This is a genomic window from Vibrio rumoiensis (genome assembly GCF_002218045.2).
Taxonomy (GTDB): domain Bacteria; phylum Pseudomonadota; class Gammaproteobacteria; order Enterobacterales; family Vibrionaceae; genus Vibrio; species Vibrio rumoiensis.
Window position 1 is genome coordinate 1,840,394 of record NZ_AP018685.1, and the last position, 57,671, is coordinate 1,898,064.

Genomic DNA, 57,671 nt, shown 5'->3' on the forward strand with positions numbered 1-57,671 from the left:
GGAGTATGGTTAGCCGAGGGTATGCAGTTCTCAATCGGCCATGAAATCGATACCCGTGTTTTATGAGTCAATTGGTTATAGTGGAAATCAAAGTGTCCTCCGCTGTGCTCTGCCATTTGAGCAATCGCAGAAAGTGAGGTATCCGATAATGTAAATTTATGTTCAATCACAGCAAGCCCAAACTCTTGGGCTTCGAAAGCTTGTATTTCTTCTTCCGACACACCTTCGCCAGTATCTTCAATAGAAATCCGAAGTCTACCATCGTAAAGTTTGGCCGATAAATGAATGATTTGATTGGCATCGGAACGAATTAATGCGCTTGCCATTAAGGTGTTTAAAATCATATCAAGATTGAAATGTTTCACCTTAATCAAGCAGCCTTGCGTACTATCTTCCACTAAAATAGTCACACCAACCTTATCGGCTTCTTGTTGCCATCCTTTTATTACCGCTTTGATCACAAATGAAACAACCAACCCATCAAACACAGTACATTCTTGTTTTTTATTGGCAAACAAGGCAATAATTTGGTCTAAAGGCTCTAATGCTTGTTCTGTATGATCTAAAATCTGTGAATGAATAAGCGATTCACTAGCGTTTAAATATTGCTTCAACTCGACCAGTGTCGATTTCGCTTTATCAATGCGATCTGCCACTAATATTCGCCTTGTTTGAGCTTGCTTCCTCAGTTGCATATTACTGCTGACCAACAACTGACTTTGATGCCTTAGTTGCTGAGTTTTAAGATTTATAAGGCGCCTCAGTCTCGAATTCGTTTTCACCATAACCTTAGAGCGCCATGCTATCCCGATAACAATGCTACAAATGATGAAAATAGCAAAAATAATCATAGTTATAGGCAATAAATACCAAGGCTTGTCGATAACAAAAGCGTATTGAGCACCACTCTGACTGGTGCCTACCTGGGAGATTGTTTTCAACTCTAAGGTATAACGTCCTGGTTCGAGATGCTCAAAGGTTAATTGTGAACCTTGGAACTCAACCCAATTATCTTTATCACTGCCGAGTAAACGGTACTGCACTTGTGGAACTTCAAAATTAGGTAAAATACCAAATAGCACACTGATCGAACGTCCATAATTAATATGCAAATCGCTATTGGTTTTCGGTGCGATCGTTACAACAGAGTGATCCACTTGCAACTCTCCAACAAGTACATTGTTGGTCGGTAGGTCGGTATGGATTAAGGTATCGGTTGAAACAAAGACAAGGCCGAGTCGAGAAGTTAATACTAACGTTTTTCCACTGGGAGATAAGCTGCAGCCATTCGGTAAAAATTCATTCGTCACAAGGCCAAATGGCTCTGAAAAATGACGAGAAAGCACCGCATCATGATCATAATATTGAATGCCTTTGGTCGTTGTCACCCACGTACCAAGCTTCGATCCAATAACGCAAAGAGGAATACTATTTGAATGAGGTAGGCGAACTTTTTGAGCACTAAAGGCTCCCTCTTTCATATTCAACAGCCCATAATTATTCGCACTCCACACTTGTTTTTCGGCAGACTCACTGATTGAGGTGACCGCGCCATAGTCGGAGCTTCTTGCATCAAAAGTCACTTCTTGATGACTGTATTGATAAACTCCGTGATCCGTTCCCACCCAGAGTTTTCCACCCGCTCCCGGATAAAGACTTGTGATTGTCGATGGGCCGTATTGATCAACCATCCATTCCAGCCCGAACTCATCGGTGTGTTTTTGCTGAGGAGAATAACGATATAAGCCAATCTCGGTAGAAATCCAAACATTGCCGGCCTCATCTGTCACAAGATGGGTAATATCTCTTCCTGACCATTTATTGTGTTTACGAATAACAACTGCAATACCAGAATGAGTATCAAACCGTATCAATTTATCATCATGACTTAACCATAATATGTGTTCAAATTGGCTAATATGAGAAACGTTGTACTCTAATATTTTTTCAACTTGGTTCTCTTTATTATCACCTAGGCTTGCTGTTACTTTAAATAAGCCTAGGTTGCTGGCCAACCATGCCGAATGATCATTCATCATAAGTACATCGTTAATATGTACATAAGGTAAGTTGTAACGTTCTCGACCAAAGCGTACTCGCTTAAACAAGCTACTGGTTTGCGAGTAATAATTGATGCCTTTTGCAGTGGCAACCCAAACTCCGCCGTTATTATCCGCACTAAGCCCCATAATATTGTTATTTGATAAAGCAAAGTCGTCTTGGTAGCTGGCATAAATATGTTTAAGCGATTTATTCTCAAACTGGTAAACATAAAAACCTTGCTTTGTTCCAATCCAATAATCATCCGGAGTGATTAAAATGGTTTGTATTTGCCCAGAAACGACGGGTTCCAACTCAGGGTTTATTGTTGCCATATTAAGGCTAAACAATCCACTTTGCGTCCCAACTAACAAACGTAAATTACGTTGGTCGTAGGCTAATTGATTAATATTTGAAAAGTGTTGAGCGAGCACTCGTCGAATTCTATGTTTTTCTACGTAGAAGATGGATTGGCGCGTTGCTACCACCCATTTCCCCGCCACTAAAATAGCACTAATAATGCCTTCATTTTCACTTGTTGAACCTTGGGTGATTTGAGAAACCGGAATAGACGTTTGCTGACCAGTGCGTGTGTCAAAAGTATGAAAATAATGACTTCCATATAGCCAAACAACTTGCTCCGATTGACCAATGGTTTGAAAAGTTTCTTGATTACTGGCTTCAAATACAACGTCTTTATGACCCGATCTATCTATTTTAAGTAAGCGCCCACTATCAATATACCAAAAGTATCCTGATGCATAAGTTATTTGGTTTATGTCGTGGTTAAATGCTCGACCTGGAAGAAGTGAAAAATGTTGACCATCAAAGTAGTAAACTTGATTTTGGATATCTTGAACCCAAACCCCTCCTTTTTCATTAGGAAAGAGTTTTTTAGCTGTTAAAAAATGCCCCTGTGTTTGGCTGGGCAAAGAATAGAAAATGGAATCTGTTTCTATGGCATTGGCCGAAAAAGAGATAAAAGCCAATGCTAAAAACCGAGAAATACGCGAAGTCACAAGCTACCTTAAAGGTTACAAAGCGGAACACATTAAAATTATGGCACACTGGTCATCAATTTAAACAGATATTTTGCGACAATTAATATGTTGGTGATCCAGTGCATATTAATCATAGTTAATGCTTAGAAAAGCGAGAGCTCACAATAGAAATACTTGAAAAGTTTACCTTTAACATTAAATGTAGAGTGCTGACATTCGAACTTTTATTTGTCGTATAAACTCATGCCGTTGTGAAGCAGGAATCATCTTTTGGGTAGGCAAAGGTGCTAACATTGCATCAATCGGTTGGCCGTTTTGGCGTAATTCATAATGTAAATGAGGCCCCGTCGAGCGCCCCGTATTACCGGTTAAGGCGATTTTTTGCCCTCTTTTTATCTTATCGCCTACTTTGACTAGCGACTGGCTCAAATGGAAAAAGTGAGTGCTATAAACACGACCATGACTAATCACGATATATTTTCCTGCCAGAGGATGATCGCCAACTTTTTTCACTACGCCATCACCGGTTGCGTATACTGTGGTTCCAATCGGTGTCGCTAAATCTGTTCCATAATGTGGTGCATATTGGTGAGTCACTGGATTTAAACGATGAGGATTAAACTCAGAGCTCACAGGGTAGGAACGTTGTAAAGGTAATCTATCAAGCGATTTTTCAACACTCATGCCATTAGCATAATAAAAATGGCCATCATTAAAACGCATAACTTGAATGTCATTCCCTCTATGTTGATAACGGATTGCCATCACTTTACCTAATCCAACCGTTTCATCACCAATGATATTTTGCTCTAACTCAATTGCAAATTTATCCCCTATCGTCACAGGTGAAGTGACATCTACTTGCCAATATAGCGCCGTTGCAATGGTCTGAATTTGGTCTCGCGTTAATCCAATCGCTCGGGCACTTTGATAAAAATTTCGCCCAACCCTTCCCTCTACAATCGATAATTTTGTTTCCGACGTAGTAAGTAAAGGTTTAAACACAAATTGATTTTTTTCTTTTATATATAAGCTACTTAAACGAACGCTTCGGTGAATTTGCATCGACAGTAAGCGACCTGAACCATCTTGTTTCCATTCAACGACCTGTCCATTAAGTAGAGGGATCGCTTGAGGACGGACCTTGATCATCGAAAGCAAATCGTCGTTGTTTAAACCGTAAAGTTTAAAAATATCCGCAAGCGTTTCACCGGACTTAACTTTATGGCTATAAGTCAGCTGTATTTGTTGTTGATCGATGGCATCTTTTTCTAATGTCAGGTTAGGATCATCACGTTCCAACACCGCTTCTGAAAAAGTGTTTTGTATATTATTGAAATAAAATGACGTGGATAATGAAAAGAAGGGGTTAGGAAAGATAAAAGCAAAAGAAACAACGACCATAACTGGTAATAATAGAAAAAACAGCCACGCCCGAAAGCGAAGCTGCTTTTTTACATCAACCTGTTGTTGAGAATGGTACAAAAAGAATCCTTAGCGTGTGAGACACTGACTAAAGCTGGTCCCTAAATCTTGTAAATATTGAAAATAAGCGCCGGGTTCTACTTGGTAGTCCGTTGCAAGCGGGTCTAATACACCATGCTTAACATTCGTGCCACGTGTCACTGAATCAATGACCGCTGGGGTAAACTGAGGTTCAGCAAATACACAATAAACTTCATCGGTCTTTAGGGCATTACGAATGGCAATTAAGCTTTTTGCACCAGGGCGACGATCGGGTGACACGGTAAAAGCGCCTAAATGGTTTAAGCCAAAATAATCTTCATAATAACTGTATGCATCATGAAAAACATAATACCCATTATGTTGCACTGGCGCGATTTTTTGCTTCACTTCTGCGATAGTTGTATTCAGATGCTGTGTAAATTCCGCGTAGTTTTGTGCATATTGTTGTTGATGTTCAGGATCGATGGCAATCAATTTATCTGAAATCACTTTTGCCATCTGTTGAGCTTGCACAGGGCCTAACCATAAATGTGGGTTATAATTACCATGATGATGATGCCCATCGTCATGTTCATGTTCATGTTCATGCGCGGCATGGTCGTGATCATCGTGTTCTGCATGTTCATCGTATACGATTTTTTCTATTTGCGACGATTGATCCAGCTGTAATGTATTGTCACTCCCTTCTAATACACTTTCTAAAAATGACTCTAACCCAGGACCGACCCAAATAAATAAATCAACCGATTTCAATTTACGAACATCAGAAGGTTTTAATGCATAATCATGAGGAGAAGTATTATTCGCCAATAGAACCTCGGTATTTGCAACGCCTTTGGTTAGCTCTTGAGTGATCAATTGCAGTGGTTTTATCGATGTCATTACCGTCAATGAACTAGCGTCTGTTTTTGACCAAACCGCCATTGAAGCAAGACTAAATATCATTACAACCGCGATCCATGCTTGTGATAAAATGCGTCGCATGTGTTTCTCCAAATTAGAATGAATATTATACCAATTGTTTAAGCCACTGGTATCAATCACTCGATAGCTAAAATTTTCATATCAATCATGTAATTGATAATCGTAGTAATCATTTTTTATAATGTTACTATATAACATTACACATCATCAAGTTGGTTAGCAATGTCTGAATTAATTCGACTCGACAATATTTCTGTTAAATTTAACGATAAGTCGGTACTCGATAGCATCAATCTCACCATTAAAAAAGGTGAAATCACAACGCTCATTGGTCCGAATGGCGCAGGGAAATCAACCTTAGTCAAAATCATGCTAGGGCTAATCAAATACGATTCAGGCACCATTACTCGAAGCCACAAACTGCGCATTGGTTATGTTCCTCAAAAATTGCGTTTAAATGACAGCTTGCCATTAACGGTTGATCGCTTTTTAAAGCTCGCTGGGCGTTACAGTGTTAATGAACGTATGGAGTCGCTACGTTTAGTGGGCGCAGAAAGCCTGCATAACAATGATATGCATAAACTTTCTGGCGGTGAAAATCAGCGTGTATTACTCGCGCGAGCGTTATTACAGCGCCCTGACTTATTAGTATTAGACGAACCCGCTCAAGGGGTGGATGTTCAAGGTCAAATTGATTTATATACCTTGATAAACTCTATTCGACAACGCTTTGGCTGTGCCGTGTTTATGGTTTCTCATGATTTGCATTTAGTGATGGCTCAAACCGATGAAGTCATTTGCTTACAACACCATATATGTTGCTCTGGTGCTCCGGAGGCGATCACTAAGCATCCTTCGTACATTGCCATGTTTGGTCAAACGGCCAAAGATACCTTAGCGTTTTATCACCATGACCATCACCATCATCACGATCTTTCTGGCGAAGCGGTCGAAGGTGACCCAGAAGCCTGCTCACATAATAGCTGTGCTCATCATTCTACTACTCAGCAAAAGCGTGGACACTAAGTAATGTTTGATATTTTATTACCATCTATTTTAGCGGGATTAGGCATCGCGATAATTGCTGGCCCATTAGGGTCATTAGTGGTTTGGCGCAAGATGGCTTATTTTGGCGATACTCTGGCACACGCTTCATTACTGGGTTTAGCACTGGGTTTCTTACTCGATATTAATTTATATCTTGCGCTAGTCGTGTGTTGTCTTGGGCTTGCCGTATTACTCGCCGCCCTACAAGAACAAAAAGTGATTGCCACTGACACTTTACTCGGCATTCTCGCTCACAGCTCTTTATCTTTAGGCTTAGTCGCGGTAAGTTTTTTAGACAATGTTCGCGTTGATCTAATGAGTTATTTATTTGGTGATTTGCTCGCCATTGGCCCTTCAGACCTCACCTTTATTTACCTTGGTGGGGCCGTGATTATGGCCTTGGTAATCTTTTTTTGGCGCTCATTACTATCGACCTCTATCAGTGAAGAGCTCGCTAGCGTTGAAGGCATTAATGTCCCGTTAATCCGAGTGGTGTTGATGCTATTAGTCGGCCTAGTCATTGCGGTCGGTATGAAGTTTGTTGGCGCCCTGATCATCACATCGTTATTGATTATCCCTGCAGCTACCGCAAGACGCTTTGCTCGCACACCAGAACAAATGGCTATCGGTGCCTCTTGTATTGGAATAGTATCAGTATTAGGTGGTTTATCATTATCTTGGTTTTACGATACACCTGCAGGTCCATCTGTGGTTATTTCAGCGGCAGCGATGTTTATGCTCAGTCAATTAAAACCGCATCGAGGTTAATTTGTCTGAGAGCGATGTTTCAAGCCACGAATAGCATCACCAAAAAGCCAAGAGTCGGCAGAATATCACTCTTGGCTTTCTAATATTACATCACGACTTACTCCTTATGTGACTTTCCTCTCTCAGCCTGTTGCTCTACGCCTAAAGATATAATTATAAGGAGGGTTTCAAGCCCTTTGCTCTGTTTAATAATGATCTTACCTTACCAAAATTAGAGGTCATTATGATTAAACCTGCCTACCCCATCATCGCAAGTATCTTAGGGTTTAGCTTACTTTGCGCGCCCTCACATTCAAATCCTTCACCCTATTCTGTTGAATGCCATATTCCATCAGAGCAGCAAACTAATAATTTACGAATTTATCAAATAATGGTGGAAAGCTTTGTCGATGGCGATCCTAAAGCCAATTATGACAACGGATATGGCACCAGCCACCATCGTGGCGATCTGCAAGGCATTATTGATTCTTTAGATTATATTCAATCACTTAATGTAAACGCGATTTGGCTCACCCCTATTTTTACTTCTCTACCTATTGATGGGCAATCTCAGTGGGATGATAAATTAGATGCCACCGGCTATTTTACGAGTAATTATTTTCAAATTGACCCCAAATTTGGCACATTGGAACAAGCAAAAACGCTAGTGGATGAAGCTCATAGACGCGGTTTGTATATCTTTTTTGATGGTGTTTTTGGTCACCACAAAACCAATATTATTCCGTCACCAAAGGGGCGACTCCCTCAAGGTAACTCCAACCCCGTTGATTATCCCGCAAGTTTACCTTTTTATCAGGAAGTGGCGAGTTATTGGATCGAACAACTTAAAATCGACGGTTGGCGATTAGACCAAGCTTATCAGGTTCCAACTCAAGACTGGATCGAGCTTAGAAAAACCGTACTGCAAGCCTCAAAAAGCGTCGAATATATCAATCAACATGGAGAGTCCGTCCACCCATTAGGCTACATGGTGGCGGAGATTTGGAATAATGAAAACTTTATTAGTAAACATGGGTACGGTAGCAATGAAAACCCGGCGTTGTGTTCAGCGTTTGATTTTCCAATGCGTTATCGCTTAGTTGAAACTTTTGCGGTTAATGAAAATGGCAATGGCGGTAAAGGTGGAGATTGGCTGGCTCAAGGCATGGATTTACAGACATTATATCCTAATCATGCTCGTCCAAACTTAATGCTAGGCAATCACGATTTAGTTCGTTTTGGGGACTTATTACAACGTGGCTATATTGCTCAACCTAAAGATGAATCATATTGGCAAAGACACCTTGCTGCGTTCAGTTTCATGACCGCCTACACCGGGCCAATTACTTTATATTATGGGGATGAAATTGCCGATGAAGTGTCTAATTTTTCCGATAAAGTGCCAAGTGACATTTGTGCAGCACAAGGCTGGTGCGACGATCACGTTTCTCGTTCTAGTGCCAAAATCGATGGCGTAACCACAGCTCTTAATGACAAGCAACGTAAACTCAAACATCAAGTGAGCGAATTAATGCAATTACGCGCTCAGAACCCTATCCTATCACAAGGAGAGCGTGTATCGGTGCTCGCCAATCACGATGTCTATATCGATCATAAACGTTACCAAAATCAATCGATGGTTTTTATGGTCAGTACTTCAGATAAGCCACAAACATTACATTTAGCAGCACAACAAATCGGCTCAACTGGTCAGTTAGTGGATATGTTAACCAAAGAAAAATTTACGATTAACGATAAGAATTATGATATTACACTCACTCCTTTTGAGGCTAAATTTTTATCAATTAAGCAGCCTGGAAAACTCGTCACAGCCAAACCGGCTCTCCAATTAACGGGGAATGGTTTTATGGCACAGTGCAACAACCCTAGCTTACAAGAAAGTGGTCCTATTGATAAACCGCTATATGTGGTCGGTGATTTTTCTGATTCTGGTTGGCAACATGTCGCCAATCGACAATTTGAATATAAAGGGCGTGGCGTGTATCAAGTGGTTGTAGATGAACAAGCTGGTAGTTATCGTATGCAGTACGCTAGCAAAGATTGGAACCCCCAATTTACCGCGGCTGAATTAGAAGTCCAATCAGGCCAAACTAGCCATTTAAAATACGGTGGTTACGGTAAAGACACTGCTGCTTTACTCCCGATATCTGGGAAATATGTATGGAGCTTACAGTTTTCTAAGGCGGGCAGCCCAGAAAAGCTTATGTTGTCAAAGTGTCCGTGATGCACGAAACCATTGCTGAATGATAAAAAGCGCCGCCCATGATTTAACAATGGCGGCGCGCAAAATACGACAGCTTGGTTTTTAAGTTAAACGGTGTGTCCCACACAACTTATTACCTGAAGGATCGCGAAGGTAAGCTAGGTACAAACGACCTGCTGGGCCATTACGTTCTCCCGGAGGGTTCTCACATGGCGTACCACCATTTGCTACTCCTGCCTCATGCCAAGCATGAACTAATTCTGGCGTTTTAATAGCAAAGCCAAATGTTGAACCATTACCGTGTGTAGCTGGCTCACCATTAAGTGGCGTTTTTAAAATAAACACACCCGTTGGTGTCGCATAAACACAGCTATCGCCTCTAATAACCCCCGGCTCATAACCTAACGTTCCCAAAATCGCATCGTAAAACTTTTTAGATGCTTCAAGATCATTTGAACCGAGCATAATATGACTAAACATAATTCTTCCTTTAGTGAGAGTAATATTCCACATTTCAACTGTAACGCTTAATGCTTGTCGTTCCAATAAAAAAGGCCATCCGAAGATGACCTTTAAATATAAAACAATCTGAAATGAAAGACTTACCAGCCAGTCACTTCTTTTAGCGCATCGCCAATTTCTGCCAAAGACTTAGTGGTTTTCACACCAGCGGCTTCAAGTGCTGCAAATTTATCTTCCGCAGTACCTTTACCACCAGAGATGATCGCACCTGCATGACCCATACGCTTACCAGGAGGCGCAGTAACACCCGCAATGTAAGAGACGACAGGCTTAGTCACATTCGCTTTAATATAAGCTGCTGCTTCTTCTTCTGCAGTACCACCGATCTCACCAATCATCACGATTGCTTCGGTTGCTGGATCGTTTTGGAACATCTCTAATACGTCGATAAAGTTAGTGCCCGGAATTGGATCACCCCCGATACCAACACAAGTTGATTGACCAAAACCTGCATCCGTTGTTTGTTTAACCGCTTCGTACGTTAACGTACCTGAACGTGAAACGATACCTACTCGGCCAGGCTTATGAATGTGACCTGGCATGATGCCAATCTTACACTCACCTGGAGTAATCACACCTGGGCAGTTAGGACCAATCATACGCACGCCCGTTTCTTCAAGCTTCACTTTTACGTCAAGCATATCAAGCGTCGGAATACCTTCTGTAATAGTAACGATGAGCTCAATACCTGCATCAATCGCTTCTAAAATCGCATCTTTACAAAATGCAGCCGGTACGTAGATAACCGTCGCCGTTGCGCCAGTTGCTTCAACTGCTTCACGAACGGTATTAAATACAGGAAGGCCTAGATGCTCAGTACCACCTTTGCCAGGAGATACACCACCCACCATTTGTGTTCCATAAGCAATAGCTTGCTCTGAGTGGAACGTACCTTGACCGCCAGTGAAACCTTGGCAAATAACTTTGGTATCTTTATTAATTAGTACTGACATTATTTGCCCTCCGCCGCTTTAACTACTTGAACTGCTGCATCTTTAAGAGATGTTGCTGCAATGATATCTAAACCAGATTTCGCTAATACTTCACGACCTAGTTCAGCATTCGTTCCTTCAAGACGAACCACTACGGGTACTTCAACGCCGACTTCTTTCACTGCGCCAATAATACCTTCTGCAATCATGTCACAGCGAACGATACCACCGAAGATATTCACTAGAACCGCTTTTACATTGGTGTCAGATAAGATGATCTTAAATGCTTCCGCAACACGTTCTTTGGTTGCACCGCCACCTACATCAAGGAAGTTTGCAGGCTTACCACCGTGTAAATTAACGATATCCATTGTGCCCATTGCTAGGCCCGCACCATTAACCATACAACCAACATTACCATCTAGAGCAACGTAGTTAAGCTCATATTTAGCGGCATGTGCTTCACGCTCGTCTTCTTGAGATGGATCGTGCATTTCACGCAGTTTAGGTTGGCGGTACATCGCATTTGAATCAATGTTGATTTTGCCATCTAGACACAGTAAATCACCAGAACCAGTAATCACTAGAGGGTTAATCTCAAGCAAGGCTAAATCATATTGAGCAAACATATTACCAAGACCCATGAAGATCTGGGTAAATTGCTTGATTTGACTGCCTTTAAGACCAAGTTTAAAAGCAAGCTCACGACCTTGATATGCCTGTGGACCAACTAAAGGATCAATCGCAGCTTTATGAATAAGTTCTGGCGTTTCTTCCGCCACTTTTTCAATTTCTACACCGCCTTCCGTTGATGCCATAAACACGATACGACGTGTGCCACGGTCAACGACTGCACCTAGGTATAACTCATTAGCGATATCAGATGCTTCTTCAACTAAGATTTTAGTCACAGGCTGACCATTCGCATCCGTTTGGTAAGTCACTAAGTTTTTACCTAGCCACTTTTGAGCAAATTCTTTTACGCCATCTTTAGTATCATGCAATTCTACACCGCCAGCTTTACCGCGGCCACCAGCATGCACCTGACATTTAACTACTTTTTTAGCAGTCGTTATACGCCCTGCTGCTTCATAGGCTTCAAGAGGAGTATTGCAAGCGTAACCTTCCGGTACTGGCAATCCGAATTCAGCGAACAGCTGTTTAGCTTGATATTCATGCAAATTCATTGTGCTATTTCCATTTCATTATCCGTGAGGATTTATTATTTCCATTGGCATTTATTTTAAGTAAGGGAATGCCATTATTTATGTAGGTGTACTTTTTCTATTGATTTAAGGCTGGGTAGCAGTAGATGCACAACTACCCAGTTTATTGCTTACTCGAGTATCAGTTTTAGATATCAAGTAATAAGCGAGCAGGATCTTCCAGTAACTCTTTAATCGTTACTAAGAAACCAACGGATTCACGACCATCAATTAGACGGTGATCGTAAGACAATGCAAGATACATCATTGGTAAAATTTCCACTTTACCGTTTACCGCCATTGGGCGATCTTGGATTTTGTGCATACCCAAAATTGCCGCTTGAGGTGGGTTAATGATTGGTGTCGACATTAATGAACCAAATACACCACCATTTGTAATAGTGAAGTTACCGCCCATCAAATCTTCAACTTGCAACTTGCCATCACGACCTTTAATCGCCAGTTCTTTAATGCCTTTCTCAATATCTGCAAAGCCTAAAGTATCGCAATCTTTCAACACTGGCGTCACCAAGCCACGAGGGGTAGAAACCGCCATGCTAATGTCAAAGTAGTTGTGATACACGATGTCATCGCCATCAATAGAAGCGTTCACTTCTGGGTAACGCTTCAACGCTTCTGTCACGGCTTTAACGTAGAAAGACATGAAGCCTAAGCGCGTATCATGACGCTTCTCAAACTGGTCTTTATATTGAGCACGAAGATCCATAATCGGTTTCATGTTCACTTCGTTAAACGTAGTTAGCATTGCCGTTGAGTTTTTTGCTTCCAGTAGACGATTTGCCACTGTTTTACGCAAACGCGTCATCGGTACACGTTTTTCTGTACGAGCCGCTGCTGGTGCTTCAACTTGAGGCGCTTCAGCCGCTGGTTTTTTAGATGATTTTTTCGCTAAGTGCGCATCAACATCTTCACGCGTAATACGTCCACCAACACCTGTACCTTTCACATCCGATGCTTCAAGGTTGTGCTCAGCTAATAAACGACGAACCGCTGGGCTAAGTGCATCATTCGATTCTTCACTTAGTGCTGCTTTATGACGTTTATCAGGTGATGCTTCTGTTGATTCTGCTTTATCAGTAGTTGGCTCACCTGCAACTGCGCCAGGTTTTAATTTGGCTAAAAGTTGCTTTGATAATACCGTCGCACCCTCTTCTTCTAAAATAGCCTCTAACACTCCATCGTCCGGAGCGGGTACTTCTAGCACTACTTTGTCAGTTTCAATTTCAACCAGTACTTCATCGCGTTGAACGGAATCACCCGGTTGTTTATGCCATGTAGCGACGGTTGCGTCAGCTACGGATTCAGGTAAATCTGGAACCAGAATTTCAATTGTCATATCTGTAAAGTCCTTATCTCTAGCTCATTTAACTAGGAGTAATAATCCACTGCACTTAAAAATCTAAATTCAAAGCATCATCCACTAATGCTTTCTGTTGTTTTAAGTGTACCGACATATAACCAACGGCTGGAGAAGCAGAAGCTGGTCGACCTGCATATTTTAAAGTTGCGCCATTTGGTAAGGCAAAACGCATATTGTGTTGGCTGCTATACCATGCACCTTGGTTTTGAGGCTCTTCTTGACACCAAACAAAATCTTCAACATTGGTATATTGCTCAATCGCTTTACTCACATCCTCATAAGGGAATGGATAAAGTTGCTCAACACGAATAATTGCCACATCGTCTTGTTCATTCTTACGACGTTGTTCAAGTAAATCGTAATAAACTTTACCTGAACACATCACCACACGTTTCACTTTGCTCGCTTCTAATTCATCCATTTCTGGAATCGCAGCTTGGAATGTACCTTGTGCAAGTTCTTCAAGAGTTGAAGTACACAAAGGGTGACGTAACAAAGATTTTGGTGACATCACAATCAATGGGCGACGCATAGGACGCACAACTTGACGGCGAATCATGTGATAAACCTGAGCGGGTGTTGATGGCACCACTACTTGGATATTTTGTTCAGCACAAAGCTGTAAATAACGCTCTAAACGAGCTGAAGAGTGCTCAGGGCCTTGACCTTCATAACCATGAGGCAACAACATTGTCAGACCACATAAACGGCCCCACTTCTGCTCACCTGAAGAGATAAATTGGTCAATCACAACCTGTGCTCCGTTGGCAAAATCACCAAACTGAGCTTCCCAAATGGTTAAACCACCGGGTTCAGCGGTTGCATAGCCATATTCAAACGCTAAAACAGCTTCTTCTGATAACACCGAGTCAAAGACTTGGAATGGGCCTTGTTTGTCATGAACATGAGCAAGTGGCATGTAAGTACTCGCCGTTTCTTGATCATGTAAAACGGCATGGCGATGGAAGAAAGTACCACGGCCAGAGTCTTGTCCAGTAATACGAATACGCTTACCACCATCCACTAAGGTTGCGTAGGCCAATGTTTCAGCCATACCCCAGTCAATTGGCTTATCACCACTGATCATAGACACGCGGTCATTATAAAGTTTAGCGACACGGCTTTGCAGCTTATGGCTTTCTGGGAATTGGCATGCTTTTTTACCAAGATCAGACAAGCGAGTTGGATCAATTTGGCTATCCCACTCTTCATTCCACTCATGGCCAAGGTAAGGTGTCCAGTCAACCGAATGCAGTGCCATTGGGCGCCATTCTTTAACCACCACTTCACCACGGTCAAGCGCATCGCGATATTCATTGACCATTTGAGTGGCCGTTTCTAGCTCAATATCTTTACGATCAACCAGCACATCAGCATAAAGCTTACGAGGCGTTGGGTGTTTTTTAATTTTTTGATACATCAAAGGCTGAGTAGCATTTGGCTCATCGGCTTCGTTATGGCCATGGCGGCGATAACATACCAAATCAATCACAACGTCGCGTTTGAAGGTATTACGGTAATCTAATGCGATGCGAGTAATAAACGCTACCGCTTCTGGATCATCGGCATTCACATGGAAAATTGGCGCCTGTACCATCTTAGCGATATCAGTACAGTACATGGTAGAACGCATATCGCGTGGGTTGGATGTCGTGAAACCAATTTGGTTATTAACGACGATACGAACCGTACCACCGACTTGATAACCACGAGCTTGAGACATATTAAACGTCTCAGCCACAACACCTTGACCAGCAATCGCTGAGTCCCCATGAATGGTGATTGGTAATACCTTGCTGCCATCTTTGTCGTTTAGACGGTCTTGACGCGCGCGTACCGAACCAATAACCACTGGGTTGACGATCTCTAAGTGAGATGGGTTAAATGCTAATGCTAAATGCACATCTCCACCTGGAGTAGAGAAATCAGCAGAGAAACCTTGGTGATATTTCACATCACCCGTACCCCATGAGTCACCGTGTTTCCCCGCAAACTCATCGAATAAATCTTGTGGCTTCTTACCTAATACGTTGACTAGCATATTTAAGCGACCACGGTGCGCCATGCCAATAACAACTTCACGCATGCCCTTTGAGCCGGCATGGCGAATCAGTTCTTTTGTCATTGGAATTAACGCATCACCACCTTCCAATGAAAAACGCTTAGCTCCTGGGAATTTTGCGCCTAAATAACGCTCAAGGCCTTCCGCTGCAGTTAATTCATGTAAGAAAGTTGATTTTTCTTCTGTGGTAAAGGTGCCTTCTCCTACCACTGATTCTAAGCGGTCTTGAATCCAACGCTTTTCTTCAGTGTTAGTAATGTGCATATATTCTGCACCAATCGAACCACAATAGATTTTATTCAGTGCTTCGTAGATATCTTTCAGCGGCATGGTGTCTTTGCCTACCGCAAAGGAACCGACGTTAAATGACTCTTGGAAGTCTTCAGGAGAGAGATTGTGAAACGCAGGATCCAGTTCAGCCACTGATTCACGTTTCCAAATATTAAGAGGGTCTAGATTTGCAGCTTGATGCCCACGGAAACGGTAAGCATTGATTAACTGCAAGACTTTTACTTGTTTAGCATCGACATCAGGATCACTAACTTGGACATTGTAATGCTTTGTCTCTTTCGCTAATCGTCTAAAGTAGTCACGAACACGAGAGTGTGGTTGCTCGCCATTCACAGCAGCTTCTGCTGGTAGGTTATCAAACACCTCTTTCCATTCGTCACCGACTAAATCGGGATCACTAAGATACAGTTCGTAGAGTTCTTCTACGTAAGTTGCATTGGCGCCAGCCAAGTGTGAAGACTCGAGCCATGCCTTCATCACGCCGTTGTGCATATTTTCCCTTAACCTTTTTTGGTTTCAAATTATGCTTCGACACTTACTCAGCTATAAATGGTTACGGTAAGTAAATGCCTAATTGTAAGTCGGCCTAGTGTAAGGCTGGGCCGACTTTCCTTGCCCTAGAGCAATTTTTATACTGAACGATTGATAAGCATGGTTTTAATATGACCAATCGCTTTGGTTGGGTTTAACCCCTTAGGACAAACACTGACACAATTCATTATCTCATGACAACGAAAAACGCTAAATGCATCGTCAAGATTTGACAAACGTTCATCTGTCGCCGTATCTCGGCTATCAATTAACCAACGATAGGCTGCTAATAAACCAGCTGGGCCAATAAATTTATCCGGGTTCCACCAGAATGAAGGACAAGATGTCGTACAACATGCACACATAATGCAATCATACAAACCATCGAGATGTGCACGATCTTCTGGTGATTGTAAATTTTCACGCGATGGTGGTAATTCGCTATCATTGATCAAATAGGGTTTGACCTTGGCATAATTATCATAAAACTGAGCCATATCAACAATAAGATCACGCACGACAGGTAAGCCAGGCAATGGGCGTATCACAACTTTACTCTTACCAAGCAATGCTGATAACGGTGTAATACACGCAAGACCATTTTTACCATTCATATTCAAGCCATCTGAACCACATACACCTTCACGACATGAACGACGGAATGAGATCGTTGGATCTTGTTCTTTCAATAAGATAAGCGCATCAAGCACCATCATGTCAGAACCTTCTTCCACTTCTAACTCATAATCCTTCATGTAAGGTTTTTTGTCAGCGTCAGGGTTATAACGATACAAAGAGAAATTTACTTTCATTTGCTTAATCTCCCTTAGTAAACACGGGCTTTAGGTGGAAAGGCTTCACGCAGCACAGGCTGCATGTTCACATCACGCTTAGACATCTCTTCCGTTTCAGGATTATAAATCGAGTGACATAACCAATTCGCATCATCACGATCTGGATAGTCAAAGCGAGCGTGTGCACCACGACTTTCCGTACGGTAATTAGCCGCAACCGCAGTGGCAAATGCCGTTTCCATTAAGTTGTCTAATTCCAAACATTCAATACGCTGGGTATTAAACTCAGTTGATTTATCTGATAAGTAAGCATTTTTCAGGCGTTCACGAATCGCTTTAAGCTCTTCTAAACCTTTTGCCATCGCATCACCCTCACGGAATACCGAGAAGTTATTTTGCATGCAACTTTGCAAATCTTTGCGAATCTGTACAGGGTCTTCACCGCCAGTACTGTTTTCCCAACGATTATAGCGAGCTAATGAAGCTTCAATATCAGCCTCTGTTGCTTCTGGGGTTTCAGCTTGAAGTGCCAGTGTTTCACCTAAATGCAAACCTGTTGCGCGGCCAAACACTACTAAATCAAGTAGTGAGTTACCACCTAAGCGGTTTGCACCATGTACTGATACAGAGGCAATTTCACCACAAGCAAATAAACCTTGAACTTCTTGGTCTTGCCCATTGGCATCTTGCTTAATCGCTTGACCAGATACTTGCGTTGGAACTCCACCCATCATGTAGTGACAAGTTGGGATAACGGGAATCGGTTCTTTAACCGGATCAACGTGAGCAAAGGTGCGAGATAGTTCAAGAATACCTGGCAAACGAGCATCTAATACTTCTTTACCTAAGTGATCCAATTTCAATTTGATATGAGGTCCCCAAGGACCATCGCAGCCACGACCTTCACGAATTTCAATCATCATTGAACGTGCTACTACGTCACGACCTGCTAGATCTTTGGCATTCGGTGCGTAACGCTCCATGAAACGTTCACCATCTTTGTTAAGAAGATAACCACCTTCACCACGACAACCTTCGGTTACGAGCACACCTGCGCCGGCAATACCGGTTGGGTGGAATTGCCACATTTCGATATCTTGCATTGGAACACCGGCGCGCAACGCCATCCCAACACCATCACCGGTATTAATATGAGCATTGGTCGTTGATTGATAAATACGACCTGCACCACCAGTTGCCAGTACGGTTGCTTTTGCTTTGAAGTAGCAAATCTCGCCCGTTTCCATGCAAAGAGCAGTGGTACCTAATACAGCACCCTCTTCATTTTTTACTAAATCAAGTGCATACCACTCAGAGAAAATCGTGGTTTTATGTTTGATATTTTGTTGATAAAGCGTATGAAGTAACGCATGCCCAGTACGGTCAGCCGCTGCCGCCGTTCGAGCCGCTTGCTCACCACCAAAATCTTTTGATTGACCGCCAAATGGACGTTGATAAATAGAGCCATCTTCAAAACGAGAAAACGGTAAACCCATTTTTTCTAATTCAATGACCGATTCAGGACCGTTTTTACACATATACTCGATGGCATTTTGGTCACCAATGTAATCCGAACCTTTAACGGTATCGTACATGTGCCATTGCCAATCATCTTTATGTGAGTTCCCTAAAGCGACAGTAATACCACCTTGAGCAGATACTGTATGAGAACGAGTTGGAAATACTTTAGAAAGCAACGCACAAGATAGGCCTTGCTCTGAAATTTGTAATGCAGCGCGCATACCAGCGCCACCAGCGCCGATCACTACGGCGTCAAATTCACGAACGGGAATACTCACTTACACACCCCACAGAATAAATAGACCAGAGAAGAAGTACGCAATTAATGTCACGATGACAATAAGTTGTAATGCAATACGTACCGCGGTTGGTTTGATGTAATCGGTCAATACCTGCCACATGCCAATCCATGCATGGATCAGCACACATAACAGTGCAATCATCGTAAACACTTTAGTAAAAGTGCCACTAAAGAACGATTGCCATGATAGGTAATTGATATCCGGACCACATGCTAAAAAACCCACCATATACACGGTATAAAGTGTCATGATGATGCCGGTCGCGCGGATTAGGAGGTAATCATGAACTCCATTACGTCCGAATGAAGAAATGTGCTTTACCATACAAGAACTCCTGCTAATACCGATAATACAGCGGTCACCACGAAAACAGCTTTAGCGCTTAACGCACCGCTTTCTTTCTCTTCAAAATACTTCATGTCCATAAGCAAATGACGAATACCGCCGCAAATGTGGTAAGCAAGTGCTGTCAATATGCCCCATAAGATAAATTTAACAACAAAGCTATCAATAAAATTAGATGCTTGTGAAAAACCAACCGGAGATGATAAAGAGGTGGCAAGTAGCCATAATAGGATACCAACAGAGACAAACATAATGACACCTGAAACACGGTGCACAATGGATGCGATTGCGGAGATCGGGAAATGTATCGTTTGTAAATCTAGGTTTACTGGTCTGGACTTTCTTTCTTTCACGGGTGTGCTCACTCAGTTCCAATCAGAACATTTATAGTTATTGACATAAATTGGTTAAACACCCTGTAACTATTTAATTAACAACTTCAGTCCATAACACCCAGTTTATCTATGAATTTTTTTGTTAATTAAACATCTACCTCACCGAGAGCAGCTTCCGAAACCCCTGATAAAATAAGGCGTTAACCAAAATTTTCATTAGCACTATACGACCGCTAACACACAAATTCAATTCATGTAACAAAATATGCTACATAGAACATATTTTTAACTTTTTCCACACGAAAAACTATAAGCAGCACACACTTCGAAGTAGAATAATTGACTTTGGACATGAATCTGAGTACAAAAACCACACACAAAATATCCTGGATGGATAAATAATTTACAAAGGAGAATGTCATGGCGGATAAGAAAGCGACCCTTCATATTGAAGGTCAGGCACCTATTGAGCTCCCTATTTTAAGCGGCACAAATGGCCCTGATGTAGTGGATGTTCGCAAATTAGGTGCAAGCGGTTATTTCACTTTTGACCCAGGTTTTCTTGCTACTGCGTCTTGCGAATCCCAAATCACTTACATTGACGGTGGCAAAGGTATTTTACTCCACCGTGGTTTCCCAATCGACCAACTTGCCAACAATGCTGATTATTTAGAAGTATGCTATATCTTGCTTTATGGCGAAGCACCGACACGCGCTGAATATGAAAAATTCAAGAAAATCGTTTCTGATCACACCATGGTTCACGAACAAATCGCTAGCTTTTTCCATGGCTTCCGTCGTGATGCACACCCAATGGCAGTGATGTGTGGCGTCGTCGGCGCTTTAGCGGCTTTCTACCATGATTCATTAGACATTAATAATGCGACACACCGTGAAATTACTGCTTTCCGCTTGTTATCTAAAATGCCGACACTTGCGTCTATGTGTTACAAATATTCAATCGGTCAACCATTCATCTACCCTCGAAATGAACTCGATTATGCAAGTAACTTCTTACACATGATGTTTGCTAACCCTTGTGAAGAGTACAATGTGAATCCAGTAGTCGCTCGTGCGATGGATAAAATCTTTACCCTGCATGCCGATCACGAACAAAATGCATCAACATCAACGGTTCGCCTAGCTGGTTCATCTGGCGCTAACCCATTTGCTTGTATTGCTGCTGGTATTGCTTCTCTTTGGGGACCTGCACATGGCGGTGCCAACGAAGCATGCTTGAAAATGCTAGAAGAGATTGGCAGTGTTGAAAATATTCCTGAATATATTGAGCGCGCGAAAGATAAAGATGACCCATTCCGCCTAATGGGCTTTGGTCACCGAGTCTACAAAAACCATGATCCGCGCGCGAAAGTAATGCGCGATTCATGTCATGAAGTACTTTCTGAGCTTAATATTCAAGACCCATTACTGGATGTGGCAATGGAATTAGAGCGTATTGCCCTTTCTGACCCATATTTTGTTGAGAAAAAGTTATACCCTAACGTTGATTTCTACTCCGGTATTATCCTCAAAGCAATTGGTATTCCGGTATCAATGTTTACGGTTATTTTCGCGCTTTCTCGTACCATTGGTTGGATTGCGCATTGGAATGAAATGCATGATGATCCAAATAATCGTATCGGTCGCCCTCGCCAACTTTATACTGGTAAATTGAGTAGAGATTTCAAACCTCTACAAGAGCGTGAATAGTATAATTTAAGAAAATAATAAATAAAAAAGCGAGCTATTAAGGCTCGCTTTCTCGTTTCTCGTTTCTCGTTTCTCGTTTCTCGTTTCTCGTTTCTCGTTTCTCGTTTCTCGAGGACGAGATTAGACTGGGTTATCAATATCAATAAACGTCACATCAAAATTGTGCTCTTGTGCTAACCATTCACCTAGCGCTTTCACACCATAGCGCTCAGTCGCATGATGACCCGCAGCAAAATAATGTATGCCTAATTCACGAGCAATATAAGTCGTTCGTTCAGATATTTCACCTGAAATAAACGCATCTAAACCGAATTGAGCCGCTAATTCTAAATAATCCTGCCCACCACCAGTACACCAACCAATGGTTTTAATTTCTTTACCTTGCTCATCGGGTGAAATATGCAATGGCTTACGGTTAAGTAATGTGCCTATTTTTTGACTTAACTCTTGTCCTGACAGCGGTGTTTTAAACGAACCGTACATGGCAACCGACTGCGGGTGCCCTTCTAAACCACCTTGGGTTTGAATACCAAGTAATTGAGCAAGCTGTGCGTTATTCCCCAATTGTGGGTGAATATCGAGCGGTAAATGATAGGCATATAAATTGATATCATTTTGGATCAGTGTTCGAATTCGCTTCCCCTTCATCCCAATAATAGACTGAGGTTCGCCTTTCCAAAAATAACCATGATGCACCAGAATAGCATCGGCTTTTTGCTCAATTGCCGCTTCAATTAAAGCTTGCGATGCAGTCACACCGGTTACAATTTTTTTGACGCTTTCTTTTCCTTCAACTTGTAATCCATTAGGGCAATAGTCTTTTACTAATTGAGGTGATAGAGTTTGATTGAGTAATGTCTCTAATTGTAGGTTATTCATAATCTAAACCTTTTAATGATCGCATTCTGCTATTAATGCCATGTTATAACAGTCAATCATCAATGACTTCAAGCTCAACAAGACAAGGATAAATCTTAAGTGTCGATAAAATATGCTATTCCTCTGCAGGAGCAACAGAGTCTATTTGTAAAAATCAGCGACTGGATGTCACATCACTCGCCGCTATTACAACCTAATCAAGCTGAATTCGCTGACAATCCATTCAGCCAACATTTATCACCTCAACCGCTACCCTATTCAGGAAACTCTCGTCTTGGTTTTTGGTATCAGCACTTGTGCCACCAGTATTTTGCCTCTCATCCTGACTATCAAATTGTGGCAGAAGAAATTCAGCTTAACCATCAAGGAAAAACTATTGGTGCTTTAGATTTTGTTCTCAAGAATACCGTAACGGAGATTGCAGAACATTGGGAGGTAGCGATTAAGTTTTATCTTTTATTTGATGGTTTATGGTATGGCCCAAATAGCCGCGACCGATTAGATTTAAAACTCTCACACATGTTGAACCACCAGCTCACCATGTCTCAACACCCATGCTTTCAACAACAATACCCAGACCTAGGTGATATTAAGCCTAAATTACTAATGCAAGGACGTTTGTATATTAACCCTTTTCGAGATGAACCCACACCAACCAGCTGTCTCGGCTATCCCATCGAACAGTCTCAAGACTATGGCTACTGGTGCTACGCTGATGACTTAAGCAATATCAATGAACCATTGTATATATTAAAAAAAGGCCAATGGTTAACAGGAAAAGAAACGAATTCGCCACAATTAAAGCAAATAGGACAAGAATTTGTACATTGTCAGAGCCAATCTGGTGACTTTTGGTTTGTATTACCAAATGAATGGCCACATGCTCGGGCTTAAAATATAAAAAAGCGAGACCATTACAGCCCCGCTACTTTTTCAGCATTGGATTATGCCGACCACTATCTAGTACGATTGAACTTATAAACCCGCATTAGCAAATACTTGATTCACAATTTCTTGGGCTTCTTGTTCAATTCGCTTTAAATGGTCTTTACCTTTGAAACTTTCACAGTAAATTTTATAAATATCTTCGGTCCCCGATGGGCGAGCAGCAAACCAACCATTCTCAGTCGTTACCTTAAGACCACCAATCGCAGCGCCATTACCTTGAGCATGTGTTAAACGCGCAGTGATCTTCTCACCAGCCAGTTCATCGGCACTCACCATTTCAGCTGACATACTTTTCAGAACATTTTTCTGCTCAGTATTCGCTACCGCTTGAATTCGGTTGTATTCTGACGCACCATGTTTAGCGGCTAATTTATCGTAATATTGCTGTGGGTTCATTCCCGTGACTGCGGTAATTTCAGCCGCTAGCAGGCATAAAATAATACCATCTTTGTCGGTCGACCAAGGCGTACCATCTTTACGTAAGAACGATGCTCCAGCACTTTCTTCACCACCAAAACCAAAGCGGCCTTCATATAGACCATCAACAAACCACTTAAAGCCAACAGGTACTTCACATAGATCGCGACCCAGATCGGCAACTACACGATCAATGATCGCGCTTGATACGAGTGTTTTCCCCACTTGAACATCTGATTTCCACTCAGTACGATGGCGGAATAAATAATCGATACAAACCGCTAAATAGTGATTAGGGTTCATTAAGCCTTGCGGGGTAACAATACCATGACGGTCATAGTCTGGGTCATTACCAAAGGCTAAATCATAATCATCTTTTAATGCTAACAGGCTCGCCATCGCATAAGGGGATGAACAATCCATGCGAACGACACCATCTTTATCTAACGTCATAAACTGAAAAGATGGATCCACGGTTTCATTTACTAACGTCATATCGAGTTGATAAGTTTTGGCAATACGTCGCCAATATTCAATACCTGCACCGCCTAATGGATCGATACCAATTTTAATATTTGCTTTTTGAATAGCAGCAATATCAATCACGTTCACTAGATCGTCAACGTAAGGCTGTACAAGATCAACCGCCTTTACTTTATCTAACGAATTAGCACAACGTTTTACCCCTTGCAGCCTAGCCGCAATATATTGATTCGCTTTATCTTCAATTCGTTGAGTAATTTCCGCTTCCGCTGGACCACCATGGCTTGGGTTATATTTGATACCGCCATCTTGCGGTGGGTTATGTGATGGCGTGATCACAATGCCATCTGATTTATCTTGATGTGCAAGATTATAAGTTAAAATCGCATGAGAAATGCCCGGCGTAGGAGTAAAGCCGTTATCTTGCTGAACAATCACTTCAATACCATTAGCAACCAATACTTCGACGACTGAACGACAAGCGGGCTCTGATAACGCATGAGTATCTTTACCGACAAACATGGGTCCTTGTAATCCGGCAGCCATACGTTCATCAGCAACGGCTTGAGCTATCGCTAAGATATGAACCTGGTTAAATGTCGCCTTAGTTGAACAACCGCGGTGGCCTGACGTGCCAAATAAAACCTTGTGATTAACATTTTCCGCATCTGGTTCAATAAAGAAATAATCGCTCACGAGAGCGGGAATATTAACTAAATCTTCAGGTAACGTTTTGGTACCTGCTCTAGGGTGAAGAGACATTCAATAATCCTTTTTTACAATTATAAAATTGAAAAAGCCTCATAATACGTGATGATTCAAATATTATGAGGCTCTTATTAAATCGTTGTAATTAACGTTAGATGGCGTTACATACTTTATCAATCAAGTCTGCTTGAAAACCCATTTGAGTCATTAACTGCTGCACCATTTGACGCTTACGATTAGTGTTATTATTAGTAATAACCCAAAACGGCGTATTAGGAATCGAACGAGGTTTGGTTGTTTTACCGCTTGCTAATAACGTTTCTTCGTTATCGGCAAAGTAAACACGCGTACGCCCTTTCACTTTAGCTGCTTCAGCAAAACTTGTCGCTTCAATATGATAAAGCGAAGACAAGATCATCATAAAACGATCAATCGCTTTATCTTTCTCTGCAAATTCATCAGAAATCAACAAAGAGCGCATCACTTTAACGCCATCAGGCTTCTCTTGCTTTGCCGGCTTAGTTGGTGTTTCAACAGTCACGGGCTTAGCCACATTTGTATTAACTTGTGATCCTTGCTGCTCACCGATTAAAAGTCGACGTAAAATATCCGAGGCGCTTTCACCAATATGCTGGGTTTGGCTCGCAATATAACGATAAAGTTCTTCATCTACTTCAATGGTTTTCATTGGCTTTTCACAATCTCAATCTGTTTAAACTCTGAAATGATTATACCTATAACTGAAAAGATACTCTATGCTAATTGCTCTGAGTTACTAATAAAAAAGATCGTTTTGATCACTGAATGTTTTATTTCTTCTCGCTACCTAGGTTAACTGAACAAATAACCGTCAATAAAAAACCTCTATGAATGGAGATCCATAGAGGTTGTCGTTTCCACATTTTTTATTGATCAGTATGCTTTAGAACCTAGCACATGCTTATCTAATGCAGATGGCGTCCCGTATAGTGAATCTTTGGCATGAAACTGTTTTGCCGTTTCTGCAACTGATTTACTGAAACGAGGATCTTGCGGACGCTCATGACTATTAATAAAAACCGACACATCCCACGCTTGTTGATCCGTTAAGCTATTTCCTTTACTTAATGGCATATTCGCTTTAATAAAGTTAGCCGCAGAGCTGATCTGGTGCATACCTGCTCCCCAATTATAGCTATCTTTACCCCAAAGCGGCGGGAACACGTAGCGATTATCCACTTTACGTCCCTCACCATTATCGCCATGACAAAGCGCACACTGTGTCGAGTACACTTCTTGTCCACGAGTAAAGTCAGGAGTGAGCTCTGGTTGTTCTAATTTAGGAAAGCCACGACCTGGAATTTTCGCATTCACCTTGGCATCCGTTGCTAGCCAATAAGAATAAGCCGTCAGATCCAAAATCGTTTGGCTGACCGCTTCTGGCGGCTTACCATTCATTGAATAAGCAAAACACCCCTGCAATCGGTCTTCATAAGTATTCACTTTCTTATTCTTACCACGATAAGCAGGGTAAGAAACATACGCTGCCCACATTGGAGCTGAGTTGGCTAGGCGGCCACCAGACAAGTGGCAGTTAGTACAATTTAAACCATTCCCTACTGTTCCAGATTTTTTCAATTGTTGGCTATTCATAAAAATTGAATAACCACGTTTTACCGCTTCAGCAAAATGCTCTTCTGGCAGATTATTCCAGTCAGGAACGTGGTGACAACCTTCTCCTTGAGCAAGTAAATTACCTGGTTCAACACTTCCTAAATCTTTATGGCCACCACTAGCAAAAGTAAACGCACTGAATAGCGATAGGCTTAATAATAAGCATCTCATTTCGTCATCCCCGCTGCTTTTTGAACTACCGGTGTGCCAAGTGAGGCAAAATAATCTGAAACGGCTGTTATTTCTTCATCGCTTAACGACTTAGCAATGGGTCCCATGATCGACATTGCACCAGCCGGTCTTGTATCGTCTTTCCACGATTTCATTTGATTAATCAAGTAAGCTGAATTTTGTCCTGCTAAACGAGGAATACCTGGTTTAACGCCAACGCCACTAGGGCCATGACATGCTACGCAAGAAGGAACATTGGCTTCCATTTTTCCGCTATAGGCAATTTTTTCACCGAGTTCCATATCACCAGGCCACTTATCGCCACGCCACTGCAATTTAAATGTTAAAGCATCAGGTACACTAGAGTAATGCTTTATGATCGTATCCATTTGTTTATCAGTAATTTGATAAATAAAGGCATCCATAAAAGTTGTATGGCGTTTCTTGCTGCGAAAATTTTCAACTTGCTCACGTAGGTATTGGTCAGATTGCCCCCATAAATTAGGAATATGATCAAGAGTAGATACACCATTAACACCATGACATGTAGAGCAGAATTCAACAATACCGTCCTTATGCTGCGGTAATATATCTGCTACGCCAATGATGGGACATAGCATCAAAGCGCCCACAATCAGTCGTTTTTGCATATTGCTTCCTATTATTATAATTTTCTAACTTATACCTAGTATAGCTATTTCACTTAACACCGCATTTAAGATTTAAGAACAAGTAGTTATACAAAAACAGACACTTTTACTTGTTCGTCAGCATTATGTTTTGAACGGTTAAGTGATTACTTTCTCATTACTGCTGTATTATGATGTTAATTCGTACTTTCGGCTACAGGATTATCATGAATCCCCAACAACTTAACCATACCATTCAGGGTCAAGGCCCTGTCATTCTCCTTATACATGGTCTATTCGGCAGTTTGGGTAATTTAGGTCTACTCGCCCGAGATTTAATTGCAGACCATACCGTTATTAGCGTTGATTTACGCAATCATGGCCAATCTTTTCATAGCGACATCATGGACTACCCTTCCATGGCAGCTGACCTCAACCAGCTATTAACGGACCTTAATATTACATCCGCCACCATCATTGGGCACTCAATGGGAGGCAAAGCAGCAATGGCGCTTTCCAATATTGCTACTGACAAAATTAACAAATTAATTGTGTTAGACATGGCCCCTATTTCCTATCAAGAAAGACGGCATGATAATGTTTTTGCCGGATTAAATGCGGTCATTGAAAATAAGCCGAAGACCCGTAAAGAAGCATTACATTTCCTAGCCCAGCACATTGAATTAGATGGTGTTCGCCAATTTCTCGCAAAATCATTACAGCTCCAAGATGGGTACATGCAATGGTTATTCAATGTAGATGGCATCATTGGCAATTACCACCATATACAAAGCTGGACGAACATTTCTCCTTTTCTTGGTGAAACCTTATTTTTAAAAGGTGCAAACTCCGATTACCTCATGCCAGAACATCAAAGCGCTATTTTAGAGCAATTTCCAAACAGTAAAGCGCATATCATTGCTAATACTGGCCATTGGTTGCATGCAGAAAAGCCAGCTGAAGTACTACGTTCTATTCGCCGTTTTATTACGAAATAGTTCGTATTTAACCCGATGACAAAGCCGACTTCGCATTAACTTTCAATTGGATTAATGCTATAGTTCTTTGTTAAAAAATAACGGTGATCAAACGCATGCTTTACGAACACATCAATACCATTGAATCTCTGGGCTTAGATCTGTTTTTTGCGTCATTATTTTTATTGATTGGTTTAGCCATCAAAGATGTTTTAAAACAAGGTAATGTTCCCGTTTTTGGCCGTCGTATTGTATGGCTTGTTCTATTTTTAGGTTGTGCGGGCTTTGTCGCGAAAGGGTTAATCCAAATAAGCTGGGAAGGTACAGGCTTAGGCTAAAGCCGTGCAGCTATAACGTATACTTTTTTAATTAGATTGATACCGGTATTTCCGGTAGTAGACATATAGGTAATATTTCTATGGCAAGTGTAGGACTCTTCTTTGGTAGCGACACGGGTAATACTGAAGCGGTTGCGAAAATGATACAAAAAGAACTTGGCAAACAACTTGTACACGTACAAGACATTGCGAAGAGCAGCAAGGAAGATATTGATAATTTTGATCTATTACTGCTTGGCATTCCAACTTGGTATTACGGTGAATCCCAATGTGACTGGGATGACTTTTTCCCTGAACTTGAAGCAATAGATTTCTCAACCAAACTTGTCGCTATTTTTGGTTGTGGTGACCAAGAAGATTACGCAGAATACTTCTGTGATGCGATGGGCACAATTCGTGATATCGTTGAAGCGAAAGGCGGTACTATCATTGGCTATTGGCCAACGGAAGGTTATGAGTTTGAAGCTTCTAAAGCATTAGTGGATGACGACAACTTCATCGGCCTATGCATTGATGAAGATCGTCAACCTGAATTAACCGATGAACGTGTAAAAGCGTGGTCAAAACAAATTTATGATGAAATGTGCTTGGCAGAATTAGCTGATTAATCAAAATTTTGTGATGTATGGAGATACCTCCACTGTGAGGTATTTTGTTATCATCACTCTAATGCTATAGTCATTTTAGATACATTTTGACAACATATAATGAAACGCAGTGAACTTGGTCGTGTAGTTCGAGTCATATTTACTGATGTCATTCATGCTTTCTGTTCAATGCAGAATCTCACAGGAAAGAATAATGCCAGATAACAACCAAGCTCTAAAGGAAGCAGGTCTTAAAGTCACCTTACCTCGTTTGAAAATTTTAGAGGTATTGCAACAACCAGACTGCCAACATATCAGTGCAGAGGATTTATATAAAAAACTGATCGATCTTGGTGAGGAAATTGGTCTTGCAACCGTTTATCGTGTTTTAAACCAATTTGACGATGCTGGTATCGTAACTCGTCATCACTTTGAAGGTGGAAAGTCTGTTTTCGAATTATCGACTCAGCACCATCACGATCATCTAGTATGCCTAGATTGCGGTGAAGTTATTGAGTTTTCTGATGACGTTATTGAAGAACGTCAAAGAGAAATTGCCGCTAAGTACAATGTTAAATTAACTAACCATAGCCTTTACTTATATGGCCGTTGTGCTAACGGAAATTGTAAAACCGACACCAATGCACATCAAACTAAGTAAAACTAAGCCAAATTAGCTTTAAGCTTACCAATAAAAAAACGCATCTCATTTTGAGGTGCGTTTTTAATTTATACAAAACCAAAATTAACGAAATAAACCAATAAGGTGAGAGACTTCCCACCTTACATAAAGATATTGCTTATTACGCGTCGATCTTGGCCCACGTATCACGTAAACCAACGGTACGATTAAACACTAAGCTTTCTGGTGCCGAATCTTTTGAATCAATACAGAAATAGCCTGTACGCTCAAATTGAATACCCACACCTGCTTCTGCGTTTGCTAAACTTGGCTCAACAAATGCTTTCTTAACAACCAAAGACTCAGGATTAATTGTCGCAGCAAAGTCATCCGCAGCGGCTGGGTTTGGTACAGTGAAAAGTCGTTCGTATAAACGAACATCCGCTTCTAGACCTTTTTCAGCAGACACCCAATGAATAACACCTTTGACTTTACGGCCGTCAGCAGGGTTTTTACCTAATGTATCAGGATCGTAGCTACAGAAAATAGTAGTCACATTACCTTCTGCGTCCTTTTCAATGCGATTAGCTTGGATCACATAAGCACCACGTAAACGCACTTCTTTACCAAGAACTAAGCGTTTGTATTTCTTGTTGGCTTCTTCACGGAAATCATCCGCTTCAATCCACACTTCACGTGTAAAAGGTACTTCACGATTACCCATTTCAGGCTTATTTGGATGATTAGCAATCGTCAGAACTTCTTCACCTTCAAAGTTTTCAATAATTACTTTGACAGGATCTAAGACCGCCATTGCGCGAGCAGCATTGTCATTTAAATCTTCACGAATACACGCTTCTAAAGAACTAAACTCGATCATATTGTCTTGTTTAGTCACACCAATGCGTGAACAAAACTCACGAATAGAGCTAGGAGTAAAGCCACGCCGACGTAAACCAGAAATCGTTGGCATACGAGGGTCATCCCAGCCGTTAACCAATTTTTCTGTTACTAATTGGTTTAGCTTACGCTTAGACATCACTGTATATTCTAAGTTTAGACGGCTAAATTCGTATTGATGTGGTTTCGTATCAATAGTGATATTTTCCAATACCCAATCATACAAACGTCGGTTATCTTGGAACTCCAGTGTACATAATGAATGAGTGATCCCTTCTAACGCATCCGAAATACAGTGAGTGAAGTCGTACATTGGGTAAATGCACCACTTATCTCCCGTCTGATGATGGCTAATAAAGCGCACACGATAAAGAACAGGATCACGCATAACGATAAATGAAGATGCCATATCGATCTTCGCACGAAGACAAGCCTTACCTTCTTCAAACTCACCGTTACGCATCTTTTCAAATAACGCTAAGTTTTCTTCAACGCTACGGTCACGATACGGGCTATTTTTTCCTGGCTGTTTTAACGTACCACGATATTCACGAATTTCATCAGGCGTCAGCTCATCAACGTAAGCTAAACCTTTTTCAATCAACTCTACCGCGTAAGCATATAGCGCATCAAAATAGTTAGATGAATAGCAAATGTCGCCATCCCAATTAAAGCCTAACCAATTTACGTCTTGTTTAATTGATTCAACGTATTCAATGTCTTCTTTCGCTGGGTTGGTATCATCAAAGCGAAGGTTACACTTACCCTGGTAATCCTGTGCCAAGCCAAAGTTTAAGCAAATAGACTTTGCATGGCCAATATGCAGATAGCCATTAGGTTCTGGTGGAAAACGCGTATGGATTCCAGTGTGTTTACCATCCGCTAAATCCTTATCAATAATTTGACGGATAAAGTTAGATGGTCGAGCCTCAGCTTCACTCATCGATAGTACCTCAATAAATATAAGAGTCTTTTTATAATTAGGGCTAATGATCCACAATTCTAGCCCTTTACACAACTAGAAGTAGTATTTTCTTTGTTAAAAGCCTAAAAAGAAGCCCAAAGAGTCATAATTCTATTTTTTAGAATAAAAAAAGGCTCCACATAGGGAGCCTTTCTAATCAACGGTGTAGATTTACTTACGGTAAAACAACATCCGATAAGTCATCAGAAGCTGGAATTTCTTTCATCTCTCCAGCAACGATTTCAGCTAATGGGCCGAGAATAACTTGTAGGTTATTTTCACCTAACTTAACAACCCCTTTAGCACCAAGCTTTTTCAACACGGCTTCGTCAACAATAGAGCGATCTTTCAATGTTAAACGTAAGCGAGTGATACAAGCATCAATCGTTGTCACGTTACCATGGCCACCAAGAGCTTTCAGGTATTGACGTGCAACCGCACCAGAAGGTTGCTTTGATTTGCTTGCAGGAGCGGCAACTTCTTCGTCTTCACGACCAGGCGTTTTCATGTTGAACGCACGGATTAAGAAACTAAAGATAAAGAAGTAAGCTGCACCGAATGCTAAACCAATAATCAATAATGTCACAGGTTTCGTTGCTAGACCCCAGTTCAACACAAAGTCGATAAGACCTGCTGAGAAACCAAAGCCATGCAATGTACCAAACATGTTAGCAACCACTAGAGACAGACCCGTTAATACGGCGTGTACCGCATATAGGCCTGGTGCTAGGAACATAAACATGAATTCTAGAGGCTCTGTGATACCCGTTAGGAATGAACAGAATGCAACAGAGAATAAGGCACCAGCAACTTGACCACGACGCTCAGAAGGAGCCGCTAGGTACATAGCAAGCGCACCACCAGGTAGACCAAACATCATGATTGGGAAGAAACCATTCATGAATACCCCAGCCGATTTATCGCCGCCAAAGTAACGGTTTAGATCACCGGTTTTAATGGTCTCTTTCACACTATCAACCACTGCTGTGATTTCTGGTGTTACTGCATTTTTGAACGTAAAGGTATGCTCTTGACCAACCACTAATGTCTTCGCAATCGCTGGGTCTACACACAATTGATGAATATTAGAGAATGCACCCGTTGCCGTTACCATGATTTCTTGACATGAGCCCATACCAAACCAGAAGTAAGAGTTCAGTACGTGGTGAAGGCCAACAGGAATCAACGCACGGTTTAAAGTGCCGTAGATAAACTGACCAACTGCACCAGAAGTTGAGATACCATGAGCTAAAGTATCAAGACCGTGTTGGACCATAGGCCAAACAACGCCAAACACTGCACCCGCAACCACAGCAACCAAGCCCGCCATAATTGGAACTAAGCGGCGACCAGAGAAGAAGGCTAACCATTCAGGCAAACGAGTAGCGTGGAATGCGTTATAGCAATGTCCTGCAATGATACCTGCAAAGATACCACCAAAGAATGACATATTAACGTCAGCATTAATTTGTTGCGCTGTTGCAGTTAAAACGAAATAAGCAACGGCACCGGCTAAACCAGCCGCACCCGCACCATCTTTTGATAAACCAATTGCAATACCTAAACCAAAGAGTAAAGGTAACTGGCTAAAAATCGCATTACCAGCCGATGCCATAAATGCAATATCTAACAGGTCAGGTTGACCCAAACGAAGTAAAAGCGCCGCAACAGGTAGTGTTGCAATAGGTAGCATCAACGCTTTACCTAGTCTTTGTGCGTATCCAAGTATATTCACCGTAATTCCCCCCTATAGGATTTGGTAAAATTCGTATTACTTATTTTTCTTAAAAAATTTAGTACAGCGACAGTCTATGCAATTAATTTTAGTCCGCAAATTAAAAGCCTGTTATTTGTGATCTTTATCAAGAGTTATTTGCCAGTTTGCGTAATTCTTGTGAAGGATTTATCTTATTTAGACTAGATAGTTTTCAAAACTTATTTTATCATGCAAAATAATGAAATAAATGTCCTATTATCCATTTTTGTTTATGTCCTATAGAGGTGTACTGTGAGACTCATTCCACTCAATAATGCAAATGAAGTTGGCCTATGGTCAGCACGTCATATTATCAATAAAATCAATAAGTTTAACCCAACTGAAGACCGACCTTTCGTTTTAGGCTTACCGACAGGTGGGACACCTCTAAACACATACAAGCAATTGATTAAACTTCATAAAGATGGCGAAGTAAGCTTCAAGCACGTTGTCACCTTTAATATGGATGAATACGTAGGATTAGCCTCTGATCATCCTGAATCTTATCGTTCATTCATGTATGAGAATTTTTTTCAGCACATTGATATTCAAGAAAAGAACATCAATCTATTGAACGGTAACACCGATGATCACGAAGCAGAGTGCAAACGTTACGAAGATAAAATTAAATCGTATGGACGCATTAATTTGTTCATGGGTGGTGTGGGTAACGACGGCCACATTGCTTTTAACGAGCCGGCTTCATCATTATCATCACGTACACGTATCAAAACTCTAACCGAAGATACCCGTATTGCAAATTCACGCTTTTTCAATGGTGATATTAGCCAAGTACCTAAATATTCGCTAACTATTGGCGTTGGTACTCTACTAGATTCTGAAGAAGTTATGATTTTGATCACAGGCCATAATAAAGCACTTGCTTTACAAGCTGCGGTAGAAGGCTCAGTCAACCACCTATGGACAGTATCGGCATTACAACTTCATGCTAAATCCGTCATTGTTTGTGATGAACCTTCAACTCAAGAACTTAAAGTAAAAACGGTTAAGTACTTTAAAGAGTTAGAAGCTGAAAACATTAAGAATTTAAAATAAGAGGATGCCAACTATGTATGCTCTGATAAATGCAAGAATCTACACTGGTCATGACGTACTTACAGAGCATGCCGTGATAGTGGATGCAGGTAAAATTCAATCTATTGTAAAAATGGATGATTTACCAAAAGAGATCAAGACACAAGATTTACAAGGGGCAAATCTAAGCCCTGGTTTTATCGATCTACAACTTAATGGTTGTGGCGGCGTGATGCTCAATGACGAAGTCACCGCTGATACAATGCAGATCATGCACAAGGCCAACTTGAAATCAGGCTGCACTAGCTTCTTACCAACATTAATCACTTCATCAGATGAAGATATGCAGCAAGCAATTTCTGCTGCTCGCGAATATCAACAACGTTATCAAAATCAGTCTTTAGGCCTGCATTTAGAGGGACCTTATCTCAACGTTTTGAAAAAAGGGATTCATCGCCCTGATTTTATTCGTAAATCCGATGATGAGATGATCCAAACGATTTGTGATAATCACGATGTGATCGCAAAAGTAACCTTAGCACCTGAACAAAATGCACCAGAGCATATCCAACGCTTAAGAGATGCCGGCATTGTTGTCTCTATTGGCCACACTAACGCAACCTATCGAGAAGCTCGTCAAGGTTTTGCTAACGGCATTACATTCGCTACTCACCTTTTCAATGCGATGACTCCGATGGTTGGTCGTGAACCCGGTGTGGTTGGTGCCATCTATGATACATCTGAAGTATATGCAGGTATTATTGCTGATGGCTTCCATGTAGACTATGCCAACATCCGAATTGCTCATAAAATCAAAGGCGATAAACTAGTATTAGTGACGGATGCCACAGCTCCAGCAGGAGCAGACATGGATCACTTTATTTTTGTTGGTAAGAAAGTATATTACCGAGATGGTAAGTGTGTTGATGAAAATGGCACACTTGGTGGTTCAGCTTTAACCATGATTGAAGCCGTGCAAAATACGGTTGAACATGTAGGAATCGCTTTAGACGAAGCACTGAGAATGGCTACGCTTTATCCTGCCCGCGCAATCGGTGTAGATAGACAGCTTGGCGAAATTAAACCAGGTATGGTGGCAAACCTGACTGTGTTTGATCGTGACTTCAATGTAAAAGCGACGGTTGTTAACGGACAATACGAGCAGACATAGAATGAATGGCGGACAAATTGGTAATGTAGATTTAGTTAAACAACTTAACAGCGCAGCTGTATATCGTTTAATCGACCAACAAGGTCCAATTTCGAGAATACAGGTTGCCGATGTCAGCCAATTAGCGCCCGCCAGTGTCACAAAAATCACTCGCCAACTACTTGAGCGAGGGTTAATTAAAGAAGTAGCACAGCAAGCCTCAACCGGAGGTCGACGTGCTATTTCTTTAACGACGGAAACCTCTCCTTTTCACTCTGTTGCAATACGCTTAGGCCGTGACTATATCCAATTAAGCTTGTATGACTTAAGTGGCCACGAATTAGCCAATCATCATGCTTCATTCAAATATGATAAACAACAAGACCTTCTTGATGGTTTAGTCCTTCATACTCAAGCTTTTATCAATCAACATAAAAAGATTATCGAGCAATTCATTGCTATCGGTGTAACACTCCCAGGCCTTGTTAACCCAGAAACCGGGATTGTGGAATACATGCCCAATACCGAAATCGATAACCTTTCTTTAGGTAAATTACTCAGCGATACATTTAACGTTGAAACTTTTGTTGGCAATGATATTCGTGGTTTGGCACTGGCAGAGCATTACTTTGGTGCCAGCCGTGATTGTCAGGACTCCATTTTAGTCAGTGTTTACCGAGGCACAGGTGCAGGCATTATTGTAAATGGTCAAGTCTTTTTAGGCTCTAACCGAAATGTCGGTGAAATCGGCCACGTTCAAATTGAACCATTGGGTGATCGATGCCAATGTGGCAATTTTGGTTGTCTTGAAACCATTGCTGCTAACCCTGCTATCATCGCTCATGTTCAATCACGATTAGATCAAGGTTTTCCATCTAGCTTGTCTAATATTGACAATTTAACCATGAGCACCATATGCGATCATGCAAACCAAGGTGATGAACTTGCCAGCCAAGCCCTTATTCGTGTTGGACATTATTTGGGTAAAGCGATTGCGATGACAGTGAATTTATTTAACCCACAAAAAATTATTATCGCTGGTGAATTAGTCAAATCGAAAGAAATCATTTTTCACGCGATACAACGAAACATTGAAAGCCACTCATTAACAACCTTCCACAAAAACTTACCTATTGTGGAATCAAAACTTTATACACAACCTACAATTGGTGCATTTGCCATGATTAAGCGCGCTATGCTCAATGGTGTATTACTGCAAAAATTGTTAGGAGAATAAGATAAATAACATTATCTTAAACTGCTTAAGTATATAATTCCTCACGGGTATATCCATTGATATGCCCGTTTTTATTTTAGGAAAATAAACACATGGATATCTTACTCATTATCGCAGCCTTTATTTCTGGCTTCATTGCACTCAAACTGAACCTTCCACCATTAGTCGGATTCTTGATTGCCGGATTTGGATTGCAGTATGCCGGATTTACCACGAATGAGACCATCACAACATTATCCGATCTAGGTGTTACCCTCCTTCTTTTCACGATTGGCCTAAAGCTAGATATCAAAACATTACTTGCCAAAGAAATCTGGGCCAGTGCTACCCTACACAACGTACTCTCTACCGCCTTTTTTACATTAGCGTTATTCGGTCTAAAAACCGTTGGTATCAGTTTATTCAGCGGAATTGATATCTCTCAGATTGTCTTACTCGCTTTTGTATTGTCGTTTTCAAGCACCGTATTTGCGATCAAGAGTTTAGAAGAAAAAGGCAGCATGAATTCAACGTTTGCCACCATATCGATTGGTATTTTGGTAATGCAAGATATTTTCGCGGTGCTTTTTCTTACCATTTCAACGGGTAAGGTACCCGAATGGTACGCCTTAGGCTTGTTTGTTTTGCCTCTGCTTCGACCACTTTTTTATAAAGTTTTAGATAAGTGTGGTCATGGTGAAATGTTAGTTCTATATGGTTTTTTCATGGCATTAGTCATGGGCGCTGGCCTTTTCAACCTAGTTGGAATGAAAGCCGATCTCGGTGCCCTAATTTTAGGTATGCTATTAGCTGGTCATTACAAAGCATCTGAACTTTCTAAATCTCTGTTTAACATTAAAGAGCTGTTCTTAGTCTGCTTTTTCTTAAATATAGGATTATCCGATGCGCCAACAATAGATGGCTTTATTTTTGCCCTTTTACTACTTTTCTTACTTCCAGTTAAAGGCGCACTCTATTACATTGTCATTAATTTATTCAAATTCCGCGTTCGTACTTCATTGCTCGCTTCTTTAACATTACTTAATTACAGTGAATTTGGCCTTATCGTCTCAGGGATTGCTTATAAACTCGGTTGGTTACCGGGCGAAATGATGGTCGCAATTGCGATAGCGGTTTCACTCTCCTTCATTATTGCCGCTCCAATTAACAACCTCAGCCATAAGATTTATCGCTACACCTCTCACTGGCTTAAAGAACAAGCAGATGAAAAGTTACACCTCAAGGATAAACGTATTAACCCTGGACATGCTCAAGTACTTATATTAGGAATGGGGCGCATTGGCACAGGTGCTTATGATGAAATTCGTACCCGCTATGGCAAAATCAGTTTAGGGGTAGAAACGCGCTCTGATGTGGTTCACACCCATCGTCAAAGTGGAAGAAACGTTATTCAAGGTGATGCAACCGACTCAGATTTTTGGGAACGCATTCTAGATATCGCCAATGTAAAACTTGTACTACTTGCCATGCCACATCATAAAGGTAACCAATCGGCGCTTGAACAACTAAAGGCCCGTAATTATAAAGGGCAAACCGCTGCAATTGCTGAATATCCAGATCAAGTAGTGGAAATGACTCAAAACGGAGTCGATGCAGCATTTAATATTTACAACGAAGCCGGAGCAGGTTTTGCTCGCCATGTATGTGATAAATTGAATCCCCAGTTTAAAGTGATGCAAGCTGGCCATTGGGATAAAAGCAATGATCTTACTTAAATGCCATTGATTAGAACAAAATACAACCACAAGTGAATAATATTCACCAAAAACAATAAAATTAAAGATATTATTCACCAATAATCCTTTGATATAATTTATTTCACAATGATAGGTTGCTTTTTTTATTGATCATGGCAAATTGGATTCAACCAATAAATATACCAATCAAAGCTGATTACTGGGTTAACTCGCTAAGATACTCAGTGACGAATTACAACTGGTATGACAATTAAAACGGATTTTAAGGAAAAGAGTATGTGTTCAATATTTGGCATTTTAGATATTAAATCGGATCCTGCGGCGCTTCGTCCACTTGCGTTGGAAATGTCGAAAAAACTTCGCCATCGCGGTCCAGATTGGTCTGGTATTTACGCTTCAGATAAAGCGATTCTCGCTCATGAACGTCTATCAATCGTAGGATTAAACAGTGGCGCTCAACCACTTTATAGCGAAGATAAAAAACACATCCTTGCCGTCAATGGCGAAATTTATAACCACAAAGAAATTCGTGCTCGTTATGCTGACAAGTTTAATTTCCAAACCGATTCTGATTGTGAAGTCATTCTTGCTCTATACCAAGAGCTAGGTGAAGACTTACTCGAAGAGCTAAACGGTATCTTTGCTTTTGTTTTATACGATGAAGAAAAGGATAAATACTTGGTTGGCCGTGATCACATCGGTATTATTCCGCTTTATCAAGGATATGATGAATACGGTAACTACTACGTCGCTTCAGAAATGAAAGCTCTCGTACCAGTATGTAAAACCATCAGTGAATTCCCTCCTGGCTGCTACTATGGATCTGATGATGAAAAACCGGTTCGTTACTACCAACGTGACTGGATGGAATATGCGGCAGTACAAGGAAACCTAACCAGCAAAGAAGACTTAACTAAAGCATTAGAAGATGCTGTTAAACGTCAGCTAATGACAGATGTGCCATATGGCGTATTGCTTTCTGGTGGCTTAGACTCATCAATCACTTCTGCCGTTGCAAAACGATTCGCTGCAATGCGTATTGAAGATGACAGCCAATCTCAAGCTTGGTGGCCACAACTTCACTCCTTTGCTATTGGTTTAGAAGGTGCTCCCGATCTCAAAGCCGCTCGCGAAGTAGCAGATAAGCTTGGTACGGTTCACCATGAAATGACCTATACCGTTCAAGAAGGACTAGATGCTATTCGTGATGTTATCTATCATATTGAAACATACGATGTGACCACTATTCGAGCATCAACACCTATGTTCCTGCTGGCTCGTAAAATTAAAGCAATGGGTATTAAAATGGTGCTTTCTGGCGAAGGCGCTGATGAGATCTTTGGAGGTTACTTATACTTCCACAAAGCACCGAATGCTAAAGAATTCCATGAAGAAACAGTACGCAAACTTCTTGCACTAAACATGTTTGATTGCGCTCGAGCGAACAAATCCTTAGCCGCTTGGGGCGTGGAAGGCCGAGTACCTTTCCTAGATAAAGAGTTTATTGATGTAGCAATGCGCCTAAATCCTGAAGACAAAATGTGTGGTAACGGGAAGATGGAAAAACACGTATTACGTGAGTGCTTTGAGCACTATTTACCAGAGTCGATCGCATGGCGTCAAAAAGAGCAATTTTCTGATGGCGTAGGCTATAACTGGATTGATTCTTTGAAAGCACAAGCCGAAGAGAAAGTTACCGATCAACAACTAGCAAATGCCGCATTTAAATTCCCGTATAACACTCCATCAACGAAGGAAGGTTATGTTTATCGTGAAATTTTTGCCGAACTATTCCCACTAGACTCCGCTGCTGAGTGTGTACCAGGTGGGCCGTCTGTAGCTTGTTCATCAGCAACTGCAATTGAATGGGATGAGTCATTTAAAAACAACGCTGATCCATCAGGTCGAGCAGTAAAAGCCGTACATAACGACGCTTACTAATCTGGTTTGAGACATCAATTAACCAAAAGCCTACCGATTAAATTGGTAGGCTTTTTTGATCACCATTCAACGTCAGTATTTTGAACTTTTACTTTTACTTTCTGATTAATCAACGTAATTAATAAAATGGATCGCTTCTCACCATCCGCTTCTTGGTAAACTGCATCAAAACCAGAAAATTGCCCCGAGGTAATTTGAACTGTTTGACCAGAGACTGGCACATTTCCGTAATTTGATTCATCAACTTGGTATGACCGCAAGTGCTCAATTAAGCTAACGGGGACTTGGTATGGTTGCGTACCAAAACGAACAAAATCAACCACCCCTCTTGTTGAACGAATCGTCGTAAAGCTTGGCCCACTTTCAGTTTGGGTTGCAATAAAAATATAAGAAGGAAAAAGAGGTTCTAAAATACGCTGCCTTTTACCTCGTATAATCTTCTCAATTTCGATTTCAGGGTAATAGCATTCAATCTGCTGGTTTTCCAGGTGAGCCTTTGCCCGCTTTTGCTCCCCTCTTTTGCAATAAAGCAAATACCACTCTTTCATCATTCTTCTACCCTAAAAAATTTAATCTATCCTAACAGGATAAAAATAGGCGGCACAACCACGAACCACTATTAAAATGAACAGCTATCGACTATTAATTCAACAAACTAAACATTGACGTTCAAAAAATACGCAAACAGTAAGTAAATGTAAAAAGAATGCATCCAGATCATTGTAGTTTCAAATTTTGAGCTGTATATATAATGCCAGCATTAGATTCTGTGATCTCTATCATTATAAAAACTTATGCGTAACACACAGAGCTTGTACAGCAACAATAAAGCTAATTGTATAACACAGACAAAACATTATACGGTTTAAATTAGGAAAATATCCTATACAAACCAGCACTTAAATGGAAAATCAAATGACCACACAACAAGTCACCGTATCAAAGACTAAGTCATTTATGACTGTGTCACTGATTGAATTATGGGAACGATTTGGCTACTACGGTATGCAAGCACTGATCGTTTACTTCATGATTCAACGTCTAGGGTTTGAAGACTCGCGAGCAAACTTAGTATGGGGTGCTTGTGCCGCATTAATTTATGTATCGCCGGCTATCGGTGGTTGGATCGGCGATAAAGTGCTGGGTACTAAACGTACCATGCTTATGGGTGCCTTTATCCTTGCCATTGGCTATGCACTAATGACCTTACCTTCGGAGAACACTTGGGTACTCTTTACTGCATTAGGGGTAATAGTCGTCGGTAATGGTATGTTTAAACCTAATGCCGGTAACCTTGTTCGTAAAATCTATGAAGGCGACGATTCAAAGATAGACAGTGCCTTTACTATCTATTATATGGCTGTGAATGTCGGTTCAACGGTATCAATGCTATTGACACCTTGGGTTAAAGACTATGTTAATGAACAATACCACAATGAGTTTGGTTGGCATGCTGCATTTGCGGTTTGTTGCGTCGGCCTATTAGTAGGTCTCGCCAACTTCTTTGTGATGCGTAACACATTAAGTGCGTATGGTTCAGAACCAGATACCAAACCTGTCGATGGCCGCAAACTTACTTTAGTTTTACTCGGTTCATTATTTGCTGTTGGTATTTCAGCGCTTATTCTTGAATATCAAGCTTTAGCACGTATCTTTGTTTATGTTGCAGGTATCGTTGTACTTGGCATTTTCACTCACCTAATTCGCAGTAGTGAACAACATGAGCGTGCTGGTTTAATTGCTGCACTCGTTTTGATCATACAAACAGTATTCTTCTTTATTTTCTACCAACAGATGTCAACGTCATTAGCACTATTTGCTCTACGTAACGTTGATTTGAACTTCACTGTTTTTGGTACTCACCTACTGACTTGGTCTCCTGCTCAGTTCCAAGCATTGAACCCTATTTGGATCATGCTACTCAGCCCTGTTCTCGCTCTGATTTATTCAAAAGCTGGCGCAAAAAATAAAGACCTCTCTATTGCCGCAAAATTTGCTTTAGGTTTTGCCGTCGTCGCAATTGGCTTCTTTGTTTATGGTTTTGCAGGCAACTTTGCGGTTAACGGTAAAACGACCTCTTGGGTCATGATTATCGGCTACGGTGCATACTCATTAGGTGAATTACTGGTAAGTGGTCTCGGTCTTGCGATGATTGCTCGTTATGCTCCTGAGCGTATGGGTGGCTTTATGATGGGTGCTTACTTCGTTGCTTGTGGTATTTCACAATACTTAGGTGGCGTAGTCGCTAACTTTGCTAGCATTCCAAGAGGCATGACGAATCCATTAGAAACATTGGACATCTACACAAGCTTGTTTAATAAGTTAGGTATGGCAGCAGTCGTATGTACTTTCATTGCTCTTGCTGTTCTTCCATTAATGCGTAGCTTAGATAAAAAACATCAAGGCATTCAGTAATTATTGAAGGCACTGAGAAAGTTAGAGAAGTTTAACCTCTAACGACTTAGATATAAAAATACCGCACCAGTGTGCGGTATTTTTTATTTGCAGTTTGTAAGCCGCTCACTCTATTAAATAAAATTTAGTTAATAACGCTCAGAGGCCCTAGATTACTCATTCGGTTTAATTAAGGCCGCCATCATTTCAATATGTTCGTCAGAGTCATTCAAACATTCAATATAGCGGTAATCTTGCCCACCAGCGGTTTGATAAATCGCCTTACACTCAATGGCAATTTCTTCTAACGTTTCAATACAATCACAAGCAAAGGCAGGAGAAATAACATCTAATTTTGGCAATTTTTTCTGAGCCAATGATTTTAATGTTTTATCCGTATAAGGTTTGAGCCATTCTTCTTTGCCGAAGCGAGATTGATAACTCATTCCAATTTGATCATGAGATAAACCTAATTCTACCCGTAACAATTCAGTCGTTTTCTCGCAATGCTTAGGGTATATGTCTCCCTGATCCGCTAATCGTTGAGGGATACCATGATAAGAACACAATAAATAATCACCTTGTCCATACCGCTGCCAATAATCACGAACTTTGCTGGCAAGTGCTTTGATATAAAAAGGATGATCATGATATTCACGAATTAAGTGATAACCTGGTAGCGAGATCATTTTGCTCAAACTGCGTGATAATGCATCTGATACCGCCGCCGTCGTAGTGCTCGAATACTGTGGATACAGAGGTAACACGGTTACCGTTTCACAACCTCGTGCAATCAACTTATCAAGACCACTACTGATACTAGGGTTACCGTAAGTCATCCCCAGTTCAACGGGAAGCTGTAGGCGATTAGATAATTTTTCTACTTGTCGCTTTGAATACACCATCAAAGGCGAACCTTCTTCCATCCATACCTGTTGGTAAATCTTTGCCACCTTTGGTGAGCGTAATGGCAAAATAACCCCATTAAGTAAAGGCCACCAAATCAATCTTGGAATGCTAACAACACGCTTATCGCTCAAAAATGGTTTTAAAAAATCTTTAACGCCTTGAGATGAAGCAGATTCTGGTGTGCCAAGGTTAACCAATAATATCCCTTGCTTATTTGATGCTTGTGCCTTCATCCTCGACCCCTTACAAAAACTGATATAAAAAAAAGCGACGCTATAAATAGGTCGCTTAATATATCAAATTCTTAGCCTAGTCTCTTATCTCTTTTACCTATCAAATCAATAGATACTCTGAAATAGTCACCAGATAAGATTCGCTTATTCAATTAAGATAACGCTTTCTCGATATCAGCACTTACTTCTGACACTTGTTTAGTGCCATCAAATTTCAAGTAAGTTGTCTTCCCTGCTTCTGCTTCTTTATTGTAATAAGCAATCAGAGGTGCTGTTTGCTCATGATAAACACCTAAGCGAGCACGAACTGTCTCTTCTTTATCGTCATCACGAATCACTAGGTCTTCACCTGTTACGTCATCTTTACCTTCCACTTTAGGCGGGTTGTAAGTCACGTGGTAAGTACGACCAGAAGCTAGGTGAGCACGACGTCCTGCCATACGTTCAACGATAACGCTATCAGCAACGTCAAATTCGATCACATAGTCCACTTCAACACCAAGCTCTTTCAAGCCATCAGCTTGAGGGATAGTGCGAGGGAAACCATCAAGTAGGAAACCTTTTTCACAATCCGCTTGTGCGATACGTTCTTTGATAAGGCCAAGGATAATATCATCAGAAACGAGTTGGCCCGCATCAATAACGGCTTTCGCTTGTTTGCCCATCTCGGTACCGGCTTTAATTGCCGCACGTAACATGTCACCTGTTGAAATTTGCGGAATACCAAACTTGTCCATGATGAATTGAGCTTGAGTACCTTTACCAGCACCCGGAGCACCTAAAAGAATGATGCGCATGTATATTCCTCTTATTTAATATTTTTATACCGAAGCTCACTGTAATGAATGCACTACGGTAAGTTTCGGTATAAGGATTTTGACAGTATATCGTTGTTGTCACCAAGATTACTGTCAGATTTTTCATTTAAGGCCAAGATTTTATCACAAATCTTGGCCTATTTTCATTTTTACTTAGTAAGAAGTGCGTTGATTGCACCGACAAAGTGACTTGGATCTTCCATCGCTCCACGTTCAGCTAGCATCGCCTGACCGAGTAGGACCTCAACCCAGCGACCAAAGGCTTCTTCATCTGATTCGTCCGCCATGCGCTTCACAAGTGCATGATTTGGATTCAGTTCGAAGATGTATTTCACTTCCGGTACTTCTTGACCCGCTGCGGCTAAAAGCTTGGCCATTTGTGTCCCCATTTCATAATCATCGGTCACTACAACCGCTGGTGTATTAGCCAATTTGAAAGTGGTGCGGACTTCTTTAACACGATCACCTAGGTAGTTTTTCGTGCGTTCAACTACCGATTTGAACTCTTCTTCGGTTTCTTTTTGCTGTTCTTTTTCTGATTCATCTTCAAATTTAGATAAATCAAGGCCAGCTTTAGTGATCGCTTGGAATTGCTTACCATCGAACTCTGTTAAGTAGTTCATTAACCACTCATCAATACGATCAAACATCAGTACAACTTCTAAACCTTTAGCTCTAAATTGTTCTAGATGAGGGCTGTTTTTAGCGGCAGAGTAACTATCAGCAGTGAGATAATAAATCTTATCTTGCCCTTCTTTCATTCGCTCAACATAAGAAGCCAGTGATACCGTTTGCTCCGCACTCTCTACATGAGTCGAGGCAAAACGCATCAAGCCTGCAATTTTTTCTTTGTTTGAAAAATCTTCTGCTGGGCCTTCTTTTAGAACCAAACCAAATTCTTTCCAGAAGTTTTGATATTTTTCTTCATCGCGGTTAGCCATTTTCTCAAGCATGCTCAGCACGCGCTTGGTGCAAGCATTACGTAACGATTGAGTGATCTTGTTATCTTGCAAGATTTCACGAGACACATTTAATGGCAAATCGTTAGAATCAATTAAGCCTTTTACAAAACGTAAATAGGACGGCATAAATTGTTCAGCATCGTCCATGATAAAGACGCGTTGCACATACAATTTCAAACCAGCTTGATGATCACGGTTCATCATATCCCAAGGAGCCTTCGATGGGATATATAGCAAGCTAGTATAATCGTTCTTACCTTCAACCTTGTTATGGCTCCAGGTTAGTGGATCCGCAAAATCGTGTGAAACATGCTTATAGAATTCAACATACTCTTCATCTGTAATGTCACTTTTGCTACGAGTCCAAAGTGCTTGGGCTTTATTAATCTGCTCCCAAGACGCTTCTTTTTTCGTCACCTTAGTACCATCTTCGTTTTCTTCACCCGTCTCCACTTCTTTTTCAGTCCAAATAGAAACAGGAATGCCAATATGGTCAGAGTATTTACCAATCACATCACGTAAACGGTATTCAGATAAAAACTCTTTACCTTCTTCACGCATATGTAAAATGATGTCAGTACCACGAGTCTCTTTAGTGATATCTTCAATGGTGTAATCGCCTTCACCTTCAGAGTGCCATTGAACGGCTTGATCTGCAGGTAAGCCTGCCGCGCGAGTGCGAACGGTAACGGCATCAGCCACAATAAAGGCAGAATAGAAACCAACACCAAACTGACCAATGAGTTGGGAATCTTTACTCTGGTCTTCTGATAATTTAGAAAAGAAATCCGCTGTACCTGATTTAGCAATCGTGCCGAGATGCTCAATCACGTTTTCTCGGGACATACCGATACCGTTATCTGAAATTGTCAGAGTATTAGTTTCAGTATTAAAAGACAGTTTAACGCCTAGATCAGCATCACCTTGATATAAATCTGGATTTGATAATGCTTGGAAACGCAATTTATCTGCGGCATCGGAGGCATTCGATATTAACTCTCGTAAGAAGATTTCTTTGTTTGAATACAGGGAATGAATCATCAAGTGCAGTAGTTGTTTTACTTCTGATTGAAATCCACGTGTTTCTTTATTTGTTGTCATTGTATCGCTCATTAGAACTCCACTCTTGTTTGCCAAGATCGTATTTACAAATGTGTTTATAAAAAACTTACCTAACAAATTTGGGCGAGTAGATATAAATTCAAGGTAAAAAATCATCAAAACCGTGTTTTTCTTATCATTTTTTATTATCATGAAAGTGAAAAACATCACAAAATCTAAAAATCGCTGCCTTTTTGTGCTAGTGAGAATTTGATTTAAACCTTATTTTGCTACTGAGAACACCTAAATGACCAATATAGGCACTAAATATATTCTTGCCCAACAGTTCATATTCGATCCCTATAGCAATACGCTAACTGATCTTAATAATGACAACGATATCGTACGTTTAGGAAGTAATGAAAGCCGCATACTTTTGATCTTGATTGAGAATTCAAATCAGGTGGTGAGCCGTGATCAATTGCATGAGTATGTATGGCGAGACCAAGGATTTCAGGTCGACGATTCTAGCCTCACTCAAGCTATCTCAACGCTGAGAAAGATGCTTCAAGACTCAACAAAATCGCCTCAGTTTGTTAAAACCGTCCCAAAACGCGGTTACCAGTTAATTGCTGAAGTGGATATTGCTGCACCAGCAAAGCTTGCGGAAAACAATGCTAGTGAAATGGTGGAAAGCGATGATGGTGAACCCGCTATTAATCTTAAAACCGAAGAACTTGTCATCAACAATACCCAAAGTGCTCCCACTGCGACACGAGAAACCATTTCCGCACAACAAGAAACATCGCCTTGGTGGGCTAAACTTGTGTGGCTTTTGATTATCATCATTCCCATTATTGCTTGGGTTAGCAATGTGCCAGCATCTAAAGATTTAACCCAGATAGATACGGTTGACCATACACCACTTTTGATTCCTGCTAACCAACAAGAAATCAGCAAATGGTTACCAGTTATCAAAATATGTACCAAAGCTTATCGAAGCCAAAGTAATGATACGGCACCATTGGTAGAGATAATCGCAACAGGTGGGACCAATGATAATATTGCCCTAAATTACATTCATGATTTGGAACATGCAGATGAAAACAAAACGATTGTCTTATTTGTTGATCAGACAAACTTCAAATCACTTTGTAAATAAGAGTCTAATATGAAAAAAATTGTACCTGTTATCGTTCTTATTATCACTTTAGTGGCTTCATGGATGTACTGGAATAGTGATAAAAAACTAGAAGAGGCTCTAATGTCAAAAGAGTGGCACTCAACGACAATTGCTTACATGAACCTTTGGGATCAAAAAATAAGCTCTCTAGATAAAGCCGTCATCCGCTCAACCGTCAAATATTTACCGAATAAAAATTATATCAAGAACTCAACACTAATTTTTTCTAGTAAAAACGTGCAAGACCCGATTGAGATTACTATTTCTGAATCAGGCCAATGGGATGTCAGTGATAGCTATCTAATTGTTGATGCGACCTCATTTAAAGATATATCAACGAAACCTGTCACCTTGATTTCACCAGAACAAGTTGATGAATTAAAAAAATTATTCAAAATTAGCTCTCAACAAAGTCGAAAAATTGATGTTATAGATGAACGAACCCTACTCTTAACGAGTCTTGGACACGGTTCAAATATCTTTGTATCACAATAAGCTATTCTTTGGTTAAGTGCGCTATCGCGCTTAGCCATAGATTAACATTTAAGAGCCTAGATTCATGAAAGCAAGAATAGACATTTATTACTGCCGCCAATGTAACTGGATGCTTCGCGCTTCATGGTTAACTCAGGAATTATTGCATACCTTCAGTGAAGAGATAGACACTGTTGCATTGCATCCTGATACTGGTGGTCGATTCGAAATACTCTGTAATGATCAAACGATTTGGGAGCGTAAAACCGATGGGGGTTTTCCCGAAGCAAAAATATTAAAACAGCGTGTTCGTGACATTGTCGCACCAGAGAGAAACCTTGGGCATGTCGATAGCAATTAATATCCATATCACCGTTTAATATTTCTCCTTTAGCACCTCTTGGCCATCTAAATCATAAACACTAAAGATGCCATCTTCATATAGGCCATAGCTTGCAGCTAGCTTCCCTCGAGGAAAGGTCGTTGAGCCCGGATTGAAGATAAAATGCCCTCCTTGCCAATCTGCTTGAGGCACATGAGAATGCCCATGGCATAAAATATCACCAGTATTTAGAGGTGGTAAGCTATCTTGGTTATATAAATGACCATGGGTAATAAACATTTTTGTCCCTGAGTTAAGTAGCACCAACAAGTAATCACTCATCATTGGAAACTCCAATAACATTTGATCGACTTCACTATCGCAGTTTCCTCGAACTGCCATTATTTGACTTTTAAATTGATTAAGTAATGTTGCAACTAACGCGGGTGCATACCCTTTGGGTACAGGGTTTCTTGGACCATGATTAAGCACATCACCTAATATAATCAAGTAATCCGCTTGCGAGTTTTTAAAATGTTTAAGCACTTTTTGTGTGGCTTCAAGGCAACCATGTAAATCTGAAATAAAAAATAGTTTCATAACATTTTCATTTTAGTTAGGTAAGTTAAGATAGACCTCGCACAACTCATACCTAAGACTATAATAATAGTGACGATAAAGGAGAAGCTATGCATATCTTACTGACAGGAGGAACTGGATTCATCGGCTGCGAGTTAATTAAGCATCTCACCGGACATCAAATTACGGTACTGACTCGATCGCCGAAAAAAGCTAAAACAGCATTAAAGCATGCTGATTTTTCTAATATTGACTATATCAACAAATTATCAAGCTTCTCTGATCTTAATCATATAGATGTTGTAATCAATTTAGCCGGAGAGCCCATTGCGGCAAAACGATGGTCATCAGAGCAAAAACAAAAAATATGTCAGAGTCGCTGGAATACCACCCAGCAATTAGTCGATCTCATCAAAAAAAGTAGCCATCCACCCAAATGCTTAATTAGTGGTTCAGCAGTCGGAATCTATGGCGATAAAGACAAGCAGCAAGTCTATGAGAACGCCCCCCTAGCAAAAAATGGCTTTCCATATCAAGTATGTCAACAGTGGGAAACGATCGCCCTAAAAGCACATAGCGATAAAACACGTGTATGCTTATTAAGAACAGGGATTGTCTTAGGCTCTGATGGTGGCGCGCTTGCCGCTATGTTGCCACCCTTTAAGCTAGGTGTTGGCGGCAAGATGGGAACTGGTGAGCAATATATGCCATGGATACACTTGCAAGATACCGCTCGTGCCATTGCATATTTAGCCAATCATAATAAAGCCAGTGGCGTTTTTAACCTAAGTGCGCCTCACCCTGTGACCAACCTAGCGTTTACCGATAGTTTAGCAAAAATCTTAAAGCGCCCTGCGTTCATGACAACGCCGAAATGGCTGATGAACCTGATCATGGGCGAATCTTCACAATTACTCTTTGATAGTGTTAGAGCTAAGCCAAAACACCTTACGGAGCTTGGTTTTATCTTCACTTTTTCTCATTTAGAACCAGCATTAAAACAAATTTTCCATGCCAGAGAAAATTAGCAGGAAAACTCACCGATTATACGATGTCATTAAACCTTAATAATTATGTGTCAATATTCCCATATAGCAGCGGTATATTATTGGAGTTGTATAATGACCCTAAATCAACTTAATTGGTTATGTATAGCAATTGTATTTACCATGCTTTTGCTGATTTAAATTCGAAGTAAAACAGAACTAAGGCCAGTTTCCATTCTATAACTATTAACCTATTATTATATCTTGTTGAACGGCTACCTTGAATTATCATCATCGAGACCTCATTGTTATGTAAATGATTTAGGCTTCTATGCCTACCCATATATAACTTGCCACGATTTCAAGGATAATGCGATGCAGCCAGAATTCATCATTGAACTTAATGAACAAAACTTCCGCCCGACCATAGAACGCTCGCAACAACAACCTGTTCTTATTCACTTTTGGGCTCCATCAGTGGTTGAAAGCACTCCCGTTATCAATGAACTCCAAACACTTGCTACACAATATAAAGGCGCATTTACGCTAGCGTTTCTCAACTGCGAATCTGAACCTGCATTAGCCTCTCAGTTTGGTGTTCAATCTCTTCCAACTATTGCCCTATTTTCAAATGGTCAAGCAGTGGATGGTATGGCTGGCCCACAAACGATTGATACCATCACCAATATGTTGATTAAGCACCTTCCAAGCCCAGAAGATTTAACGCTTAAAGCTGCCATTGAAGCAATGGAAAACAGCCAACATCAAGAAGCATTAACATCACTACAAACATTGCCTGAAAGCTACACATCACGCGGTGACATTAAGTTAGCCATTGCTGATTGCCTTTTAGAAACGCAGCAATTTGATCTAGCTAAAACTCAGTTAGCTAACATCCCTCTGGAGTATCAAGATAATTATTACAAAGGCTTAATTGCTAAGTTAGAATTGCATGAACAAGCAGCAGATAGCCCAGAAATTCAAGCTTTAGAATCTCAGCTAGCCGAAGACCCGACTAACCTCGTTTGTATTTGCGATTTGGCGCTGCAATATCACCAAGTCGCAAGGGACGAAGAAGCTCTACAGCTATTGATGAGCATATTAAGAAAAGATCTGAATGCTCATGATGGTGAAGTAAAAAAAGTGTGTATGGATATTTTATCTGCATTAGGACAAGGTAATGGAATCGCATCTAAGTACCGCAGACAACTTTACTCTTTACTTTATTAATCGTTAGTTGGTCCTTACTGACCGGTTAAACCATCAATAATTGGACAGTTGGGACCATTATCTCCGGGGCATTCATTAATCCATTCAACAAGTTGTTGACGAATCAATGTAAGCTCTGCCAGCTTTTTATCAACCTCAGCCAATTTAGCTTTCGTTGTTTCTTTGACTTTATAGCTGGTACGGCAAGGGTCACTTGCCAGCTCAACCAATGCTTTACATTCATCTAAATGGAAACCAACCATTCTCGCTCTAGCAACGATCTTTAACTGCTCCAATTGGCTTTCTTGATAGTCACGATAACCATTATTTAGCCTTCTCGGAGGCGTAATAATCCCCTTATCTTCATAGAAGCGAATCGATTTTGCCGATAAACCCGTTAATGATGATGCTTGGCTAATATTCATGACTTCTCCTCCAATAAAAGACCGGTCATAAATTCAATTTATGACCGGTCGAAGTATATCATAGCGCTATATTGGCTCTAAAGATTACTCAGCCTTAAGTAACCAAGCCAATATTTGACTTCTTTGATCGTTAGAGGCTTTTTTATACCAATACTCTAACATTTCACTGGGTTTACCAGCGGTTTTTAAGTCACCCGAAACTTGTTTTCTATTTTGAAAAGCCCAAGAAGAGAAAGATTCTTTTTCCTCTTGGTTGGCTTCACCATACCAATACTCTACCATTTCTTGAGGCTTGCTGACTTTTATTGCTTCCGATTTGTTTGCAGAAGCGTTTACTAGTGCAGCTGTTGAGACGCCAGTGATACCATTGGTTTTATTATAAGCTGCCAGCTCTTTTTCATAATCTCGAGTAAAACCATCTAGTGCTTCTAACCGGTCTTGCTTCACTTTAACAACTTCATTATTTGCATTCTTAATCGTAAATTCAGGCTGCTTATCAAATAATTTAGCGTCTTCTGTTGTCGTTATTTTAGAACTTGGAGCAATAGTTAAATGAGTATCAGCTTGATCTAAGGTGATCACAACAGGTACAGAATTATACTTTTCATACTCACCACGATTTTGTACTAATTTTTCAATTTGAATGACAATTTGGTTTTGCCCATTATCCAAATTAAATTGTTTTTTTGAGAGCAAACTGAAACCAAGTTCATCTCCATTAATCACAACAGGGTGTACATCCTGATTAAGGTCTATCTTGACATCTGCAGCGGCTTGAAAAGAGGCACTAACCAAGCCAGCTAACAACAAAATTTTAAATGATTTCATACTTCATCCTTAATCTTAAACAAAAACGGGCACCTTCAATGGTGCCCGATTACTATAACAAAACTAGTGTGCTAACAATGTGAGTTAGAAATAGTATTCAGCACCAACTAGAACGAAATTGTTCCAGTCGCCAGAGTTGTTCATTTCGTAGTTACGTGAATCAATGTATAGGTAAGTGCTTGGTAATAAGTAACCTAAACGTGCTGTGATTGCAGTATCTGAAGTATCATCACCTGTACCATCAGCCATATCCGCATCATCAGTACCGGCGTAACCCACTTTAAATACCCATTGGTTATTCAAAATATACTGAGCCGTTGTTGACCACGCATTTTGGCTATTAGTGCCTGCTGCAGAGTCTTGCTCCATATATTTATAAGCGGCTGTGAACGTGAAATCACCTAGGAATAAGCTACCACCGGCAATGGCATAGCTATTACCATACATTTTCACTTCGCCACCTGGTACATAATCAGGGTTTAAAACGACATCACCAAGATCGTTAATAATGTATTGAGGATTATCGCCAACTGAATCATTATAATCACCGCGATTATAATAACCAGCATGCAAATTAAACATATCTGCTGAGTACGATGCAGCAACACTTGCCACTAATGCATCAACAGTATGCTCCATGCCACTGACCGTTGCTTGAACAGAGAACCCGCCCCAGTTAGCTGAGTCATAACGAACAACGTTATCTGCACGATCTTGGAAACCCGCACCAATGTCATTGTTCCAGTCAAATACATTACCTAGACCTGGGTTTGAGTGCGGCCAATCGACATAGTTATATGTTGCGACTAATTGACGACCAAACTTAAATGAACCAACGCCATCAAAGTCCAAGCCTAAATATGTGTCACGAGCACCAAGCTGACCTGATTTAGAACCGTTGTCTGCGTTACCGCCTTCAATTTGCCAAATAAAGTTTGGCGCAAAATCTTCAAATTCAACCGTGCCGCGGAAACCGACGCGAGACTCAATCACAGTACCGAAGTTGCTGTCATCTTGGTCATCACCGTAGATCATAAAGCCAGCCGCTTGGCCGTAAAATTGTACTGCGTCACCCGCTAGAGGAATGGCAGCATTTGCTGTGCCTGTAAATGCTGCAGCAGAAACTACAGCGCCAAGTAGCGTACGTTTAAAAATTTTTTCCATGGAAAAGCTCCTAAAAAATGGACATAGCTGTTTTATTTCACCTTGAAGCTTTAAGTGGCCGCCGAAAGCAACAAGGCATTCTTCCTATTAATTTGCTTAGTAAACTAACTAAACAAAAAAGTTATCGTTTTAATGTTCGTACACAATGTGTATCCACGAGATCAAGACTAACTTCGCTACGCAAAACATCAACATTAAGTTGATTTTTTAACAAAAAAACATGAGCGAGTGCAAAGTTCCATCGCATTAGTGATCATCATCACAAACCACAAAAACAAAAATTTAATCACAAAAAATCAACAAGTTAACCAAGCCCACCCCATAAAAATGGAATAAATTGAGAAACAAACACATTCACATCACAAACGGTGATAGCAACAAAAATAACCACAACAAACATTAAGAAACATTTTACCTTGCTTGATATATAAAAAAGGCTCCCAATTGGGAGCCTTTTAAAAAAACAGGACTTAATTTATTTTTTAAATAAAGATTATGAATTCAATATTGCAAGTAATTGCTCTTCTGTTTGAATCTCAACACCTAGCTCTTGAGCCTTAGCGAGCTTAGACCCTGCCGCTTCTCCTGCAAATAAAATATCGGTTTTTTTGGAGACACTACCAGACACTTTAGCTCCCAATGCTTGCAGTGCTGCTTTAGCATCATTACGATTTAAGTGCGAAAATGACCCTGTGATAACTACGGTTTTATCTTTCAAAGGAAGAGATTCCGGATCAATACTAACCTCAATATCCGGCCAATGAACACCTTGTTCTATAAGGTCATCGATGACTTTTTGGTTATTTTCTTCTGAAAAGAAATGGACGATATGTTCTGCCACTATTTGACCAACATCGGGTACTTCAATCAGTTCTTCTTTCGTCGAGGCTCTGACTTTATTTAACGTTTGGAAATGCAATGCAAGGTTTTGTGCTGTCGCCTCTCCAACTTCCCTGATACCCAATGAATAGAGAAAACGCGGTAATGTAGTTTCTTTCGCAGCCTCTAAAGCATTCACTATATTTTGCGCGGATTTAGGTCCGAGTCGGTCTAAAACGGTAATGACTCCGGCAGACAACTTAAACAAATCAGCGGGAGTTTGGACCATTTCTTTTTCGACTAATTGCTCTATCACTTTAACACCGAGTCCATCCACATCCATTGCTTTACGTGATACAAAGTGCTTCAAAGCTTCAATCCGTTGAGCTTGGCAAATTAAGCCCCCCGTACAGCGAGTCACTGCTTCTCCTTCAATGCGTTCGACATCTGAGTGGCAAACTGGGCATTGTGTTGGATAGATAACACGTATCGCATCTGCTGGGCGTCTATCTGGCACAACCCCAACAATTTTAGGGATAACATCTCCCGCTCTACGAACAATCACGGTATCACCAATATGCACATCTAAACGCTCAATTTCATCTGCATTATGTAATGTGGCATTACTCACTGTCACGCCGCCGACATAAACCGGCTCTAGTTTAGCTACTGGGGTTATCGCTCCAGTACGACCAACTTGAAATTCCACATCATTTAAACGTGTCATTTCTTCTTGAGCAGGAAACTTATAAGCAATCGCCCAGCGAGGTGCTCGAGCCACAAAGCCAAGCTCTTCTTGCAACACTATATCGTCAACTTTGATCACAACACCGTCAATTTCATAAGCGAGCTCACCACGGCGCTGTAAAATATCTTGGTAATAAGCTTTCACATTTTCCAGCCCTTCAACCACTTTCGTCTCTGGACACATTGGGAGTCCCCAAGATTTCAGAGTTAAAAAGCGTTGATAATGACTTTGTGGTAAAGAGCCACCTTCGATAACCCCAACACTATAAGCATAAAAACTTAAAGGACGAGTTGCGGTAACTTTAGAATCTAATTGGCGCAAACTACCAGCCGCCGCATTACGGGGGTTCGCAAACGGCTTAGTCCCATTTTTTAACGCCTTTTCATTAAAAACATTAAAACCATCCAACAACATGAAAACTTCGCCACGCACTTCAATTCGTTGTGGCCAATTTTCACCTTGTAATTTTAGTGGTATAGATTTAATGGTTTTAACATTAGCGGTGATGTTCTCTCCAGTTGCACCATCACCACGCGTTGCCGCTTGGACCAAGACACCATTCTCGTACAGAAGACTAACGGCAAGGCCATCCAACTTGGGTTCACAACAATACGTATTACATTGTTTGTTTTTTAGACGAGTTACGATTTTTTTATGAAAATTATCTAATTCACTTTCTTCGAATGCGTTATCTAATGAAAGCATTGGAATTTCGTGTTTCACTTGTGTAAAACCATCGAGTGGTTTTCCTCCCACTCTCATGGATGGCGACGACTCAGAAAGAAATTCAGGGTGCTCTTTTTCTAACGCGATCAACTCTCGCATTAAGCGGTCATATTCCGCATCGGTAATTTCAGGGTTATCTTCGACGTAATAACGGACACCATGGTGGTGAAGTGTCTCTCTTAATTGCTCTATTTTTTGTTCAATTGAGTTACTCATTGCCTTTACCTGATAGTTCTTATTCATAAAAGAAGTATTCATAAAAAAGGCTCCTAATGAAGGAGCCTGAATCTTCGTTTCTATTATTTTTTCATAGCCAGCTGATATTTACTCAGCGTCTGCATTTCTTGCAACATAATCACGAATCTGTTGACGATAAGCCGATAGTCTATTCGGTGTCATTAGATTGCGTTTATCATCTAATACATTGGCCCCCAAATCGTCAGCAATTTGCTGAGCCGTCCTAAGCATAAGCTTGAAGTTTTGATCTGCGTCGCCAAAACAAGGCAAAGTCATAAAGAATGAAATACCCTTGGTACTGAATGTTGCTGGGTCATCATGGGCCAAAGTCCCAGGGTTCATCATATTAGCGACACTAAATAAGACTTTACCAGTTCCAGAAATATCAGCATGGCAGTGGAAAATATCCATAGCGCCATAATGCAACCCATGTTGCTGCATACTGTCAAATAACTGAGTACCAACAAACTCCGATGATCCCGCAGCATGAACATGGAAGATGATGACTTCCATTTCATTTTTAGATGATGGCTTCTGTGCTTCAGGCTTTTCAACATTCCGAGGGTTAGAAGTAGGTCCAGTGGAAATGCCATCTGGTGCAACTTCTGATCCAGACATCGACTGATGTACTTGCGTCTTTTTTGCGACCGGTTCATCTGCCGTTAATGCGACTTCATTTTCGGCTTCCGCTACCTCAGAATCATCCGTTGCGGCAAAAGACACGTCAGATCGACCAAATAATGGATCGATTTCTTCTTCTGATTCATCAACATGAAACGCAGGCTCTTTACGCTCTTTTACTGGCGTAGCATGTGAAACAATACCTTCATCAACGTCATCGGCAAGTGGGGTATCAACCTTTGGTTCCATTTTATTTAAAGGTTTATCCGCGAATTTCGCTTTACCTTCTTTTTTACTTGTCCAGATACCATGTACCAGTAAACCCGCAATCGCCAGTCCACCTACAATAATGAGTACTAGTCGCAATTCCTGCATTTGTCACTCTCAACTATTAATGTAATTATCAAAACCATCACTCAACTTGTTGAATTACAAAAAGCCATTATGGATGTTCAATTGTGTCTTATCATGCCATAGAAATGGCTAAATGAGTGGTTTGTATAAAACTATTGATTACTTT

At 40.8% G+C, this 57,671-nt stretch carries 49 protein-coding genes (1 of these 49 cut by a window edge); 20 read left to right on the plus strand and 29 right to left on the minus strand.

Annotated elements, in window-relative coordinates; translation table 11 throughout:
- From VRUMOI_RS08445 to znuA, 3 genes are all read right to left on the minus strand, one after another.
- Window positions 1-3,059, minus strand: the 5' portion of a protein-coding gene (locus VRUMOI_RS08445) for an AraC family transcriptional regulator (protein WP_089140151.1). It extends 409 nt beyond the left edge of the window; only the first 3,059 of its 3,468 coding nucleotides appear in the window; it begins with the start codon at window positions 3,057-3,059; the stop codon falls past the left edge of the window.
- 177 nt (window positions 3,060-3,236) lie between these two features.
- Window positions 3,237-4,526, minus strand: a complete 1,290-nt coding sequence (locus tag VRUMOI_RS08450; protein WP_089140150.1) for a peptidoglycan DD-metalloendopeptidase family protein — start codon at window positions 4,524-4,526, stop codon at window positions 3,237-3,239.
- Window positions 4,527-4,535: 9 nt separating this feature from the next.
- Window positions 4,536-5,453 carry a zinc ABC transporter substrate-binding protein ZnuA gene (znuA, locus tag VRUMOI_RS08455; protein WP_408646269.1) on the minus strand — a complete coding sequence of 306 codons (918 nt, stop codon included), beginning with the start codon at window positions 5,451-5,453 and terminating at the stop codon, window positions 4,536-4,538.
- A gap of 201 nt (window positions 5,454-5,654) precedes the next feature.
- Between znuA and znuC the strand changes: the two genes are divergently transcribed.
- The 3 genes from znuC to VRUMOI_RS08470 all read left to right on the plus strand — a co-directional run bounded on the left by znuC (window position 5,655) and on the right by VRUMOI_RS08470 (window position 9,471).
- Entirely contained in the window at window positions 5,655-6,458 is an 804-nt protein-coding gene (znuC, locus tag VRUMOI_RS08460; protein ID WP_089140148.1) for a zinc ABC transporter ATP-binding protein ZnuC, read from the plus strand.
- A 3-nt stretch (window positions 6,459-6,461) separates the two neighbouring features.
- Entirely contained in the window at window positions 6,462-7,247 is a 786-nt protein-coding gene (znuB, locus tag VRUMOI_RS08465) for a zinc ABC transporter permease subunit ZnuB (RefSeq protein WP_089140147.1), read from the plus strand.
- Window positions 7,248-7,470: 223 nt separating this feature from the next.
- Window positions 7,471-9,471, plus strand: a complete 2,001-nt coding sequence (locus tag VRUMOI_RS08470) for an alpha-amylase family glycosyl hydrolase (RefSeq protein WP_089140146.1) — start codon at window positions 7,471-7,473, stop codon at window positions 9,469-9,471.
- An 81-nt stretch (window positions 9,472-9,552) separates the two neighbouring features.
- Here the strand turns inward: VRUMOI_RS08470 and VRUMOI_RS08475 are convergent, their stop codons facing one another.
- The 9 genes from VRUMOI_RS08475 to sdhC form a co-directional block, all read right to left on the minus strand.
- Window positions 9,553-9,930, minus strand: coding sequence for a VOC family protein (locus VRUMOI_RS08475; protein ID WP_089140145.1), 378 nt, complete (start codon window positions 9,928-9,930; stop codon window positions 9,553-9,555).
- 122 nt (window positions 9,931-10,052) lie between these two features.
- Window positions 10,053-10,925 (minus strand): succinate--CoA ligase subunit alpha, encoded by an 873-nt coding sequence (sucD, locus tag VRUMOI_RS08480; protein WP_027697012.1) that lies wholly within the window; start codon window positions 10,923-10,925, stop codon window positions 10,053-10,055.
- Window positions 10,925-12,091, minus strand: a complete 1,167-nt coding sequence (gene sucC, locus VRUMOI_RS08485) for an ADP-forming succinate--CoA ligase subunit beta (RefSeq protein ID WP_089140144.1) — start codon at window positions 12,089-12,091, stop codon at window positions 10,925-10,927. The genes sucD and sucC overlap by 1 nt, the downstream gene beginning before the upstream one ends.
- Before the next feature lie 166 nt (window positions 12,092-12,257).
- A complete protein-coding gene (odhB, locus tag VRUMOI_RS08490; RefSeq protein WP_089140143.1) occupies window positions 12,258-13,466 on the minus strand; it encodes a 2-oxoglutarate dehydrogenase complex dihydrolipoyllysine-residue succinyltransferase in 1,209 nt (402 codons plus the stop codon).
- A gap of 55 nt (window positions 13,467-13,521) precedes the next feature.
- Complete coding sequence (gene sucA / locus VRUMOI_RS08495; RefSeq protein WP_089140142.1) at window positions 13,522-16,335, minus strand: 2-oxoglutarate dehydrogenase E1 component; 2,814 nt, start codon at window positions 16,333-16,335, stop codon at window positions 13,522-13,524.
- Between the two features lie 137 nt (window positions 16,336-16,472).
- Complete coding sequence (locus VRUMOI_RS08500; RefSeq protein WP_089123279.1) at window positions 16,473-17,186, minus strand: succinate dehydrogenase iron-sulfur subunit; 714 nt, start codon at window positions 17,184-17,186, stop codon at window positions 16,473-16,475.
- Window positions 17,187-17,200: 14 nt separating this feature from the next.
- Window positions 17,201-18,967, minus strand: coding sequence for a succinate dehydrogenase flavoprotein subunit (sdhA, locus tag VRUMOI_RS08505; protein ID WP_089140141.1), 1,767 nt, complete (start codon window positions 18,965-18,967; stop codon window positions 17,201-17,203).
- Complete coding sequence (gene sdhD, locus VRUMOI_RS08510) at window positions 18,968-19,315, minus strand: succinate dehydrogenase, hydrophobic membrane anchor protein (protein ID WP_089140140.1); 348 nt, start codon at window positions 19,313-19,315, stop codon at window positions 18,968-18,970.
- Window positions 19,309-19,701 (minus strand): succinate dehydrogenase cytochrome b556 subunit, encoded by a 393-nt coding sequence (gene sdhC, locus VRUMOI_RS08515; RefSeq protein ID WP_089140139.1) that lies wholly within the window; start codon window positions 19,699-19,701, stop codon window positions 19,309-19,311. Before sdhC ends, sdhD begins: the two co-directional genes overlap by 7 nt.
- A 390-nt stretch (window positions 19,702-20,091) precedes the next feature.
- Between sdhC and VRUMOI_RS08520 the strand changes: the two genes are divergently transcribed.
- On the plus strand, window positions 20,092-21,381 hold the full coding sequence (locus tag VRUMOI_RS08520; RefSeq protein ID WP_089140138.1) for a citrate synthase: 1,290 nt from the start codon (window positions 20,092-20,094) through the stop codon (window positions 21,379-21,381).
- A 120-nt stretch (window positions 21,382-21,501) separates the two neighbouring features.
- On the opposite strand, the gene VRUMOI_RS08525 is transcribed toward VRUMOI_RS08520, so the two are convergent.
- Window positions 21,502-22,260, minus strand: a complete 759-nt coding sequence (locus tag VRUMOI_RS08525) for a Nif3-like dinuclear metal center hexameric protein (protein ID WP_089140137.1) — start codon at window positions 22,258-22,260, stop codon at window positions 21,502-21,504.
- A gap of 165 nt (window positions 22,261-22,425) precedes the next feature.
- On the opposite strand from VRUMOI_RS08525, the gene VRUMOI_RS08530 reads away from it, so the two are divergent.
- Entirely contained in the window at window positions 22,426-23,154 is a 729-nt protein-coding gene (locus tag VRUMOI_RS08530; protein WP_089140136.1) for a DUF1853 family protein, read from the plus strand.
- Window positions 23,155-23,235: 81 nt separating this feature from the next.
- On the opposite strand, the gene pgm is transcribed toward VRUMOI_RS08530, so the two are convergent.
- The 4 genes from pgm to VRUMOI_RS08550 all read right to left on the minus strand — a co-directional run bounded on the left by pgm (window position 23,236) and on the right by VRUMOI_RS08550 (window position 27,290).
- Window positions 23,236-24,870 carry a phosphoglucomutase (alpha-D-glucose-1,6-bisphosphate-dependent) gene (gene pgm / locus VRUMOI_RS08535; protein WP_089140135.1) on the minus strand — a complete coding sequence of 545 codons (1,635 nt, stop codon included), beginning with the start codon at window positions 24,868-24,870 and terminating at the stop codon, window positions 23,236-23,238.
- A gap of 97 nt (window positions 24,871-24,967) precedes the next feature.
- Entirely contained in the window at window positions 24,968-25,504 is a 537-nt protein-coding gene (gene seqA, locus VRUMOI_RS08540; RefSeq protein ID WP_089140134.1) for a replication initiation negative regulator SeqA, read from the minus strand.
- Window positions 25,505-25,728: 224 nt separating this feature from the next.
- The gene (locus VRUMOI_RS08545) at window positions 25,729-26,640 is read right to left on the minus strand and encodes a c-type cytochrome (protein WP_089140133.1); all 912 of its coding nucleotides are present in this window, start codon (window positions 26,638-26,640) and stop codon (window positions 25,729-25,731) included.
- Window positions 26,637-27,290, minus strand: coding sequence for a c-type cytochrome (locus tag VRUMOI_RS08550; RefSeq protein ID WP_089140132.1), 654 nt, complete (start codon window positions 27,288-27,290; stop codon window positions 26,637-26,639). The genes VRUMOI_RS08545 and VRUMOI_RS08550 overlap by 4 nt, the downstream gene beginning before the upstream one ends.
- A 206-nt stretch (window positions 27,291-27,496) precedes the next feature.
- On the opposite strand from VRUMOI_RS08550, the gene VRUMOI_RS08555 reads away from it, so the two are divergent.
- The 4 genes from VRUMOI_RS08555 to fcrX all read left to right on the plus strand — a co-directional run bounded on the left by VRUMOI_RS08555 (window position 27,497) and on the right by fcrX (window position 29,832).
- A complete protein-coding gene (locus tag VRUMOI_RS08555) occupies window positions 27,497-28,267 on the plus strand; it encodes an alpha/beta fold hydrolase (protein ID WP_089140131.1) in 771 nt (256 codons plus the stop codon).
- A gap of 95 nt (window positions 28,268-28,362) precedes the next feature.
- On the plus strand, window positions 28,363-28,584 hold the full coding sequence (locus VRUMOI_RS08560; protein WP_089140130.1) for a DUF2788 domain-containing protein: 222 nt from the start codon (window positions 28,363-28,365) through the stop codon (window positions 28,582-28,584).
- Window positions 28,585-28,664: 80 nt separating this feature from the next.
- Entirely contained in the window at window positions 28,665-29,192 is a 528-nt protein-coding gene (gene fldA / locus VRUMOI_RS08565) for a flavodoxin FldA (protein WP_089140129.1), read from the plus strand.
- Window positions 29,193-29,385: 193 nt separating this feature from the next.
- Entirely contained in the window at window positions 29,386-29,832 is a 447-nt protein-coding gene (gene fcrX / locus VRUMOI_RS08570; protein ID WP_089140128.1) for a ferric iron uptake transcriptional regulator FcrX, read from the plus strand.
- A gap of 142 nt (window positions 29,833-29,974) precedes the next feature.
- Here fcrX and glnS read toward each other — a convergent pair whose 3' ends face one another.
- Together glnS and nagE are read right to left on the minus strand one after the other, a co-directional pair.
- The gene (gene glnS / locus VRUMOI_RS08575; protein ID WP_089140127.1) at window positions 29,975-31,636 is read right to left on the minus strand and encodes a glutamine--tRNA ligase; all 1,662 of its coding nucleotides are present in this window, start codon (window positions 31,634-31,636) and stop codon (window positions 29,975-29,977) included.
- 196 nt (window positions 31,637-31,832) lie between these two features.
- A complete protein-coding gene (gene nagE / locus VRUMOI_RS08580; RefSeq protein ID WP_089140126.1) occupies window positions 31,833-33,392 on the minus strand; it encodes an N-acetylglucosamine-specific PTS transporter subunit IIBC in 1,560 nt (519 codons plus the stop codon).
- Between the two features lie 273 nt (window positions 33,393-33,665).
- Here nagE and nagB point away from each other — a divergent pair, with 273 nt between their 5' ends.
- From nagB to asnB, 5 genes are all read left to right on the plus strand, one after another.
- Window positions 33,666-34,469: a glucosamine-6-phosphate deaminase gene (gene nagB / locus VRUMOI_RS08585; protein ID WP_089140125.1), complete on the plus strand. Its 804-nt coding sequence runs from the start codon at window positions 33,666-33,668 to the stop codon at window positions 34,467-34,469.
- Between the two features lie 13 nt (window positions 34,470-34,482).
- A complete protein-coding gene (gene nagA / locus VRUMOI_RS08590; protein WP_089140124.1) occupies window positions 34,483-35,619 on the plus strand; it encodes an N-acetylglucosamine-6-phosphate deacetylase in 1,137 nt (378 codons plus the stop codon).
- Between the two features lies 1 nt (window position 35,620).
- Entirely contained in the window at window positions 35,621-36,835 is a 1,215-nt protein-coding gene (nagC, locus tag VRUMOI_RS08595) for a DNA-binding transcriptional regulator NagC (RefSeq protein WP_089140123.1), read from the plus strand.
- 92 nt (window positions 36,836-36,927) lie between these two features.
- Entirely contained in the window at window positions 36,928-38,550 is a 1,623-nt protein-coding gene (locus VRUMOI_RS08600; RefSeq protein ID WP_089140122.1) for a cation:proton antiporter family protein, read from the plus strand.
- A gap of 258 nt (window positions 38,551-38,808) precedes the next feature.
- On the plus strand, window positions 38,809-40,473 hold the full coding sequence (asnB, locus tag VRUMOI_RS08605) for an asparagine synthase B (RefSeq protein WP_089140121.1): 1,665 nt from the start codon (window positions 38,809-38,811) through the stop codon (window positions 40,471-40,473).
- A gap of 59 nt (window positions 40,474-40,532) precedes the next feature.
- Here the strand turns inward: asnB and rfaH are convergent, their stop codons facing one another.
- Window positions 40,533-41,021: a transcription/translation regulatory transformer protein RfaH gene (gene rfaH, locus VRUMOI_RS08610; RefSeq protein WP_089140248.1), complete on the minus strand. Its 489-nt coding sequence runs from the start codon at window positions 41,019-41,021 to the stop codon at window positions 40,533-40,535.
- A gap of 367 nt (window positions 41,022-41,388) precedes the next feature.
- Between rfaH and VRUMOI_RS08615 the strand changes: the two genes are divergently transcribed.
- A complete protein-coding gene (locus VRUMOI_RS08615; RefSeq protein WP_089140120.1) occupies window positions 41,389-42,888 on the plus strand; it encodes a peptide MFS transporter in 1,500 nt (499 codons plus the stop codon).
- Between the two features lie 152 nt (window positions 42,889-43,040).
- On the opposite strand, the gene hemH is transcribed toward VRUMOI_RS08615, so the two are convergent.
- The 3 genes from hemH to htpG all read right to left on the minus strand — a co-directional run bounded on the left by hemH (window position 43,041) and on the right by htpG (window position 46,902).
- On the minus strand, window positions 43,041-44,009 hold the full coding sequence (gene hemH, locus VRUMOI_RS08620) for a ferrochelatase (protein WP_089140119.1): 969 nt from the start codon (window positions 44,007-44,009) through the stop codon (window positions 43,041-43,043).
- A 152-nt stretch (window positions 44,010-44,161) separates the two neighbouring features.
- Window positions 44,162-44,806, minus strand: a complete 645-nt coding sequence (adk, locus tag VRUMOI_RS08625; RefSeq protein ID WP_089140118.1) for an adenylate kinase — start codon at window positions 44,804-44,806, stop codon at window positions 44,162-44,164.
- 170 nt (window positions 44,807-44,976) lie between these two features.
- A complete protein-coding gene (gene htpG / locus VRUMOI_RS08630) occupies window positions 44,977-46,902 on the minus strand; it encodes a molecular chaperone HtpG (RefSeq protein ID WP_089140117.1) in 1,926 nt (641 codons plus the stop codon).
- 235 nt (window positions 46,903-47,137) lie between these two features.
- On the opposite strand from htpG, the gene VRUMOI_RS08635 reads away from it, so the two are divergent.
- The 3 genes from VRUMOI_RS08635 (at window position 47,138) to VRUMOI_RS08645 (ending at window position 48,848) form a co-directional block, all read left to right on the plus strand.
- Window positions 47,138-47,992: a winged helix-turn-helix domain-containing protein gene (locus tag VRUMOI_RS08635; protein ID WP_089140116.1), complete on the plus strand. Its 855-nt coding sequence runs from the start codon at window positions 47,138-47,140 to the stop codon at window positions 47,990-47,992.
- Between the two features lie 9 nt (window positions 47,993-48,001).
- The gene (locus VRUMOI_RS08640; RefSeq protein ID WP_089140115.1) at window positions 48,002-48,508 is read left to right on the plus strand and encodes a regulatory protein ToxS; all 507 of its coding nucleotides are present in this window, start codon (window positions 48,002-48,004) and stop codon (window positions 48,506-48,508) included.
- A gap of 64 nt (window positions 48,509-48,572) precedes the next feature.
- Window positions 48,573-48,848 carry a SelT/SelW/SelH family protein gene (locus VRUMOI_RS08645; RefSeq protein ID WP_089140114.1) on the plus strand — a complete coding sequence of 92 codons (276 nt, stop codon included), beginning with the start codon at window positions 48,573-48,575 and terminating at the stop codon, window positions 48,846-48,848.
- Window positions 48,849-48,863: 15 nt separating this feature from the next.
- On the opposite strand, the gene yfcE is transcribed toward VRUMOI_RS08645, so the two are convergent.
- Entirely contained in the window at window positions 48,864-49,409 is a 546-nt protein-coding gene (gene yfcE / locus VRUMOI_RS08650; protein ID WP_089140113.1) for a phosphodiesterase, read from the minus strand.
- Window positions 49,410-49,498: 89 nt separating this feature from the next.
- Here yfcE and VRUMOI_RS08655 point away from each other — a divergent pair, with 89 nt between their 5' ends.
- A complete protein-coding gene (locus VRUMOI_RS08655; protein ID WP_089140112.1) occupies window positions 49,499-50,416 on the plus strand; it encodes a TIGR01777 family oxidoreductase in 918 nt (305 codons plus the stop codon).
- 333 nt (window positions 50,417-50,749) lie between these two features.
- Entirely contained in the window at window positions 50,750-51,604 is an 855-nt protein-coding gene (locus VRUMOI_RS08660; protein WP_089140111.1) for a thioredoxin family protein, read from the plus strand.
- A 14-nt stretch (window positions 51,605-51,618) separates the two neighbouring features.
- On the opposite strand, the gene cueR is transcribed toward VRUMOI_RS08660, so the two are convergent.
- The 5 genes from cueR to zipA form a co-directional block, all read right to left on the minus strand.
- Window positions 51,619-52,008: a Cu(I)-responsive transcriptional regulator gene (cueR, locus tag VRUMOI_RS08665; RefSeq protein ID WP_089140110.1), complete on the minus strand. Its 390-nt coding sequence runs from the start codon at window positions 52,006-52,008 to the stop codon at window positions 51,619-51,621.
- Between the two features lie 84 nt (window positions 52,009-52,092).
- Complete coding sequence (locus tag VRUMOI_RS08670) at window positions 52,093-52,836, minus strand: YccT family protein (protein ID WP_089140109.1); 744 nt, start codon at window positions 52,834-52,836, stop codon at window positions 52,093-52,095.
- An 84-nt stretch (window positions 52,837-52,920) separates the two neighbouring features.
- A complete protein-coding gene (locus VRUMOI_RS08675; protein WP_089140108.1) occupies window positions 52,921-54,000 on the minus strand; it encodes a porin in 1,080 nt (359 codons plus the stop codon).
- Between the two features lie 493 nt (window positions 54,001-54,493).
- Complete coding sequence (gene ligA / locus VRUMOI_RS08680; RefSeq protein ID WP_089140247.1) at window positions 54,494-56,509, minus strand: NAD-dependent DNA ligase LigA; 2,016 nt, start codon at window positions 56,507-56,509, stop codon at window positions 54,494-54,496.
- Between the two features lie 108 nt (window positions 56,510-56,617).
- Complete coding sequence (gene zipA, locus VRUMOI_RS08685; RefSeq protein WP_089140107.1) at window positions 56,618-57,526, minus strand: cell division protein ZipA; 909 nt, start codon at window positions 57,524-57,526, stop codon at window positions 56,618-56,620.
- Between the last annotated feature and the right edge of the window lie 145 nt (window positions 57,527-57,671).

What these genes read in the sequence shown, in the direction of transcription:
- VRUMOI_RS08640 (WP_089140115.1), top strand. Translation starts at nt 48,002, where the DNA reads ATGAAAAAAATTGTACCTGTTATCGTTCTTATTATCACTTTAGTGGCT.
- glnS (WP_089140127.1), bottom strand. Translation starts at nt 31,636, where the DNA reads ATGAGTGAAGCTGAGGCTCGACCATCTAACTTTATCCGTCAAATTATT.
- VRUMOI_RS08675 (WP_089140108.1), bottom strand. Translation starts at nt 54,000, where the DNA reads ATGGAAAAAATTTTTAAACGTACGCTACTTGGCGCTGTAGTTTCTGCT.
- VRUMOI_RS08520 (WP_089140138.1), top strand. Translation starts at nt 20,092, where the DNA reads ATGGCGGATAAGAAAGCGACCCTTCATATTGAAGGTCAGGCACCTATT.
- adk (WP_089140118.1), bottom strand. Translation starts at nt 44,806, where the DNA reads ATGCGCATCATTCTTTTAGGTGCTCCGGGTGCTGGTAAAGGTACTCAA.
- seqA (WP_089140134.1), bottom strand. Translation starts at nt 25,504, where the DNA reads ATGAAAACCATTGAAGTAGATGAAGAACTTTATCGTTATATTGCGAGC.
- rfaH (WP_089140248.1), bottom strand. Translation starts at nt 41,021, where the DNA reads ATGAAAGAGTGGTATTTGCTTTATTGCAAAAGAGGGGAGCAAAAGCGG.
- znuA (WP_408646269.1), bottom strand. Translation starts at nt 5,453, where the DNA reads ATGATATTTAGTCTTGCTTCAATGGCGGTTTGGTCAAAAACAGACGCT.
- zipA (WP_089140107.1), bottom strand. Translation starts at nt 57,526, where the DNA reads ATGCAGGAATTGCGACTAGTACTCATTATTGTAGGTGGACTGGCGATT.
- yfcE (WP_089140113.1), bottom strand. Translation starts at nt 49,409, where the DNA reads ATGAAACTATTTTTTATTTCAGATTTACATGGTTGCCTTGAAGCCACA.
- VRUMOI_RS08545 (WP_089140133.1), bottom strand. Translation starts at nt 26,640, where the DNA reads ATGAGATGCTTATTATTAAGCCTATCGCTATTCAGTGCGTTTACTTTT.
- VRUMOI_RS08475 (WP_089140145.1), bottom strand. Translation starts at nt 9,930, where the DNA reads ATGTTTAGTCATATTATGCTCGGTTCAAATGATCTTGAAGCATCTAAA.
- znuC (WP_089140148.1), top strand. Translation starts at nt 5,655, where the DNA reads ATGTCTGAATTAATTCGACTCGACAATATTTCTGTTAAATTTAACGAT.
- odhB (WP_089140143.1), bottom strand. Translation starts at nt 13,466, where the DNA reads ATGACAATTGAAATTCTGGTTCCAGATTTACCTGAATCCGTAGCTGAC.
- pgm (WP_089140135.1), bottom strand. Translation starts at nt 24,870, where the DNA reads ATGTCTCTTCACCCTAGAGCAGGTACCAAAACGTTACCTGAAGATTTA.
- hemH (WP_089140119.1), bottom strand. Translation starts at nt 44,009, where the DNA reads ATGAAGGCACAAGCATCAAATAAGCAAGGGATATTATTGGTTAACCTT.
- sdhD (WP_089140140.1), bottom strand. Translation starts at nt 19,315, where the DNA reads ATGGTAAAGCACATTTCTTCATTCGGACGTAATGGAGTTCATGATTAC.
- VRUMOI_RS08600 (WP_089140122.1), top strand. Translation starts at nt 36,928, where the DNA reads ATGGATATCTTACTCATTATCGCAGCCTTTATTTCTGGCTTCATTGCA.
- VRUMOI_RS08470 (WP_089140146.1), top strand. Translation starts at nt 7,471, where the DNA reads ATGATTAAACCTGCCTACCCCATCATCGCAAGTATCTTAGGGTTTAGC.
- VRUMOI_RS08660 (WP_089140111.1), top strand. Translation starts at nt 50,750, where the DNA reads ATGCAGCCAGAATTCATCATTGAACTTAATGAACAAAACTTCCGCCCG.
- nagA (WP_089140124.1), top strand. Translation starts at nt 34,483, where the DNA reads ATGTATGCTCTGATAAATGCAAGAATCTACACTGGTCATGACGTACTT.
- ligA (WP_089140247.1), bottom strand. Translation starts at nt 56,509, where the DNA reads ATGAGTAACTCAATTGAACAAAAAATAGAGCAATTAAGAGAGACACTT.
- VRUMOI_RS08560 (WP_089140130.1), top strand. Translation starts at nt 28,363, where the DNA reads ATGCTTTACGAACACATCAATACCATTGAATCTCTGGGCTTAGATCTG.
- sucD (WP_027697012.1), bottom strand. Translation starts at nt 10,925, where the DNA reads ATGTCAGTACTAATTAATAAAGATACCAAAGTTATTTGCCAAGGTTTC.
- sucC (WP_089140144.1), bottom strand. Translation starts at nt 12,091, where the DNA reads ATGAATTTGCATGAATATCAAGCTAAACAGCTGTTCGCTGAATTCGGA.
- fldA (WP_089140129.1), top strand. Translation starts at nt 28,665, where the DNA reads ATGGCAAGTGTAGGACTCTTCTTTGGTAGCGACACGGGTAATACTGAA.
- VRUMOI_RS08555 (WP_089140131.1), top strand. Translation starts at nt 27,497, where the DNA reads ATGAATCCCCAACAACTTAACCATACCATTCAGGGTCAAGGCCCTGTC.
- VRUMOI_RS08655 (WP_089140112.1), top strand. Translation starts at nt 49,499, where the DNA reads ATGCATATCTTACTGACAGGAGGAACTGGATTCATCGGCTGCGAGTTA.
- VRUMOI_RS08550 (WP_089140132.1), bottom strand. Translation starts at nt 27,290, where the DNA reads ATGCAAAAACGACTGATTGTGGGCGCTTTGATGCTATGTCCCATCATT.
- sucA (WP_089140142.1), bottom strand. Translation starts at nt 16,335, where the DNA reads ATGCACAACGGCGTGATGAAGGCATGGCTCGAGTCTTCACACTTGGCT.
- VRUMOI_RS08525 (WP_089140137.1), bottom strand. Translation starts at nt 22,260, where the DNA reads ATGAATAACCTACAATTAGAGACATTACTCAATCAAACTCTATCACCT.
- VRUMOI_RS08645 (WP_089140114.1), top strand. Translation starts at nt 48,573, where the DNA reads ATGAAAGCAAGAATAGACATTTATTACTGCCGCCAATGTAACTGGATG.
- nagC (WP_089140123.1), top strand. Translation starts at nt 35,621, where the DNA reads ATGAATGGCGGACAAATTGGTAATGTAGATTTAGTTAAACAACTTAAC.
- znuB (WP_089140147.1), top strand. Translation starts at nt 6,462, where the DNA reads ATGTTTGATATTTTATTACCATCTATTTTAGCGGGATTAGGCATCGCG.
- fcrX (WP_089140128.1), top strand. Translation starts at nt 29,386, where the DNA reads ATGCCAGATAACAACCAAGCTCTAAAGGAAGCAGGTCTTAAAGTCACC.
- cueR (WP_089140110.1), bottom strand. Translation starts at nt 52,008, where the DNA reads ATGAATATTAGCCAAGCATCATCATTAACGGGTTTATCGGCAAAATCG.
- VRUMOI_RS08615 (WP_089140120.1), top strand. Translation starts at nt 41,389, where the DNA reads ATGACCACACAACAAGTCACCGTATCAAAGACTAAGTCATTTATGACT.
- VRUMOI_RS08635 (WP_089140116.1), top strand. Translation starts at nt 47,138, where the DNA reads ATGACCAATATAGGCACTAAATATATTCTTGCCCAACAGTTCATATTC.
- htpG (WP_089140117.1), bottom strand. Translation starts at nt 46,902, where the DNA reads ATGAGCGATACAATGACAACAAATAAAGAAACACGTGGATTTCAATCA.
- VRUMOI_RS08670 (WP_089140109.1), bottom strand. Translation starts at nt 52,836, where the DNA reads ATGAAATCATTTAAAATTTTGTTGTTAGCTGGCTTGGTTAGTGCCTCT.
- VRUMOI_RS08530 (WP_089140136.1), top strand. Translation starts at nt 22,426, where the DNA reads ATGTCACATCACTCGCCGCTATTACAACCTAATCAAGCTGAATTCGCT.
- VRUMOI_RS08500 (WP_089123279.1), bottom strand. Translation starts at nt 17,186, where the DNA reads ATGAAAGTAAATTTCTCTTTGTATCGTTATAACCCTGACGCTGACAAA.
- asnB (WP_089140121.1), top strand. Translation starts at nt 38,809, where the DNA reads ATGTGTTCAATATTTGGCATTTTAGATATTAAATCGGATCCTGCGGCG.